Raw genomic sequence first — 56,289 nt, 5'->3', positions numbered from 1 at the left:
GTTCGCGCTGAATGCCGAAATCGGCCTGGTCTGCTACGACCGTGCGCTGGTGCAGCAGCTGTGCGCGATCGAGGATGGCTACCTGCGCGAGTCGCGGCAGCTGGACCTGCAGCAGTGGCGCAGCCGTCCCACGTGGCGGCGCAGCCGCGAAGGCATCGCACGGCTGGCCGATGCGTTGATGTGAAACGGCGGCAACCGCCCGCTTCGGCAATCCGGCCCGTCATCGCCGATGGCCTACAATCGGCGCATGACTGATTCACCGCGTAATGGCGAACTGGACCTGGCAATCATCGGTGGTGGTGCGGCCGGGGTGCTGGTGGCGATCCAGGTGTTGCGCCAGGCCCAGGCGCCGCTGGCGCTGGCCATCTTCGAACCGGCTTCGCAGCTGGCGCAGGGCATCGCCTATGCCACGCCGTGGCCGGAGCACCTGCTGAACGTGCCGGCGGCGAAGATGAGTGCGTTTGCCGACCAGCCCGGCGATTTCCTCGACTACCTGATGGCCGCCAATGCCTACCCGGGCGAGGCGCGCGAGGTGCTGGGCGAGCGCTACGTGTGCCGCCACCACTTTGCGGCCTACCTGCAGCAGCGCCTGCAGGAGGCTGCCGCAGCCAGCCCGGCGCAGCTGCAGGTGATCGCGCAGCCGGTGCTGGGCCTGCAGCCGGATGACCATGGTTACCGGCTGCTGCTGGGCGATGGCCAGACGCTGCACGCCGCACAGGCGGTGCTGGCCACCGGCAACAGCATGCGGCCGCTGCCGGTGGCCGGTGCCGATGCGCTGCCTGCCGATGACGTGATCGAGGCCTGGGACTACGACGGCGTACGCACCCTGGCCGGTGAGCAGGCCGTGGCCATCGTCGGCTCCGGCCTGAGCATGGCCGACACCGTGCTGGCGCTGGTTGCTGCCGGCCACACCGGCCCGCTGCACGTGATCTCGCGCCATGGCCTGCTGCCGCTGCCGCATGCGCATGGCGGCCTGCCCGCGTTCGACCCGGCTGCGCTGCTGCCGATGAGCCTGCGCCAGCGCCTGCGCGCGTTGCGCGGGTTCGCGCGCCAGGCGCAGGCCGACGGCCTGCCGTGGCAGGGCGTGATGGACCGCATCCGTCCGCACGGGCAGGCGCTGTGGTGCAGCCTTGACGCGGCCGACCAGCGCCGCTTCCTGCGCCATGTGGTGCGCTACTGGGACGTGCATCGCCACCGCATCGCCGAAGAGGTCGACGCACAGCTGCAGGCGCTGATCGAAAGCGGCCAACTGCGTATTCACCGGTCCCGCCTGCAACGCGTCGGCCGCGAAGGCGATGCCCTGCGGCTGTCGGGTCGCGACGCCTCCGGCAAGGATCAGCAGTGGACGATCAGCGGGGTGATCAACGCCACCGGTGTGGAAACCCGCGCCAGCGCGCTGCGCAATCCGCTGCTGCAGCAGCTGCAGGCCGATGGCCTAGCCCGCCCCGGCCCGCATGGGCTGGGCCTGGACAGCACGGTGCCGGGCGACCGCCTGCGTGCCGCCGGTGGCCAGCCGCAGGCGCGGCTGGGCGTACTCGGCAGCCTGCGCATCGGCAGCCTGTGGGAAAGCCTGGCGGTGCCTGAACTGCGTCAGCAGGCGCAGGCACTGGCCACCCAGGTGGTCGCAGGAGCCGCGACGGCGATGCCGTAAAATGGGGGCATGGATGTCTCCCACCTGCTTGATGGCCTGAACCCGGCCCAGCGCGAAGCCGTCTCCGCTCCCCCCGGCCACCACCTGGTGCTGGCCGGTGCCGGTTCCGGCAAGACCCGCGTACTCACCCACCGCATCGCCTGGCTGCATGAAGTCGACGGCGTGCCGACCCACGGCATTTTCGCGGTGACCTTCACCAACAAGGCGGCCGGCGAGATGCGCCACCGCATCGACGCACAGCTGCCCCATGGCAGCCGTGGCATGTGGATCGGTACCTTCCACGGCCTGGCCAACCGCCTGCTGCGCCTGCACTGGCAGGACGCGAAGCTGCCCGAAGGCTTCCAGGTGATGGATTCGGACGACCAGCTGCGGCTGGTCAAGCGCGTGGTGCAGGCGCTGGAGCTGGACGACGGCAAGTACCCGCCCAAGCAGATCGCGTGGTGGATCAACGCGCAGAAGGACGAGGGCCGCCGCCCGCAGCACATCCAGCCCGAACCGCACGACGCGTGGCTGGAGACCATGCGCCAGGCCTACATCGAGTACCAGGCGCGCTGCGACCGCGCCGGCCTGGTCGACTTCGCCGAGCTGCTGCTGCGCGCGCACGAACTGCTGCGCGACAACCCGGCGCTGCTGTCGCACTACCGCGCCCGCTTCCGCGAGATCCTGGTGGACGAGTTCCAGGACACCAATGCCATCCAGTACGCCTTCGTGCGCGTGCTGGCCGGCGATTCCGGCCACGTGTTCGTGGTCGGCGACGACGACCAGGCCATCTACGGCTGGCGCGGTGCCAAGGTCGAGAACGTGCAGGGCTTCCTGCGCGATTTCCCGGGCGCGCAGACCATCCGCCTGGAGCAGAACTACCGCTCCACCGCCAACATCCTCGGCGCTGCCAACGCGGTGATCGCGCACAACCCGGATCGCATCGGCAAGCAGCTGTGGACCGACAGCGGTGACGGCGAGCCGATCGACCTGTACGCCGCGTACAACGAGATGGACGAGGCACGCTACATCGTCGAGCGTGCCCGCCAGTGGGTGCGCGACGGTGGCAGCTACACCGAAGTGGCCGTGCTCTACCGCAGCAACGCGCAGTCGCGCGCGCTGGAAGAAGCGCTGCTGAGCGAGCAGGTGCCATACCGCGTGTATGGCGGCATGCGCTTCTTCGAGCGTGCCGAAATCAAGGACGCGCTGGCCTACCTGCGCCTGCTGTCCAACCGCAACGATGACGCCGCGTTCGAGCGCGCGGTCAACACGCCCACCCGGGGCATCGGCGACCGCACGCTGGACGAAGTGCGCCGCGAGGCACGCGCGCAGGGTATCTCGCTGTGGGAAGCAACGATGCTGGTCACCCAGGGCAACGGGCTGGCCGCACGCGCGCGCAATGCGCTGGCCGGCTTCCTGGGGCTGGTCAACGAGCTGCAGGCGCAGACCGTGCACATGACCCTGGCCGAGCGCGTGGACCACGTGCTGGCCCGCTCGCAGCTGCGCGAGCACTGGAGCAAGGAAAGCCGCAATGCGCTGGACTCGGAGTCGCGCACCGACAACCTCGACGAACTGGTCTCGGTGGCCTCGCGCTTCGTGCGCCGGGCCGACGACATCGAGGAAGTGGGCGAGGACATGGACGAGCTGGTCGCGTTCCTGGCCTATGCCGCGCTGGAGGCCGGTGAGGGCCAGGCGCAGGCAGGCGAAGAGGGCGTGCAGCTGATGACCCTGCACTCGGCCAAGGGCCTGGAATTCCCGCTGGTGTTCCTGGCCGGCCTGGAAGAAGGCCTGTTCCCCAGCGCACGCTCGCTGGAGGAAAGCGGGCGGCTGGAAGAAGAGCGCCGCCTGGCCTATGTCGGCATCACCCGCGCGCGCCAGAAGCTGGTGCTGAGCTATGCCGAATCGCGCCGCATCCACGGCCAGGACAACTACAGCCTGCCGTCACGCTTCCTGCGCGAGATTCCGCGCGAACTGCTGCACGAAGTGCGCCCGAAGGTGCAGGTCTCGCGGCCGGCCTCCATGGGCGCCAGCCGGGTGATGGGCCATGCCTCGATCGAGGCGCCGCCGGTCAAGCTCGGCGCGCTGGTTACCCATCCCAAGTTCGGCGAAGGCATGGTGACCGACTACGAAGGCAGCGGCGCGCACGCCCGCGTGCAGGTCGAGTTTGCTGATGCCGGCAGCAAGTGGCTGGTGATGGCCTACGCCAACCTGACGGTGATCTGATCACCGTCAGGGGGCGGGAATTCCTGTAGAGCCGAGCCATGCTCGGCTGCTTCAGGCGGGAAAACCAGCCGAGCATGGCTCGGCTCTACAACAGCGGTCGGCTATCAGCCGATGGTGAACTTCTCCACGGCTGCCACCAACCCGGCGCGGTCCATCGCTTCTTCATCCTGGCGGTTGCGGATCAGCGCGTAGTGGCCTTCCGCCGGCGACAACACCTCGATCACTTCGCCGCGGTAGTTGGTGATCTCGATGAAGCCGTTGCTCACTCCGCTAACGTTGTCGATCTCCGCTATCAATGTCTCCAGGCTCACAATGGCACCGTCCTTGTCCGTGCCGCCACCAGTGCGGGGATTGTCGAAGTACACGCTGATCTTCGGCTGCCTGGTCCTATGCCAGTTGTTGACGTCAACGATGTGATGTGTGGACCACCTGAAATCCTCTGCTGATTCGTTGCCGTTGAACTCACACCGGAAGATCGGCAGGCACAGGAACAGACCCGTGCGCTTCTCGATCCCATTCAGAAGCCCGTGATAAGTGCTGGGAACCACCATCGCATGAGTGAACCCATAGGCGTTGGAAGGAATTTCAAAGATCGTTGGCCCATCATGTGAAAGACGGGGCGGCGCGTTCAGCACAACGCTGGCGGCGAACTCCGGATCATCGACATTTTTGGACGCGATCGCGAGGTCATGTTCCTTGGCATTTCTGATGCAGCAATAGAGCACGTACGTCGCGACTACGTACTTGCTGAAGTAGCAGTCGTGCGCCTCGGCTACCTCTGCGAACGTCGTTAACAGGTCATCCTTGGTGATCATGGGCATCTGGACGGTGGAAAGGCCCATGATGGTCTTTCGAGTGTTTTCCGGCCATGCAACTTGTCCGAATGTACCTGAGTGGGGTCAGAGCCCTTTTCCGTTGGAAAAGGGATCCGACCCCGATTAGGCTGCGCTCATGACCCGCAATGTGCTCTTCCTCTGCAGCCAGAACCGCCTGCGCAGCCCGACGGCCGAGCAGGTATTCGCCGATTGGCCGGGCATCGAGACCGCCTCGGCCGGGCTGCTGGCCGACGCCGAGGAAGTGCTCAGCCCCGAGCTGCTGCAGTGGTCCGATATCGTGTTCGTGATGGAGCGCGCCCACCGCAACCGGCTGTCCAGCCGCTACAAGGCCTGGTTGAACGGCAAGCGGGTGATCTGCCTGGATATTCCGTATGACTACGAGTACATGGACCCGGTGCTGGTGGAACTGCTGAAGCGCAAGGTCACGCCGTTCCTGCGTTGACAGACTGTTGTAGAGCCGAGCCCATGCTCGGCTGCTTTTCCGGCCAGAAGCAGCCGAGCATGGGCTCGGCTCTACAATAGGTGGCACTTCTTCCAGGAACGCCCCCATGACCGAACCCACGCTGCACGTCACCGTGAAGTTGAACGCCCGGCTGCAGCCGGAGCACCGCCACGAACTGTTCGAGGATCCGCTCGACGCGCTGCTGCAGGCGGCCCAGGTGGGCGAGCTGACCGGCGGCGGCACCGCGATGTCCGACCTGGGTGAGGTCGAATACGGCGATATCGAAGTGGCACTGGTCGATGCCGCGGGCGTGCCGAAGCTGATCGACCTGCTGGAGCAGCTGGGTGCACCGAAGGGTTCGCAGATACAGGGCGCAGGCGAGGCCGATCGCAGCTTCGGCGTGACCGAAGGCCTGGGCATCTACCTGGATGGCCTGAACCTGCCGGACGAGGTCTACGAACAGTGCGATTCCAACCACGTGTTCGAGCAGCTGTCCGGGAACATCGACGGCCTGGGCGAGATCTGCAGCTGGTGGCAGGGCCCGACCGAGACCGCGCTGTACATGTACGGCCAATCGTTCGAGGCGATGCGCGATGCGATTGACGAGTTCGTGGCCAGCTACCCGCTGTGCCAGAACGCGCGCGTGGTGCAGATCGCCTGAGCGACGTTGTTGTAGAGCCGAAGGTAGCGGCAGGAGCCGCTGCCAACGTCGCTTGCGACGGCCCGAAGGGTGCCGGTCAGGACGACCGGCATAGCCCATGCTCCGCTGCTTTTCCCGCCAGAAGCAGCCGAGCACGGGCTCGGCTCTACAGAAGAGGGCGGGCCGAGCCTGTCCCCCGGACCACGTGACGGTGCGCACACGCCGCTGCGCGGCGCCGGATTGATCCTGCTCAAGGCGCCGCCTGCACATACGGTGTGCAATGGTGTCGTTCCCATCCGGCAGACCGCCACGGAGCCCCACCATGTACAAGCGCATCCTGATTGCCACTGACGGGTCCGAACTGGCCGACAAGGGCCTGGCCAAGGGCTTGGAGCTGGCCAAGGACCTCAACGCCGAGGTCGATATCGTCACTGTTTCCGAGCCGTGGGCCGTCGGAATGTACGACGCCATGGGCTGGAGCGTGGGCTACATGAACAGCCCCGAATACAAGGCCGACCGCGAGGAAGGCGCGCAGAAGGTGCTGCAGCCGGCGCTGGCCAAGGCCGCCGAGCAGGGCATCACCGCCAACCCGGTGCACGTGCTGGACCGCTATGCGGCCGACGGCATCATCGAGACCGCCGGCGAGCGCAACAGCGACCTGATCGTGATGACCTCGCACGGCCGCCGTGGCGTGACCCGTGTACTGCTGGGCAGCCAGACCGCCGAAGTGCTGGCACGCAGCACGCTGCCGGTGCTGGTCATCCGCTGATCCATACCCGCTGATTCAAGCGTTCCCGGGGAGGGGACCCGACGCCGGCCGCAGGATGCGCGCCGGCGTTGTTTTTTGTGGGGGGATCGGGGCCGTGCCGGTGGCCCTGAGGGGGTCAGAGCCCTTTCCTGTGGAAAGGGATCCGACCCCGGTCACAACCCCGGTCACCTCACCAGCTGTACAGCTTCCAGTAGACCGGCGACACGCCGTCCTTGTCGTTGTCCATGCGGCCGTCGCCGTTCTTGTCGTACATGTAGAACGGGGCACCGCGCGACGGGGTCACCTTGACCATGCGCAGCTGGCCGGACACGCGGTATTCCTCGATGGTGTCACCGTTGTCCATGGTGCGCTTGGATACATCCGCGCCCTTGACGTCCACCGGGGGAGCGCCCGCGCCACCCATGCTGGCGCAGCCAGCGAGCAGGAGCAGGGAAGCCAGCATCAGGGTCTTCATCGGCGGGGCCTTTGCCTGGAAAGAGCCCTGATTATGCCCCATCGCGGTGTACGGGCCGTGTCGCCGCGGTGCAGGCACGGGCGCGTAGAATCGGCACATGAGCAGATTAGTCCTGATCGACGGGTCCAGTTACCTGTACCGCGCGTTCCACGCGCTGCCGCCCCTGTCCAATGCACAGGGTGAACCCACCGGCGCGCTGTTCGGCGTGGTCAACATGCTGCGTTCGACGCTGAAGGAGCGCCCGGCCTACGTCGCGTTCGTGGTCGACGCCCCGGGCAAGACCTTCCGTGACGACCTGTACGACCAGTACAAGGCCAACCGCCCGCCGATGCCCGATGAGCTGCGCAGCCAGGTCGAGCCGATGTGCCGCATCGTCGAAGCGCTGGGCATCAGCATCCTGCGCATCCCCGGCGTGGAGGCCGACGATGTGATCGGCACGCTGGCCCTTCAGGGCCTGGCGCAGGACCTGAAGGTGACCATTTCCACCGGCGACAAGGACTTCGCCCAGCTGGTGCGCCCGGGCATCGAGCTGGTCAACACCATGACCGGCAGCCGCATGGATTCGGATGCGGCGGTGATGGAGAAGTTCGGCGTGCGCGCCGACCAGATCATCGACCTGCTGGCGCTGATGGGCGACGCGGTCGACAACGTGCCGGGCGTGGAGAAGTGCGGGCCGAAGACCGCCGCCAAGTGGCTGGCCGAGTACCAGCACCTGGACGGCGTGATGGCGGCCGCGCCGGCCATGAAGGGCAAGATCGGCGAGAACCTGCGCGCCGCGCTGGAGCGGCTGCCGCTGAACCGCGAGCTGGTGACCATCCGTACCGACGTGCAGCTGGACGCCAGCCCGACCACGCTGGCCCTGCGCGAGCAGGATGTGCCGGAGCTGACCGAGCTGTATACGCGCTATGGCTTCACCCAGGCGCTGAAGGAGCTGGGCGCGCCGGTGCCGGCACCGGTGGCCGCCAGCGAGGCGACCCCGAGCCTGCGCGGCACCGCCGCTGGCTTCGCCCGTGGCAGCGTCGAGGCGCCCGCCGCTGGCACGCTGGATCCGGCACTGTCCGCGCCGGGTGAGTACGAGACCGTGCTGACCGCCGAGCAGCTGCAGGCCTGGGTCGAACGCCTGCAGCAGGCCGACCTGATCAGCTTCGATACCGAGACCGATGCGCTGGACGCGATGCGCGCGCGCCTGGTGGGCATCAGCCTGGCCGTCGAGCCGGGCAGGGCGGCGTACATTCCGGTCGGCCACGATTACCCGGGTGCGCCGGCCCAGCTGCCCATGCAGCAGGTGCTGGACGCACTGCGCCCGGCGCTGCAGGACCCGGCGAAGAAGAAGCTGGGCCAGCATGGCAAGTACGACCTGCATGTGCTGCGCCGCCACGGCGTGGCGGTGCAGGGCTACCACGACGACACCATGCTCGAGAGCTTCGTGCTCAATTCCACCGCCACCCGCCACGACATGGATTCGCTGGCGCTGCGTTACCTGGGCTACAGCACCATCAAGTTCGAGGACGTGGCCGGCAAGGGCGCCAAGCAGATCCCGTTCTCGCAGGTGGGCATCGACGAAGCCAGCCGCTACGCCGCCGAGGACGCCGACATCACCCTGCGCCTGCACCACGCATTGCAGCCGCAGCTGCTGGCCGAGCCGGCGCTGGACAGCGTGTACCGCAACATCGAGATGCCGCTGGTGCCGGTGCTGGCCAGCATTGAAGCCAATGGCGTGCGGATCGACACCGACGAACTCCGCCGGCAGAGCCAGGACCTGTCCTCGCGCATGCTGGCCGCGCAGCAGAAGGCCACCGAGCTGGCCGGGCGCAGCTTCAACCTGGATTCGCCCAAGCAGCTGCAGGCGGTGCTGTTCGACGAGCTGAAGCTGCCGGCGGTGGTGAAGACCCCGAAGGGCCAGCCCAGCACCAATGAAGAGGCGCTGGAGGCGATTGCCGACCAGCATGAGTTGCCGCGGGTGATCCTGGACTACCGCGGGTTGGCCAAGCTGCGCAGCACCTACACCGACAAGCTGCCGGAGATGGTCAACCCGGACACCGGCCGGGTGCATACCAGCTACCACCAGTCCGGTGCCGCCACCGGCCGCCTGTCCTCGTCGGACCCGAACCTGCAGAACATCCCGATCCGCACCGAGGACGGCCGCCGCATCCGCCGCGCGTTCATCGCCCCGGAAGGCTTCCAGCTGCTGGCGGCCGACTATTCGCAGATCGAACTGCGGATCATGGCCCACCTGTCCGAGGACCCGGGCCTGGTGCGTGCCTTCGAGCAGGGCGCCGACGTACACCGTGCCACCGCCGCCGAGGTGTTCGGGCGCACGCTGGAGGAGGTGACCCCGAACGAGCGCCGCGCCGCCAAGGCCATCAACTTCGGCCTGATGTACGGCATGAGCGCCTTCGGCCTGGCCCGCAACCTGGGCATCGACCGTGGCCAGGCGCAGGACTACGTGGCGTTGTACTTCAGCCGCTACCCGGGCGTGCGCGACTTCATGGAGCGGATGCGCCAGCAGGCCCGTGACCAGGGCTACGTGGAAACCCTGTTCGGCCGTCGCCTGTACCTGAACGACATCCACGCCCGCAACCAGGGCCTGCGTGCCGGTGCTGAACGCGCGGCGATCAACGCGCCGATGCAGGGCACTGCCGCCGACATCATCAAGCGCGCGATGGTGGATGTGGACCAGTGGCTGCGTGACAGCGGGGCGCCGGCACGGATGATCCTGCAGGTGCACGATGAACTGGTGTTCGAAACCGAAAGCAGTTTCGTCGAGGACCTGCGTTTGCAGGTGGTGGAGCGCATGTCGCAAGCGGCCAAACTGCGGGTGCCACTGGTGGTCGACACGGGCGTCGGCAACAACTGGGACGAAGCGCACTGACGGTGTTTCAGGCCGAAAACGACGTGAATTTGTTCATGAGTCGGGTGTTTCTGACTCGACCATGAATGTTGCCCCTATTGAAATTCATTAAATGGGGCCCCTTCACGAACCGTTAGTGTTCGAAGTGCTTCTATAACTCCCGACAGGCGCAACGCCTGTTGTGGATCTCTCCCATCCCCTGGAGCAGATCTCGGAACGGGGACTCCTCCCCAAGTGCCCGTTCCCCGGCCCCGTTGACCTCCCCCTGGTCAGCGGGGCTTTTTATTTGCGCCAACGGAACACACACTGGGGGTCAGATCCCTTTGCCCGCCGGGCAAAGGGATCTGACCCCAGATGCTAGGCTGGGCCACCGTTCCGCAGGGGAAGACCATGCCCGACCTGTTCGCCCTGGCCATGCCGTGGTGGGAATTCATCCTGCGCGCGGTGGTGGTCTATGTCGTGGTGCTGGGCATGGTCCGGCTGGGCGGCAAGCGGGCTCTGGGGCAGATCACGCCTTTCGACGTGCTGCTGATCGTGCTGCTGGGCAACGCGGTGCAGAACGCGCTGCTGGGCACCGACACCTCGCTGGGCGGTGGCCTGCTGCTGGCGGCCACCCTGATCGTGCTGAACTACGGGGTGGGCTGGTTGACCACCCGGAATCGGCGCATGGAGCGGATGATCGAAGGAGAGCCCACCGTGATCGCGCGTGATGGCCGGCTGTTGGAGGGCGTTCTCCGCCGCGAACTGATCAGCCGGGCCGATTTCGATGCCGCGCTGCGCCAACAGGGCGGCCTGCAGATCGAGGACGTGCAGATCGCCCTGCTGGAGACGACCGGGCACATCACGATCATCGCGCGGAAGAGCACCTGACCTCGTAGCGCCGGGCCCATGCCCGGCTCAACAGGTGCCTGGCCTCAGGGAGCGGCTTCAGCCTTCAGCGCCGGCCAGTTGCGCGTCGCGTCCACATCGCAGGCGACGTGGGTGCCCTTGCCGTCCTTCGCGCAGATCGCCGCCATGGCCTGCGGAATCTTCGGATCCGCGGTATGCGCATACACCGCGGCCATTGCCAGGCAACCTTCGCGCACACCCGCGCTGCACAGCGTCTGGAAGTAGGACCGCGATGCGGCCCATTGTTCGTTTTTGAACAGTGCCTCGCCGGCAACCTTGCAGCCCAGCAGCTTGCCATCGGTGCAGCAGGCCTTGGCGCCGTCCTTGCGGTCCAGGGTCGGGCAGTCCAGCGGCAGGGGGATCTCCACGAAGGCCACCGGCGGTGCGCAGCTGGCATTGCCTGAGCCCGGCTTGCGCTCGTAGTAGGCGAAGCGGTTGCCGCCGTCGACGCTGGCCAGGTTTCCGTTCTTCAGCGGCTGCAGTACGAAGTCGCTGCCGACGTCGCGATGGATGAGGATGCGCCCGTCCTGGAGGCTCGCGCGCAGGCGCTGGTCGCGGCCCCCGGCTTCCACCAGGCCACCATCGAGGAAGCGCAGCTGCGAGAGCACGCCGTACTCCGCTTCATAGCTCCCACAGGGCAGCGCGGAAGCCGGCACCGGGGCCAGTGCAGCGGCCGGTACCGAGGCCAGTCGGGCAAGCGCCTCGGCGCGGCCGCAGGCCACGCCCTCCGCGCGCTGGGCGCACGACAGCTGCAGCGCCTCATGGGCCTGCAACAGGCGCCCACCACTCCACAGCGCCTCGGCAACGTCGGCGCAGAACGCCTCGCCGTGCTGCTGCCGGCACAGTGCGGCCAGTTCATCGAGCTGTGCGGTCGGCAAGACAGGGTCGTTCGAATGCTGCAGGCCGAGCACGGCCTTGCCCATCATCTCGGCGCCGACCACCTCGGCGATCGCCCTGCAGCCCTCGGCATTGAACGACGCCGAATCCTCCTTGCAGATCTCCGGCATCGGCGGCTCGGAACGTGCAGGCGCCGGCGCTGCGTCCTTGGCCTGCCGCTGGTAGGTCTCCAGCAGCTGCATGCAGGCCGCGCCCACGCCTTCGGCGCACCAGGCATGCAGCTTCAGCGGTTCGGCTTCCGGCAACGCCTCCAGGCACTCGGAGGTGTTCATTACGCAGCCGCCCTCGATGGGCTCCGGCATCGTCTTGCAGACGGCGGTGTGCTCGCGGGTGAATTCGCGATAGGGGGTGCTGATCGTGCGATCGTTGTCCGAGAAGTACCAGTTTTCCAGGCGGCCGGTGGACAGGTTGCCGGTGCCGAGCACGTCCTCCTGGCGGGCGATGCGCAGCTGCTCGGTGGCTTGGTAGGGGCCGGACAGGAAACCATGGCCTTCACTTTCGATGGTCAGCGTGGTGTTGCCGTCGACGTCCTTGTAGGTGCCGCAGGCCATCGATTGCGCGGCGGCCGGCAGGCTGGCCGAGGCCAATGCAAGCAACAGCAGGGAGCGCCAGCCCGCGGCGCGGGGGCGGAAGGGAACAGCAGCAGGCATGGGGTCATCCTTGAAGGAGGCAGTGCAGGGCCTGTCCGGTGCGGGGCGCACCACAGGCGTAAGAAGGCGCCACGGATCAGGCGTGGCGCCGGACGATCAGAGCCAGTCGCGTGGCACCAGGTAGTCGGCCAGGCGCGCCTCGGCGCTGCCCGCTTCCGGGGTGAAGCCGTACTCCCAGCGCACCCGCGGCGGCAGGCTCATCAGGATGCTTTCGCTGCGGCCACCGCTCTGCAGCCCGAACAGGGTGCCGCGGTCGTAGACCAGGTTGAACTCCACGTAGCGGCCGCGGCGGTACAGCTGGAACTCGCGTTCGCGCTCGCCATATGCGGCGTCCTTGCGCTGCTGCACGATCGGCAGGTAGGCGTCGAGGAAGCCATCACCGACCGCACGCAGATAAGCGAAATCGCGCTCGAAATCGCCGTGCAGGTCATCGAAGAACAGGCCGCCGACGCCGCGCGTTTCATTGCGGTGGCGCAGGAAGAAGTATTCATCGCACCAGCGCTTGTGCGCGGCATAGCGCTCGTCGCCGAACGGCGTGCACAGGTTGCGTGCGACCCGGTGCCAATGCTGCACGTCCTCGTCGAACGGGTAGAACGGAGTCAGGTCGAAGCCGCCGCCGAACCAGCTGGCCACCACTTCGCCGTCGCGCTGCGCCTGGAAGAAGCGCACGTTGGCATGGGTGGTCGGCACGTAGGGATTGAGCGGGTGGAACACCAGCGACACGCCGGTGGCGCGCCAGGAGGCGCCGGCCAGTTCCGGGCGGTTGGCCGAGGCCGACGGCGGCAGGCGGCTGCCGGCCACATCGGAGAAGCCGATGCCGGCCTGCTCGAACACCGCGCCGTCGCGCAGCACGCGGGTACGCCCGCCACCGCCCTCGGCCCGCTGCCACAGGTCTTCCTGGAAGCGGGCCTGGCCATCGACGGCCTCGATCGCCGCACAGATGCGGTCCTGCAGGTCGGTGAGGTAGGTGCGCACGCGCTCGAATTCGTTCATGGCGCTACTTTACCGCAGGGCCTGCCCGAAGCTGCGGGCAGGCCTTGGCCGGCTCATCGCTTGCGGTTGGAAGCGCGCGGCGCCGGAGTGTCCTCGGCCGTCGCTTCGTCCACCGCCTCCTGCAGGACACGGCCCAGCTCCAGGGCGCTCCAGTTTCCGGTGTCCAGCACGTCGCAGGCGACGTGGCGCCCGCTGCGGTCGGCGGCACACAGCCGCTCCAGCGTCGCATGGGCGTCGATGTCGCTGCTGCGGCCCTGCGCTGCGACCAGGTTTTCGCAGCCCTCGCGCACGCCGGCACGGCACACGGTGGTGTAGTGCTCTGCCGCCTGCCGCCACTGGCCGGACAGCGCAAGACGGTTGCCAAGAATGTTGCAGCCCTGCAGCTTACCCTGCGCGCAGCAGGCTTCGGCACCGCCGCTGGCCAGCGCCTGCGGGCAGTCCTGAGGCAGCGGCAGCACCGTGTAGTGTTTCGGCGGGCTGCAGGTGCTCGCGCCCTCGCCGGTCGGCACGAACACCTGGAAGCGTGTCCACGTGTCCAGGCCCAGCAGCTGCCCCCCGGGCAACGGCCGCAGCACGAAGTCGCCGCCCTTGTCGTGGCGGATGCGGATGTCGCCGTCTTCGACACGAGCACGCAGTTGGCTGTCCCAGCCGATGCCGACCCGTCCTGCATCGCCGAAGTCCAGCGTATCCATCAGGCCACCTGCGGCGCGGAAGGTGCCGCAGGGCAGCGCCGTAGCCGGCTGCGGCCGCAACGAGGCGCCCAGCGCCTGCAATGCAGGCAGGCGCTCGCAGGCGGCGCTTTCCTTACCGGGCGCGCACGCTGTGGTCAGTGCCTGCACCGCCTGCAAGGGGTCGCCGGATTCCCACGAGAGCTCGGCCACGCGGCTGCAGAAGCCGCCATGGCCGACCTGCTGGCACAACTGCAACAGCTGCTGGCGCTGCGCGGCCGGCACCACCACCGGCGTGGAGGGTGACAGCACGGAGCTCACGGCTTCGACCATCGCCGCACCCATCGCGGCCTTGACGATCTGCTCCTGCATCGCCGGATCCGCTTCCAGAGCCGCTGCACAGGCCGGTGTCTCGTTGCTGAAGCCGCCATTCCGGCACGGCACAGGCAGTTCGATGCCGGCCAGTGCGGTATCGAGGATGGCCTGTTGCTGCGCCTCATCCGGCGTGGCCGGCGCCCTGGCCTCGTCATGCCAGCGATCGGCCAGCTGCAGGCACATGCCGGGCACGCCTTCCCGGCACCCTGCTTCCAGCGCGGCCGGGGGCGCTTCACGGCGGTTGTCCAGGCACGCCGCCGCATCGGCCAGGCAGCTGCCTTCAGCCGGCCTGGCTGCGGCGGCGCACTGTGCGGGGGCCTGCAGGATGTAGACCGTGCCATCCACCTCGACCGTGCGGCCACGATCGCGCACCTGCAACGCGCTGGGCAGGCCGTACTCCAGGTTCACCAGTTGCAGCTTTCCGTCGATCTGCTGGAACGCGACCGGAGACGGCGCACTGCCGAAGTGCTTCTGCTCGCCGCGGTTCGGTGAGCTGATGCGCAGCGTGCCGCTGCCTTCGTCGGCCTTGAACAGGCCGCATTGCGGTGACTGTGCGGCGGCCATCGGCGCGGCCAGCAGCAGCGCCCAGGCCAGCCAGCGGCGGCGCGATGCGGGTGAATGCATGTCGTCTCCTTGACGATCGAACGGGAAACTCCAGGCGCTACGGCGAACCACGGCCCTCGCGCGGGGGCGTGCATTGTGCCGTGCCGGGCACCGGCTGGTAGCGCTGGTAACCGGTCTGCGTATCCATGCCAAGCAGGTCGCCGTTGCCCAGCTGGCGCAGGACAAGGGTTTCGCCGTCCTGCTGAAGGTGGATGGCGCCGTCTTCCAGTCGGCCGCGCGTGCCATCGCCGAAGTCGAGCCTGTCGATCGCGCCGCCATCGGCCTGATAGCGGCCACAGGGCACTTGCTGGAGAGGCACGAGGCGTAGATCGGTGCCGAGTTCACGCAATGGCGCAACACGTTCGCAGGCACTGGCGCGCCCAGCATCGCAGACCACCTGCAGCGCCTGCACGGCCAACGCGGGTTCCAGCGCGATCAACTGCTGCTCGGCAACCTCGGTGCAGAAGCGACCACCGCGCTGGTGCAGGCAGAGCCGCTGCAGCGTGGTGCGCTGCGCGGCAGGCAATGGCGCGTCCTGCTGCCCGGCTGCGGCGGCGGGTGCAGCGAGAAAGTGGCGCAACAGCGCCGAGCACCCGGCGCCGACGCTTTCCTCGCACGCGCGTTGCGCCTGTTCCGGCGGCGCATCCGCGAGCCGCGCAATGCACAGCGCAGGTTGGCCCAGGCAGCCGTCGGTGACGGGCGCAGGGGCGCGCTGGCAGGCCTGGGGTCGATGCAACTCGAAGTCGGTCATGCCGTCGTTGATATGCGCCCCGTCAGCAGCCACGCTGATGGCGGTGGATACACCGTCGTCGAGAAATACCAGGCGCAGATCGCCGCCGCTGCGGTCGATGCGCACAGGCGCGTGTTCCTGGCCTTCCAGAGCGCGATAACCGGCAGTGGATGATTCGAACACCAGCGCCATGGCGCCCTCGGTGCTGCGGTACTCGCCACATCGCAACGCGTCGGCGGACGCAGGTTGCGCGGCGAACAGCAGCAGTGCGGGGAGCAGGGTCAGCACGCGCATGCGACGGTCCTCGTCCAGCGGGAATCGGATGGGGCTCAGCGGAAGCGCGAGCGGATGTCCGGCCTCAACAGGCGCCAGGCCAGCCAGCCCTGCAGGCCGAGGAACAGGATCGAGGTACCGACCACGATGAAGGTGACCATCCAGCGCCGCGGCTGCAGCTCCTGCTGCAGGGCCGGGTCATCGGCCAGCAGTGCGATGAGATCGCGCATGCACGCGTCCAGCCACCAGGCGATCGCGAAGTTGGCCAGTGCGCTCAGCAGCAACAGCGCCACGAAGCCCCACAGGCCCCAGCGGCGTTCGCGCAGCAGGCCCCAGCTGGCTGCGGTCGAGACCAGGCAGGCCAGCGCGATGATCATCGAGGCGCCCACCGGGTGGGCCAGCAGCCAGGTGACGCTGTGCACCCGGTGCGCCTGCGCCATTCCGGCGAGCGACTGCCACAGCGGGGTGCCGTGCAGTGGCCACAACAGCAGCGCCTGCAGCACGAAGTAGAGCGTCAGCAGCAGGCACAGCCAGAACGACGCCTGCGCCATCGGGCGCACCCAGGCGTGAGCGGGTGGCGTGGTGCGGGTGGGAAGCGGCGGGAGCGGCACTGACATCCGATGTCCTTGCAGTCGGCGCCCGCCTGCTCAGCGGGCCGTCACCCGGGTGGCGACCGCCGGCAGGATATGGTGTTCGCTCAAGGGTGCCAAGGGCAGGCCATGCGGTGGTTGCAGCGGCACCCAGGCCAGTTCGGCAATTTCGGCGCACGCCTGTGGCGTACCGTCCACCTGCACCCACCAGGCCTGGGCCTGCACGCGGTGGCCGGGCTCGTTCACTGCCCAGTCCTCGAACGTGCCCAGTGCGATGGCGGCACCGGTGCACAGCTGCACGCCCAGTTCCTCGTGCAGTTCGCGGGCCAGCGCCTGCAGCGGTGCTTCGCCGGGTTCGGGCTTGCCACCGGGCTGGATGAAGCGGCGGGCACCGTGCTTGCGCACCAGCAGCGCCCGGCCGCGGTCATCCAGGATGACCGCGGCCACGATCCGGATCATGGCCGCGGCGTTGCTCACTTCAGGTTCTGCTCGAACAGCTTGAGGATGCGCTTGTACTGGTCCAGCCAGGAATCGGCACGCACGTAGCCGTGGCGTTCCAGCGGGTACGGTGCGATCGACCAGTTGTCCTTGTGCAGTTCGATCAGGCGCTGGGTCAGGTTCACCGAGTCCTGGAAGAACACGTTGTCATCCATCATGCCGTGGGCGATCAGCAGGTTGTCCTGCAGGTTCTGCGCGTACTCGATCGGCGAGGACACGCGGTACGCCTCCGGATCGATGTCCGGGGTGTTGAGGATGTTGCTGGTGTAGCCGTGGTTGTAGTTGTGCCAGTCGACCACCGGGCGCAGCGCGGCGCCGGCCTTGAACGTGCCCGGCGAACGGAACAGCGTCATGAAGGTCATGAAGCCGCCGTAGGAGCCGCCGTAGATGCCGGCGTGGTCACGGTCGCCCTGCTGGGTGTCGACCAGCCAGTCCAGGCCGTCCTTGTAGTCTTCAAGTTCCGGGTGGCCCATGTTGCGGTAGATGGCCGTGCGCCAGTCGCGGCCGTAGCCCTCGCTGCCGCGGTAATCCATGTCCAGCACGATGTAGCCCTTCTGCACCAGCAGGTTGTGGAACATCTGCTCGCGGAAGTAGGCCGGGTAGCGCTGGTGCACGTTCTGCAGGTAGCCGGCGCCGTGCACGAACATCACGATCGGGTACTTCTTCCCCGGTTCCTTGTTTTCCGGCTCGTAGTACTTGGCCCAGACCACGCCCGCACCGTGCCTGGACGGTACCGCGACCAGCTTCGGCTGGATCCACTGGCGTGCCTTGTAGTCGGCGGTGCGGGTGTCGGTCAGCACGCGTGCCTGGCCGCCGGTGCTGGGCAGCACCGCCAGCTGCGGCGGCAGGTAGGCACCGGAGTAGCGCACCAGCAGCTGCTGGCCGTCCGGCGACAGCGAGAAGTCTTCCACGCCGTTGAGGCTGGTCAGCTCGCGTACCTGGCGGTTGCCGGTGTCGACCGCGCAGACTTCGTAGTCATGCGGCGCCTGCTGGTTGCACAGGAAATAGAAGCCCTTGCCATCGGCCGACGGCACCGGCGCCGAGGTTTCCCATTTGCCGCTGGTCAACGCCTGCGGCTTGGCGGTGCCGGCCTGGGTGTACAGGTGCGAGAAGCCCGATTCCTCGGACAGCAGCCACAGCGTGCGGCCATCGGCCATCCAGCCGAAATCGTTGAAGCCCCAGTTGATCCAGGCGTTGTCGGTCAGGCGGTGGCGGTTCTGCACGCGGCCGTCGGCGGCATTGACGCTGATGATCCAGCGGTCCTTGTTGTCGTTGGCACGCAGCATCACCGCGGCCTGCTGGCCGTCGGCGCTCCAGCGGATGCCGCCGCCCATGAAGTCGCTCATCACCTGCACGCTGCGCTCGCCCTTCAGCGCATCCTTGCCGGCCTTGCGGCGCAGCTCGGCCAGCGGGTCGGTGCTGATGCCCGGCAGGCTGGACAGCGAGAGCTTTTCGGCCTTGCCGGTGCGCACGTCCACGTACCACAGGGTGTGTGGCTCGAAGCCGTTGCGGCCGACGCGGGTGCGGGTGTCCTCGGTTTCCTCGTAGCCCGACTCGGTCACGTACAGCGGCATCTTGCTGGTGCGGCCGTCGTCGAAGTCCTTCGGCTTGGTCACCACGATCAGGTGGGTCAGGTCCGGCGACAGCACGCTGTCACCGATCTCGACGTCGGCGCCCAGGTACACCGGGCCCGGTGCGCGGGTCGGGTCGGCCTGGCGCCAGCGCTGGTCCTGGTCCTTCAATGCTTCGCGCTGGTCGCGGTCGCGGCGCAGGGTTTCCAGCGTGCGCAGCTGCTGGTCGCGCAGCACGTCGGCCTTCGGCGGCGTACGCGGGTCCTTCTCGGCCTTCAGGCTGGCCACCTGCTGCACGCCGCTGGCGGCGGTCCAGTGGAACCAGTTCTGGCCGACGCGCCAGATCACGCCGTTGTCGGCAGCGAAGTTCACGTTGCCCGCGCGCTCGTTGCTGCGGGTCAGCTGGGTCAGTGCGCCGCTGCGCAGGTCGCGCACGAACACATCGCCATTGCGGACGAAGGCGCTGCGGCTGCGGCTGCGGTCATAGACCGGCTCGGCCACGTCCAGGGTGCCGCGCTGGTCATCGGCCACCTGCGCGGCCACGCCACCGGCCACCGGCTGGCGGAAGGTATCGCGTACCGGGCTGCCGTTGCGCTTGAGCTGGTACTCCACCTGCTGGCTGTTCCACGACCACCAGGCCTTCTCGACCGGCGGACCGATCCAGTCCGGGTCGGCCATGGCCTGTTCGATGGTGATCGGCGTCGGCGCGGCATGCGCAGCCGGTGCGGCCAGCACGGCCGACAGCAGGAGGGACAGGGGCAGCACTCGGGACATGGGCGGACGGCACCAGTAGAGGAAACCGGGCAAGCGTAGCAGCCGCACGGGCCCGGGGCAGGGGCCACAGGTCATGGCAGCGGAATCGGCAAAATGGCCCCCTCCAGGTCGCTGCGACGGCGTGTGCGGCATGATGGCCATTCCGTTCGGATGGAACCGATATGTACTGCTACGACTACAGGATCTCGCTGCGCGTGCAGCACCCAACAGAGGCCGGCGCCGGGATTGCCGCCCGGCTGGATCTGGAACCGGCGTTTTCCCGAGACGTCGGAACCGGATACCGGGATCGCGACGGCAGCCTGATCAGCGGGCATGCGGAGACCCGCGTGGTGTTCGTACTGGAGAGGGGCAAGGACGGCTGGCTGATGGATGCCTGGCCGGCGTTGGTCGATCTCCTGCGGGCACGCGCCGATGTGATCGGGGAACTGCTGCAGGAGGGGGCTTCGATCGGCGTGCGTGTCGGCATCTTTGGAAAGACCGCATGGGCGGGTTTTGTGCTGGATCAGCAGTTGCTGCGACTGTTGGCGGACCTGCAGCTGGGTTTCCAGGTGGAGACCTATTTCCCGGAGCCGGCGGACACGCCCGGCGCCAGCGACGAGGTGGCAGGCAGCTAGTGCAACCGGTTGCCGTGGTCGCGCATCCATTCTCCTGAACCCGCATCATCCATCGAACAGGAGCCCGACCATGCAGGAACTGATCCCGATCACCCTCTTCATCTGCATCGCCTACGCGATCCATGCCATTGCCGATGCGCGCGCGCGCAGCAAGCTGGTGGCCCCGCACGTGCCGGAGGAAGTGATCCGCTCGCTGGCCGTGCTGGAAGAAGAGCGCCGCCGCCAGGGGGCGTTGCGCTGGGGCATCAGCCTGGTCTGCCTGGCCCTGGCCATGGCCCTGCTGGAGGCCATCGGTGCGCGTGACCTGACCTTCGGTGCCGCTGCCGCGCTGGTCGGCAGTGCCGGCCTGGGCCAGCTGCTGGCCTGGCACTTCACCCGCCCCGCCGCACCCAAGGGCTGAGCCGGCGCATGCCACGGGCACAGGGGGCGCCCCGCGCATGAGCCTGCTCGGCGAAGCGCTGTCGGCACTGCGGGGCCGTCGCCGCGAGGATACGGCGGCGACGGCGGCTCCCGCCAAAGCGCTGGACGCGGACCAGGCCCTGGTGCGGGCCATCATCGATGGCTCGCAGTCGGCCTTCGCGCAACTGGTTGAAGCCCACCAGCGCACCTGCGCGCATGTGATCGGACGCATGGTGGGCGACCGCGACCAGGTGGCTGACCTGCTGCAGGAAACCTTCCTGGCCGTGTTCCGCCAGCTGCACCGGTTTCGCTTTGAATCTTCGTTGCGTACCTGGGTTTCGCGGGTGGCCTACACCACTGCACTACAGCACCTGCGTCGGCGGCGGCTGGAGGCGCAATGGATGGTGGCGGTGGAGGTGCCGGAGGAACTGGGGATCGGCGATGAAGGCCCCGGGCCCGCCGAGTTGAGCGAGGCGCTGCAGGCCGGGCGCCAGCTCGGCGCGGCACTGGAACGGCTGAGCGCGCCGCAGCGCCTGATCGTCGGCCTGCATTACCTGGAGGATTTCGATCTGGCCGAGATCGAGCAGGTGACCGGATTGGCACGCGGTACCATCAAGAGCCACCTGCACCGCGCGCGCCAGGTCCTGAAGCAGGAACTGACGCGGCATGCCACTGCCGGAGAGCTGCTGTGAACCCACCCACCGATCCTCGCGATGCGGAAGCGCGCGTGCTGGCACAGGCGTTGCGCGAGCAGGCGCAGCAGGAAGCAACGCCGGATGTGAGCGAGGCGCTGCAGAAGCGCATTGCCGCTGAGTCGCGCGACGGTGGCGTGGGCTATGTGGTGGTGCAGGTGCTGTTGTTTGGCGCGCTGCTGGCTGCAGCGGCCTGGTATTTCTGGCTCTGAGGCGCCCTCCGGGCGGTGGGCCGTTCCAGTCGCCGTTGGCAGATGCCGACCTGGGTCGGCGTTTGGGCGTGTGTGCCAACCAAGGCTGGCAGCTACCAGAACGGTTGACCCCTGCGACAAAGTGAAGCAGCGCGTCACCCGGTCGCATCCCACCTTAACGAAATCCTCCTAAAGTGGTCCGGTATCCCACCGGTCGCAGGCAGGAGGCGTCCCTTGGACGCGTTGTTGTTGTCCCGGATCCAGTTCGGATTCGTCATCAGTTTCCACGTGCTGTTCCCGGCCTTCACCATCGGCACGGCCAGCTGGCTGGCCTTCATCGAATGGCGCTGGCTGCGCACGAAGTTGCCCGTGTGGCGCGAGCTGTATTTCTTCTGGCAGAAGATCTTCGCGGTGTCGTTCGGCATGGGCGTGGTCAGCGGCATCGTCATGGCCTTCCAGTTCGGCACCAACTGGCCGCGGCTGAGCGAGGTGGCCGGTACGGTCATCGGCCCGCTGCTGACCTACGAGGTGCTGACCGCGTTCTTCCTGGAAGCCAGCTTCCTCGGCGTGATGATGTTCGGCTGGGGCCGGGTCTCGCCGCGCCTGCATTTCCTGTCCACCTGCATGGTGGCGCTGGGCACGTTGTTCTCCACGTTCTGGATCCTGTCGTCCAACAGCTGGCTGCATACGCCTGCCGGCTACGAGATGGTCAACGGCATCGTGCATCCGGTGGACTGGTGGCAGGTGGTGTTCAACCCCTCGTTCCCGTACCGCCTGGCGCACATGGCGCTGGGCTCGTTCATCACCACCTGTTTCGTGATTGGTGGCGTCGGTGCGTGGTACCTGCGCAGGGGCACGCACGTGGAAGCGGGGCGGCGCATGCTGATCGCCGCCGTTGCATTCGCGGCATTGACCGTGCCGGTGCAGATCTTCGTCGGCGACATGCATGGCCTGAACACGCTCAAGCACCAGCCGATGAAGATCGCGGCGATGGAGGCGCACTGGCATGAAACCAAAGAAGGCGAGGGCGTGCCGCTGGTGGTGTTCGCGCTGCCGAACGAGAAGGAAGAGCGGAACGATTTCGAAGTGGCCATTCCGAAGCTGGGCAGCGTGATCCTTACCCACAGCCTGGACGGCACCTTCGATCCGCTCACCTCAGTACCCGCCAGCGAACGGCCGCCGGTGACGCCGGTGTTCTTCGCCTTCCGCATCATGGTCGGGCTGGGCACGCTGATGCTGCTGCTGGCCTGGGTGTCGGCCTTCCAGCTATGGCGGAACAAGCTGCTGGATTCGCCGTGGCTGCTGCGCGGCTGGAACTGGATGCTGCCGAGTGGCTTCATCGCGCTGCTGTCCGGTTGGTTCGTCACCGAGATGGGGCGCCAGCCGTGGGTGGTGTATGGCGTACTGCGCACCGCTGATGCGGTGGGCCCGCAGAGTGCGTGGATGACCGCGCTGTCGCTGGGCGTCTATGTGATTGGCTATGCCTTCGTGTTCGGCTGGGGCATCTGGTACCTGGTGAAGATCCTGCGCCACGGGCCGCAGCCGTATGCCGAGGGGCCGTCGCTGGACCATGGCAGCCATACGCCGGCACGCCCGCTGTCGGCGGCCGACGAACCGCTGGAGGAGCGCTGACATGGACCTGATGACCTGGCTGCCGGTGGCGTGGTTCGCGGTGATCGGCTTCGGCGTGCTGATGTACGTGGTGCTGGACGGCTTCGTGCTCGGCATCGGCATCCTGGCCCCGTTCGCCGAGGACGAGGAGCAGCTGGACCTGATGATGAACACCGCCGCGCCGATCTGGGACGGCAACGAGACCTGGCTGGTACTGGGCGGCGCCGGGCTGCTGGCGGCGTTCCCGAAAGCCTATGCGGTGCTGTTGTCGGCGCTGTACCTGCCGGTGCTGCTGCTGGTGGTGGCGCTGGTGTTCCGCGGCGTGGCGTTCGAGTTCCGCTTCAAGGCACATCGTTCGCGCCGGCTGTGGAGCGTGGGGTTCGGCCTGGGCTCGCTGCTGGCCACCTTTGCCCAGGGCGTGATCCTGGGCACGCTGGTGCAGGGCATCCCGCTGGTGCACGGTGCCTACCAGGGCGGCGCGTTCGCCTGGTTCAGCCCGTTTGCGATGCTGACCGGTGCCGCGCTGGTGGCCGGCTATGCGCTGCTGGGCAGCACCTGGCTGATCCTGAAGACGGAAGGGCGCGTGCAGGCGCTGGCGCGGCAGATGACCCGCCCGCTGGTGGTGGCGGTGATCGCGGCGATGGGCCTGGTGAGCAGCTGGCTGCCGTTCCTCGATTCGCGGTTGATGGACCGCTGGTTCAGCGACGGCAACTTCTGGTGGCTGTCGCCGGTCCCGCTGCTGACCCTGGCGGTGGCGGCCGCGCTGTGGCGCAGCGCGACCCATCCGCGCCGCGACCTGCCGCCGTTCCTGCTCAGCCTGGCCCTGTTCGTGCTCGGCTTCCTTGGCCTGGTGCTGGGCATGTGGCCCTACCTGCTGCCGCCGTCGATGACCCTGTGGCAGGCCGCCGCGCCGGCCTCCTCGCTGGGCTTCACCCTGGTCGGGCTGGTCATTCTGCTGCCGGTCATCCTCGGCTACACGGCGTGGTCGTACCGGGTGTTCCGCGGCAAGGTGCACGCCGACACCGGTTACCACTGATCGTTTGAATGCGGGGCCGGCCGGTGCCGGCCCCCGCGTTGGGGAATGTGAAACCTGCACACCCCGCGCAGGACGTGCTAGCGTGCGCTCCTTTCCGGCGGCCAGGGGGGCAGCCGGCGACGTCCTGGACGGACGCACGGCTGCAGGAATGGGGGGCCGCCGCGCGTCGCCGTAATGGCTCGTGCCTATCGTTCTCCCGTTGAAGCACCATCGCTAAATGATCGAATTCTCCATCGTCGACTGGGCCGCCTGGGCGCCCGGCCTGAGCGAGCGTAGCCAGTGGCTGGGCTGGGCCGATGCGCCGTATCCGCCGCAGGGCGAAGACACGCCGGCGTTGGCCGAGATCCCGGCGATGCAGCGCCGCCGCATCGAGCGGCTGGGCCGGATGGCGATCCAGGCTGCCTGCTGGTGCGAGGACGGGCAGGGCGCTGACAGCCAGGTGCCGCTGGTGTTCGCCAGCCGCCACGGCGACGTGGCCCGTTCGATGGACCTGCTGGGGGCGCTGGCCAGCGATCAGCCCCTGTCCCCCACCGGGTTCGGCCTGTCGGTGCACAACGCGATCGCGGCGCTGTACTCGATCGCCCGCGGCCACCGCGGCAACTACCTGGCGCTGGCCGCCGGCCAGGCCACGGTCGAGACCGCCTGCCTGGAGGCCGCCGGGCTGCTGGCCGATGGTGCCCGCGAAGTGCGGGTGGTGGTCTATGAGTCGCCGCTTCCTGAAATTTACGCGACGTTTGCCGACGAACCCGACCCGTTCTTTGCCTGGTGCTGGCGTTTGACCGCGCCGACAGCGGGCCAGCCGACGCTCTCGCTGCAATGGGAGGCGGCGCCGGAGGCCACCGCCACCGCCCCGGGCACGCTGCCGCACGCGCTGGACCTGCACCGCTTCCTGCTGTCTGGCGCGCCGGCGCTGGAGCACGTGGCCCAGGGCCAGCGCTGGCGCTGGGGACGCCGTGGCTGAGGCGCTGCGCCGCCTCGATCATGCCTGGCGGGTGTTCGGCACCGGCCTGAGCTTCGCCGCATTTGGCGTGGGCGGCCTGCTGCTGGGCGTGCTGGTGATGCCGGTGCTGCTGCTGATGCGCGACCCGGTGGTCCGCCGCCGCCGGGCCCGCCGCGTGGTCCAGGTCGCCTTTGCCAGCCACCTGCGCCTGATGCGTGCGCTGGGGGTGATGACCTACCAGATCGAGGGCGGGGAACGCCTGCAGCGCGACGGTTTGCTGGTTCTGGCCAATCACCCGACCCTGATCGACGTGGTCTGCCTGATCTCGCTGCTGCCCAACGCCGATTGCGTGGTGAAGCGGGCCGTGGCCTGCAACCCGTTCATGCGCGGCCCGGTGCGGGCGGCCGGCTACATCGCCAACGATGACGGGGCCGGCCTGGTCGACGACTGCGTAGCGGCGGTGCATGCCGGCGGTACCCTGGTGATCTTCCCGGAGGGCACCCGCAGCGTGCCGGGCCAACCGCCGCGGCTGCAGCGCGGGGCCGCCAACATCGCCGTCCGCGGCCGGCTGGACATCACCCCGGTACGGATCACCTGCACCCCGCCCACGTTGACCAAGGGACAGAAGTGGTATCGTGTCCCCTCACGTCGCTTTCACGTTCGGCTGCAGATCGGCGAAGATATCCCGATCGCGCCCTTCCTGGCCGATGACGACTCGCCAAGGGGGGATGCCTTGGCAGCACGCCGCGTCACCGAGCACCTTTCTCGTTATTTCGACCTGTCTGGAGATCCGCCCCGTGCAAGCACTTGAGCACGAGATCAAGGAATTGATCATTTCCTCCCTTTCGCTGGAGGACATCACGCCGGAGGACATCGATCCGACCGCGCCGCTGTTCGTCGAGGGCCTCGGCCTGGATTCGATCGACGCGCTGGAACTGGGCCTGGCGCTGCAGAAGAAGTACGGTGTCAGCCTCTCGGCCGATTCAGAAGAAACCCGTCGCCATTTCTCCAGCGTGCGCGCGCTCGGCGAGTTCGTCGCCGCCCGCCAGTCGTAACGGCGCCAGGAATTGCCATGACCAAGAATGAACTGTTCGAACGCATCGTCAGCATCCTGACCGACAGCTTCGAGATCGAAACCGCCCGGATCACCCCCGAGGCCCGCCTGTACGACGACCTGGACATCGACAGCATCGATGCGGTCGACCTGATCGTGCAGCTCAAGCCGCTGCTCGGCCGCAATCTGCAGCCGGAAGCGTTCAAGGCCGTGCGCACCGTGCAGGACATCGTCGATGTCGTGCATGGACTGCTGCCGGACCAGGCAGCCGCCTGACCGCAGCGCCGGCGGCTTCGCCATGGCTCGCGCACGTACCGTCGTGGTGGCAGCGATTTCGCTTGCCTACCCGCTGCTGGTGTACCTGGCGATGGGCCGTTTCGAGCCGCGCTGGCTGTCGCTGCTGCTGTTCACCCTGGCCCTGCTGCGTGCACTGAGCACGCGACAGCCGCTGTGGTGGGCCGCCGCCGCTGGCACCGGCCTGCTGGCGGTGCTGGCCACCGTGCTCAACCAGGCCCTGCCGCTGAAGCTGTACCCGGCGCTGGTCAACGTGGTGATGCTGGCGGTGTTCGGCACCAGCCTGCGCTTCGGGCCACCGCTGGTGGAGCGCCTGGCGCGGCTGCAGGAGCCGGACCTGCCGCCGTTCGCGGTGGCCTATACCCGCCGCGTCACCCAGGTGTGGTGCGGCTTCTTCGTTCTCAACGGCAGCCTGGCCCTGCTGACCGCGCTGTACGCGTCGGACCGGGTCTGGATGCTCTACAACGGATTGTTGGCGTACGTGATGATGGGCGTGTTGTTCGCAGGGGAGTGGCTGGTGCGGCGGCAGGTGAAGGCGGCGCACGCGCATGGCTGAGTGGATTGCCCTGGACCGGCTGCTGCTGGAGGCACGGCCGCAGCGCAGCGTCGGCCTGTGCGACGGCGAGGTGATCGACCATGCCGGCTTCCGCCAGCGCGTACTGGCCTGGCGCGCCGCCTTTGCGGCCGCCGAAGGCCGCGACTGGGCCCTGTACTTCGATGATGCCGTGGCCTTTGCCGCCGCGCTGTTCGGTGCCTGGCATGCCGGCAAGCGGGTGTTCCTGGCCGGCGACAACCTGCCAGCCACGCTGCAGGCGCTGCAGCCGCAGGTGAGCGGCTTCGCAGGCGACGTGTCCGCCGACTACCGCTCGCTGGTGGCGCTGGACGCCGCGCTGGACGATGAGCTGCAGGCGCTGGACGAGCGCGCCTGCGAGCTGTGCGTGTTCACCTCCGGCAGCACCGGCCAGCCCAGTGCGATCGGCAAGCGCCTGGACCAGCTGGCGCGCGAGGTGGAGGCGCTGCAGGCCGCGTTCGGTGCGCAGATGGAGGGTGTGCAGGTCCATGGCACGGTGTCCCACCAGCACATCTACGGGCTGCTGTTCCGCGTGCTGTGGCCGCTGGCCGCCGGCCGCCTGATTCATCCGCGCCGGTTCTTCCACGAAGACCTGGTGGGTGCGCTGGCCGGTACCGATACGGTGCTGGTGGCGACGCCGGCCCACCTCAAGCGCCTGCCCGGGCAGCTCGACTGGGCCAGCCTGCATGGCCGCCTGCGCGCGGTGTTCTCCTCCGGTGGTCCGCTGCCGGAAGACGCAGCGCGGCAGGTGCGGCAGTGGCTGGGCGTGGCCCCGACCGAGGTCTATGGCAGCAGCGAGACCGGCGGCATCGCCTGGCGCCGCTGGGACATCGACCTGCCGCCGTGGCAGCCGCTGCCGGGCGTGCAGTGGCGCATCGACGATGGCTGCCTGGCGGTGGCCTCGGCGCACCTGGACACCCCCGGTTGGTGGCGCACCCAGGACCGTGTCGAAGCCCTGGCCGACGGCCGCTTCCGCCTGCTGGGCCGGGCCGACCGCATCGTCAAGATCGAGGAACGCCGGGTGTCGCTGGATGCGCTGGAACGCGCGCTGCGCGAAGACGCCGAGGTGGATGACGCGCGCGTGCTGGTGCTGCCCGGGCAGCGCGAGCAGCTGGCCGCCGTGGTGGTGCCGGCCGATCCGGCGCTGCTGGAGGGCGGCGACGCTGCGCGGCGGGCGCTGGGCCAGCGCCTTGGCGCCCGCCTGGCGCATGCGCATGACGCAGTGACCCGGCCGCGTCGCTGGCGCCTGGTGCAGGCGCTGCCGATCAATGCGCAGGGCAAGGTGACCCAGGCCGCGCTGGCGGCGCTGTTCCAGCCGTTGATGCCGGTGCCGGCGTGGGATCACCGCGATGCCGCCAGCGCCACCCTGCGCATGACCCTGGACCCGGCGCTGCGGCCGTTCCAAGGCCACTTCCCGCAGGCGGCAATCCTGCCCGGCGTGGCGCAGCTGGACTGGGCGGTGCGCTTCGCCCGCCAGGCGTTTGTGATGCGGGGCGCGTTCGTGCGCATGGATGCGGTGAAATTCCAGCACGTGGCCCGCCCCGGTGACGAGTTGACCCTGCAGCTGGACTGGGATGCCGCACGCAACGTGCTGGCCTTCCGCTACACCTCCAGCCACGGTGTGCATGCCAGCGGCAGGGTGGTTTTCGCTGATGCGGACTGACCCGGCCGTTGCCGGTGCCGCATTCGCGCCACTGGTGGTGATCCCTGTCTACGACCACGAGCACGCCATCGCGGCGGTGGTCGATGGCGTGCAGGCTGCGGGACTGCCCTGCCTGCTGGTCGACGATGGTTCGCACGATGGGTGCGCGGCGGTGCTGCGCGCGCTGGCACAGCGCCAGGGCGTCGACCTGCTGCGCCTGGACGTCAACCAGGGCAAGGGCGGGGCGATGCTGGCCGGCTTTGCCGAGGCCGGCGCGCGTGGCTACAGCCACGTGCTGCAGATCGATGCCGACGGCCAGCACGATACCACTGACCTGCCACGCTTCATCGAAGCCGCGCGCGCCCATCCCGAGGCGGTGATCTGCGGCATTCCGGCTTACGACGCCAGTGTTCCCAAGGCGCGCCTGTATGGCCGCTACGCCACCCACATCTGGGTCTGGATCAACACGCTGTCGCTGCACCTGCGCGACACCATGTGTGGCTTCCGCGTGTATCCGCTGCCGCCGGTACTGCGCCTGATCGGTGAGGAAACCATCGGCCGGCGCATGGATTTCGATACCGAAGTGATGGTGCGGCTGTACTGGCGGCAACTGCCGGTCGAGCACCTGGCCACGCGCGTGACCTATCCGTCCGATGGCGTGTCGCACTTCGATGTGTGGCGCGACAACGTGCGCATCAGCCGCATGCATACCCGCCTGTTCTTCGGCATGCTCTGGCGTGCGCCGCGGCTGCTGTGGCGCCGCCTGCAGGGGCAGCGCTGAGATGGCGGCCGCGCAGGGTGCCCCGCACTGGGCCGACATCGGCGAATCGACGTCGGTGGCCGGCGTGCTGTTCCTGTGCTGGGTGCACCGCTGGTTCGGGCGCTGGCCGTTCCGCCTGTGCGTGTGGCCGGTGGTGGCCTGCCATTGGCTGGGCAACCGTATAGGGCGCCAGGCTTCGATGCAGTACCTGCAGCGGCTGCAGGCGCACAGCGGCGTGCTCGGCCGCGCGCCGACACGGCGTGACAGCCTGCGCCACTTCTTCGCCTTCGCCGATACGATGCTGGACAAGATCCTCGGCCTGGGCGGGCGCTACCCGGCCGAACGCATCCACCTGCATCGTGACCTGGTGCTGCAGAAGATCGCGCGCCGCGAGGGCGGGCTGATCCTCACCGCGCACATCGGCTGCCTGGAGCTGTGCCAGGTGCTGGCCGAACAGGTGCCGGGGTTCCGCATCACCGTGCTGGTGCACACCGCGCATGCGCAGCGCTTCAACCGCCTGCTGCAGCGGCTGGACCCGCTGGCGGCGGTGGAACTGGTGCAGGTGACCGAAATGGGGCCGGCCACCGCGGTGATGCTGGCCGAGCGCGTGGCGGCGGGGGGCTTCGTTGCCATCGTCGGCGACCGCACGCCGGTACAGGGTGGCCGCAGCGTCACTGCCGATTTCCTGGGCCACCGCGCGCCGTTCCCGATCGGCGCCTATGTGCTCGCCGCGGCGCTGGGCTGCCCGGTCTACACCATGGCCTGCCTGCACGAGGGCGACGGCTATCGGGTGGCATTCGAACAGTTCGCCGAACGCATCGTGCTGCCGCGTGGCTCGCGCGACGCCGCGCTGGCCGAACAGGCACAGCGCTTCGCGCGCTGGCTGGAACTCCAGGTCATCCAGTCCCCGTTGGACTGGTTCAATTTCTTCCCCTTCTGGGATCAGGCTCCGCATGACGACTGACGCCGTACCCGTGTGCCGCTTTGGCGACGCACCGTTGACCATCGAAGACGTGGTTGCCCTGGCCCAGCGCCAGTGCGAGGCCGCACTGAGCGACGCGCCGGCGTTCCGCGCGCACATCCAGCGCGGTGCCGACTTCCTCGACCGCCTGCTGCGCGAGGACGGCGTGATCTACGGCGTGACCACCGGCTACGGCGACTCGTGCACGGTGAACATCCCGCCGGCGCTGGTGGCGGAACTGCCGCACCACCTGTACACCTACCACGGCTGCGGCCTGGGCCGTTACCTGGACCCGGTCGAGACCCGCGCGGTGCTGGCCGCGCGCCTGGCGTCGCTGGTGCGCGGCATGTCCGGCGTCAGTGTGCCGCTGCTGGAAGGCCTGGCCACGCTGCTGCAGCACGACGTGCTGCCGATGATCCCGGCCGAAGGCTCGGTCGGTGCCAGCGGCGACCTGACTCCGCTGTCGTACGTGGCGGCGGTGCTGTGCGGCGAGCGCGAGGTGCTGCATGACGGCCGCGTGCAGCCGGCGGCCGAAGTGCTGGCGAAGATCGGCATGACCCCGCTGAAGCTGCGGCCGAAGGAAGGCCTGGCGATCATGAACGGCACCGCGGTGATGACCGGCCTGGCCTGCCTGGCCTGGCAGCGCGCCGATTACCTGGCGCGCATGGCCACGCGCCTGACCGCGTTCAACGTGCTGGCCAGCGACGGCAACGCGCACCACTTCGACGAAACCCTGTTCGCCGCCAAGCCGCACCCGGGCCAGGGCCGCATCGCTGCGCGCCTGCGCAGCGACCTGCACAGCGAACGCCCGCCGCGCAACGAACAGCGCCTGCAGGACCGCTATTCGCTGCGCTGCGCGCCGCACGTCATCGGCGTGCTGGAAGACAGCCTGCCGTTCCTGCGCCAGCTGATCGAAACCGAACTGAACAGTGCCAACGACAACCCGCTGATCGACGCCGACGGCGAGCGCATCCTGCATGGCGGCCACTTCTACGGCGGCCACATCGCACTGGCGATGGACACCCTGAAAAACACCGTGGCCAACGTTGCCGACCTGCTCGACCGGCAGCTGGCGCTGGTGGTGGATGCCCGCTACAACCATGGCCTGCCGGCCAACCTGTCGGCGGCCACCGGCCCGCGCGCGGCCATCAACCATGGCCTGAAGGCGCTGCAGATCAGCGTGTCGGCCTGGACTGCCGAAGCGCTGAAGCAGACCATGCCGGCCAGCGTGTTCTCGCGTTCCACCGAGTGCCACAACCAGGACAAGGTCAGCATGGGCACCATCGCCGCGCGCGACTGCCTGCGCGTGATCGAGCTGACTGAACAGGTGGTGGCCGCGATGCTGATCGCCGCCCGCCAGGGCCTGGCGCTGCGCGAACGGGTTGGCCTGAACGCGCAGCTGCATGGCAGTCTGGCCGACATGTACGCCGACCTGGGGCAGCGCATCGCCCTGGTTGAAGAAGACCGCGCGCTGGATCGCGAACTGCGGGAACTGCTGGTGGAGATCCGCGCGCAACGTTGGGAGCTGTATGCCGGTGAATGAGGCCATCGAACGGGTTGGCGAAATTGCGTTGACCCCTGCCTTCCATGACTGCGATCCGATGAACGTGGTCTGGCATGGCAACTATTTCAAGTACTTCGAGATCGCGCGCTGCGCGCTGCTCGGGCGCTACGACTACGACTACCCGCAGATGCTCGAATCGGGCTACCTGTGGCCGGTGGTCGATGCGCGGGTGAAGTACGTGCGGCCGCTGCTGTTCAACCAGGCGCTGCGCGTGGTCGCGCGCATCGTGGAATGGGAGAACCGGCTGAAGATCGAGTATGAAATCCTCGATGCGCAGAGCGGCCAGGTGCTGACCCGCGCGATGACCATCCAGGTCGCGGTGGACGCGGCCAGCAAGGAAATGCTGTACCAGTGCCCGCCGGTACTGTGGGAGCGCCTGGGAGTGCCTGCGCCGTGAACCCCCTTGTCCGTCTTTCGAGCGTGCTGCTGTGCGCGCTGATCTTCGTTGCCGCACCGCAGGTGCAGGCGGCCGACCCCGCCATCGATGCGATCACCCAGGCGGTGGCGCGGCCGGACGTGCTGCGTGGCCAGTTCAGCCAGGAAAAGCAGGTCAGCGGCTTCAGGAACCCGCTGCGCTCGCAGGGCCAGTTCGTGGTCGCGCGCCGGCACGGCGTGATCTGGGCCACGCTCAAGCCGTTCCCTTCCGAAGTGGTGGTCACCGCCGACCGCATCCTGAGCCGCCAGCGCGATGGCAGCACCCGTGTCGAGCTCGATGCACGGCAGCAGCCGGCGATGCGTTCGGTGAACGCGATCATGTTCGCGCTGATGAGTGGCGACGTGCAGGCGCTGTCCAGCCAGTTCAACGTGGCGGCCAGCCGTGAAGGGCAGGGCTGGCGGCTGCGGCTGACGCCGAAGTCGGCGATGCTGGCCAAGGCGTTCCAGTCGCTGACCCTGCAGGGTGACCGCTACGTGCGCCAGGTCGAGATCGTCGAGGCCAACAAGGACCGCACGCAGATCCAGTTCAGTGCATTGAGCGAGGCGCCGGCCACGCTCACCGCCGACGAGGCACGCCGCTTTGAGTGAGGCCGTCGCATCGAACGCACCGGAGCGGCTGCGGCGCTGGTGGCACTGGCTGGGCATCGCCTGGCTGTTGCTGCTGCTGGTACTGGGCGCGCAGCAGTGGCACCTGTGGAGCCAGCAATCGCGGATCGACACCGACATCCTCGCGCTGCTGCCGCAGGATGCGCATGACCGCCTGTTGAGCGACGTCACCCGGCGCATCGCCGACGGCAGCTCGCGGCAGGTGGTGGTGCTGCTGGGCAGCAGGGACGGCGCCGCCGCCAAGCGTGCGCAGGCGGCCTTTGCCGCGGCCATGGCCAAGGACACTGACCGAGCCCTGCTGGTGCCCAGTGGTTCGATCGAAGGCTGGTTCGACGAGGCGCGCGCGTTCTACGCGCCGTACCGCGACCGCCTGCTGACGCCGGCCCAGCGCGAGCAGCTGCAGGGCAGCGAACCGGGCGCGTTGGCCGAGCAGGCGTTGGCCGCGCTGTACGGCCCGATGGGCGCTCCGCGCCTGACCGACTGGCGGCAAGACCCGTTGTCGTTGTGGCCGCAATGGTGGCAGCAGCAGGCGCAGGGTTCGGGGTTGCGGCTGGGCGATGACGGCCTGCTCGAAGCCGAGGGCAGGCACTGGGCCGTGCTGCAGTTCGATACACCGGGTTCGGCGTTCCAGCTCGACGGTGAGCGTCATCTCGACGGCCTGCTGGAACGTGCCGGGCGGGCTGCCAGGGCGGCAGCGCCGGAGCTGGAAATCCTGCATGCCGGCGTGCCGCTGCACGCCGAGGCGGCCGCGGTGCAGGCCAACCAGGAGATCAACACGATCGGCTGGGGCTCGCTGGCCGCGGTGCTGCTGCTGGTGTGGCTGGCGTTCCGTTCGCTGCGGCCGATCCTGCTGGTCGCCGCGTCGTTGCTGATCGGTTGTGGCGTGGCGCTGGCGGTGACCGTGCTGGTGTTCGGCAAGGTGCACGTGCTCACCCTGGTGTTCGGTGCGTCGCTGGTGGGCGTGGCCGAGGATTACGGCATCCACTGGTTTGCCTCGCGCCAGGCCGAGCCGGCCGATCGCCGCTGGAAGCTGCTGCGGCACCTGTTGCCGGGCCTGTGGCTGGCCTTGCTGACCAGCGCGCTGGCCTACCTGGCCCTGGGCCTGGCCCCGTTCCCGGGCCTGCGCCAGATGGCGCTGTTCTCGGTGGTCGGCCTGGCCGCCGCGTTCCTCACGGTGATCTTCTGGTTCCCGTGGCTGGATGGCGGCGAGATCCGCCAGACCCGTTTCTCGCAGTGGCTGGGCAACACGCTGGAGCGCTTCCCGCGGTTGCATGGCCGCCGGCCGGTGACGGTGTTCGTGGTGATCACGCTGGCGCTGTCTGCCATCGGCATCGCCCGCCTGCACAGCAATGACGACCTGCGCAGCCTGCAGTCCTCACCGCCGGCACTGATGGCCCAGCAGATCCGCCTGAGCCAGCTGCTGGGCATGCCCAGCCCGGCGCAGTTCTATCTGGTGCAGGGCAGTGACGCTGCACAGCTGCTGCAGCGCGAAGAAGCACTGACCGAACGCCTGCGTGTACTGGCCAACGGCAAGCGCATCGGCGGTTACCGCGCGATCAGTGACTGGCTGCCGTCGCCGGCACGCCAGCAGGCCGATGCGGCGCTGACCGCCAAGGTGGAACCGGGCGTGCTGCAGGCCGTGTCCGATGCGGTCGGAGAACCCTTGCCGCGCCCCGACTTCGCCACCACGCCGCTGACCGCGGAGGCGTTCCTGGCCTCGCCGGCCTCGCAGCCGTTCCGCCACCTGTGGGTGGGTGAGGTCGGGGGGCAGATGATCAGCGTGGTGATGGTCGATGACCTGTCGCGCGCCGATGCGCTGGCGACCCTGCGCGGGGCGGCCGAAGGCCTGCCGGGCGTGCGCTGGGTGGACCGCACCGCCGACTTCTCGCAGCTGCTGGGCCACTACCGCAAACTGATGGGGGGGCTGCTGCTGGTCGGCATCGTGCTGGTGTTCGGCGCGCTGTGGCTGCGCTACCGCCGCCAGGCCTGGCGCGTGTTCGCGCCGACCCTGATTGCCGGTGCGTTGACCCTGGGCCTGCTGGGCCTGTTCGGCCAGCCACTGCAGCTGTTCAACGTGCTGGCACTGATGCTGCTGCTGGGCATGGGCATCGACTACGGCATCTTCCTGATCGAGCACCGCGGCGATGCCAGTGCCTGGCTGGCGGTGTGCGTGGGCGCGGCCAGCACCTGGCTGTCGTTCGGCCTGCTGGGACTGTCGCAGACCCCGGCGCTGCGCGCGTTCGGCCTGACCCTGCTGTTCGGCATCGGCCTGGTCTGGCTGATCTCGCCGCTGTTCCGGCCGCCGCCGCATGATCTGCCGCGGGCCTGAGCCTGCTTCCGACTTCCTTCTTTCCACTTGATCGAGCAACAAGGACGCACCGATGAATACTGCTGTGGATGCTGTCGAACGTACTGAAATCCTGATCATCGGTGCCGGCCCGGCCGGCTCCGTGGCTGCGGCGATGCTGCGCCAGCAGGGCCGCCAGGTGCTGATGCTGGAGCGCCAGCAGTTCCCGCGCTTCTCCATCGGCGAAAGCCTGCTGCCGCAGAGCATGGAGTACATCGAGGCCGCCGGCCTGCTGCAGGACGTGGTCGAAGCCGGCTTCCAGCACAAGAACGGCGCGGCCTTCGTGCACGGCGAAGCGCGTACCGCATTCGACTTCAGGAAGAAGTTCTCGCCGGGCTGGGGCACCACCTACCAGGTGCAGCGCGCCGACTTCGACAACGTGCTGGCGCGCGGTGCCGAGCGCATGGGGGCCACGCTGCGTTTCGGTGATGAAGTGCTGTCGGTCGAAGCCGGCGAGCAGCCGGCGGTGACGGTGCGCCGCCCGGACGGCAGCGAGTACCGCATCGAGGCCGATTTCATCCTCGACGCCTCGGGCTTCGCACGCCTGCTGCCGCGCCTGCTGCAGCTGGAATCCCCGTCCAACTTCCCGGTGCGCGGGGCGATCTTCTGCCACGTGCGCGACAACATTCCGGCCGAAGCGGACTTCGACCGCAACAAGATCCTGATCACCACCCATCCCGAGCACGTCGACGTCTGGTACTGGACAATCCCGTTCTCCAACGGCTGCTGCTCGCTGGGCGTGGTCGCCGAACCGTCGTTCTTCGAGCGCTACGAGGGCGACGACCTGCAGAAACTGCAGGCCATCGTCGGCGAGGACCCGAACCTGACCCGGCTGCTGGCCAATGCCGAATGGGCGGTGCTGCCGGTGCGCCGCATCACCGGCTACTCGGCCAATGTCAGTTCGTTGTGGGGGCCGGGCTATGCCCTGCTGGGCAATGCCGGCGAGTTCCTCGACCCGGTGTTCTCGTCCGGCGTGACCATCGCCTTCAAGTCCGCGCAGCTGGCCAGTGCATGCCTGGCGCGCCGCTATGCCGGCGAAGCCGTGGACTGGGAAGCGGAATTCTCGGTCCCGCTGCGGGCGGGCGTGAAGACCTTCCGCCGCTTTGTCGAAAGCTGGTACGAAGGCGGTTTCCAGAAGATCATCTACCACCCGCAGCAGCAGCCCGAAGTGCGCGACATGATCAGCTCCATCCTGGCCGGTTACGCCTGGGACACCAACAACCCGTACGTGGCCGATGACAGTGGCCGCCGCATGCGCGTGCTGGAGCAGCTGTGCGGCGCCTGATCGCCCCTGCGACAGCACTGCTGCTGAGCCTGCTGCTGGTGGCCTGCGCCGGCCGCATGCCGAAGCCGTTGGTGGAACTGCCGCCGCTGCGCCTGTCGCCGGCCAGCCTGCCGGCGCCGCTGGCGTTGCAGCAGCAGTTGCATTTCCGGTTCGGCACGCATGAGCGCGACCTGGATGCACTGCTGGAAGCCGATGCGCAGCAGGTGCAGCTGGCGGTGCAGGCGATGGGCCAGACCGGCGTGCGCCTGCAGTGGGACGGCCGGCAGCTGACCCAGCAGCGCGCGCCGTGGCTGCCGCCGCAGGTGCGCGCCGAGCGCGTGCTGGATGACCTGCAGTTCGCGCTGTGGCCGACCGCAGCCATCGCGGCCGCGCTGCCAGCCGGCTGGCAGGTCCGTGACGATGGCCATCAGCGCAGCCTGTCGCGCGACGGCACGGTGTGGCTGCAGCTGCAGCGCCTGGACGATGGCAGCGTGCAGCTGGACAACCGCGCCGAAGGCTATGCGCTGCGCATCGAATCGATCGACATGGCCGGGCCGGATCGATGAGTGCACCGATCTATCTGAACGATCTGGGCGTGGTCTGCGCGCTCGGCGATGGCCGCGACGCGGTGGCTTCGGCGATGTTCGCCGGCGTGCCGGGCGGGCTCAGCGACAACGATACCCTGCTGCCGGGGCACACCCTGGCGCTGGGGCAGGTGCGTACACCGCTGCCGACGCTGGAAGAACTGCCGGCCGCCCTGCGCGGGCGCAACAACGCCCTGCTGGACGTGGCACTGGCGCAGATCGCACCGGCGGTGGCCGCCGCGATCGCCCGCCACGGCGCCGAACGCGTGGCGGTCGTGCTGGGCACCAGTACCTCGGGCATCGGTGAATCCGAGCAGGCCCTGCGCACCCATGCCGAACAGGGCCAATGGCCGCCCGGGTTCGATTACGCCCAGCAGGAAATGGGTACTGCCGCGCAGTTCGTGCGCCAGCGCAGCGGCGCTCAGGGGCCGGCGTGGACCCTGTCCACCGCCTGCTCGTCCAGTGCCAAGGCACTGATGTCGGCGGCACGCATGCTGCGGGCCGGTATCGTCGACGCCGTGATCGCAGGTGGCGCGGACTCGCTGTGCCGCTTCACCGTGGCCGGCTTCAGCGCGCTGGAATCGGTGTCGGCCCTGCGCTGCAATCCATTCTCGCAGCACCGTGCCGGCATCAACATCGGCGAGGGTGCCGCGCTGTTCCTGCTCACCCGCGAACCCGGCCCGGTATGCCTGGCCGGCTGGGGCGAATCGGCCGACGCGCACCATATGTCCGCCCCCGATCCGCAGGGCCTGGGTGCCATCGATGCCCTGCAGCAGGCGCTGCAGCGCGCCGGCTGGGCGGCCGATGAAGTGGACTACGTGAACCTGCATGGCACCGCCACCGGCCACAACGATGCGATGGAAAGCCTGGCGGTGTCGCAGGTGCTGGGCAACCAGGTGCCGGCCAGTTCGACCAAGCCGCTGACCGGCCATACGCTGGGTGCTTCAGGCGCGATCGAAGCTGCACTGTGCTGGATCGTGCTGGCCGGGAACCCGCAGCAGCAGCTGCCACCGCACTGGTGGGACGGCGTGGCAGACCCCGCGCTGCCGGCACTGCCGCTGGTCGCACCGGCCACCCGCCTGGCACAGGCACCGCGGCGGGTGCTGAGCAATTCGTTCGCCTTCGGCGGCAGCAATGCCGTGCTGGCGCTGGAGCGTCGATGAACACGCTGTACGCGATCGAAGAGGTGGTGCCGCACCGCCAGGACATGTGCCTGCTGGAGCGCATCACGCACTGGGACCAGGACACCATCGAGGCCGAACTGGTGGTGCCCGACGCGGGCCTGTTCGTCGAGGAGGGCCAGGTGCCGGCGTGGGTCGGCATCGAATACATGGCGCAGGCCATCGCGGCCTGGGCCGGTTGCCGTGCGCGTGCGGCGGGCAAGCCGCCGCAGTTGGGCTTCCTGCTTGGCAGCCGCCGCTACAGCAGCCCGCGCAGCAGCTTTCCCAGCGGATCGCGGCTGCGCGTACAGGCGCGCTGCGAGCTGTTGGGTGACAATGGATTGGGGATGTTCGCCTGCCGCATCCTGGCAGGCGAGGACGAATGGGCGACAGCCAACGTGTCGGTGTTCGAACCGGCCGATGCGATGGCCTATCTGGAGAGTGGACAGGCATGACAGGGAATCGAAGCGTGCTGGTGACCGGCGCCAGCCGGGGCATCGGCCGGGCCATCGCGCTGCGCATCGCGCGTGACGGCTTCGACGTGGTGGTGCATTGCCGCAGCCGCCTGGATGAGGCACAGGCCGTGATGGCCGAGATCCACGCGTTGGGCCAGCAGGCCCGCGTACTGATGTTCGACGTGGCTGATCGCGAGGCCGCACGCGCTGTGCTGGAGGCCGATGTCGAAGCGCACGGCGCGTACTACGGCGTGGTCTGCAACGCCGGCATCGCCCGTGACGGTGCCTTCCCGGCACTGTCAGCGGAGGATTGGGACCAGGTCATCCACACCAACCTGGACGGTTTCTACAACGTACTGCATCCGCTGATCATGCCGATGGTGCGCCGGCGCAAGCCTGGCCGCATCATCACCCTGTCGTCGGTGTCCGGACTGGCCGGCAACCGCGGGCAGGTCAATTACAGCGCCGCCAAGGCCGGCATCATCGGTGCCACCAAGGCCCTGGCGCTGGAACTGGCCAGCCGCCAGATCACCGTCAACTGCGTGGCCCCGGGCCTGATCGAGACCGAAATGCTCAACGATGAAGTGGTTGAACACGCGCTCAAGCTGATTCCCGCCGGCCGCGTCGGTCGTCCCGACGAAGTGGCGGCCACGGTGGCGTTCCTGCTGTCCGAGCCGGCCGGCTACATCACCCGCCAGGTGATCTCGGTGAACGGAGGCATGATCTGATGGCCGCCGATCGTCGCGTGGTGGTCACCGGTGCCGCCGCCATCAGTCCGCTCGGCCACGACTGGCCGACCATCGAGGCACACCTGCGCAGCTGCCGCAATGCGGTGCGTGCGATGCCCGAGTGGGATGTCTATGCCGGGCTGAACACCAAGCTGGCCGCGCCGGCGCAGGATTTCGAGCTGCCGCCGAACTACAACCGCAAGACCACCCGCTCGATGGGCAAGGTCGCGATCATGTCGGTGCGCGCCACTGAGGTGGCACTGCGTGAAGCCGGCCTGCACGAGCATCCGGTGCTGCGCAGCGGCCGTACCGGCGTGGCTTACGGCTCGTCCTCGGGCAGCCACGAGGCCACCGGTGAATTCGGGCGCATGCTCAACGAGTTCACCACCGATGGCATCAGTGCCACCACCTACCTGAAGATGATGAGCCACACCGCGCCGGTCAACATCGGCGTGTTCTTCGGCCTGTCCGGGCGCGTGTACACCACCTCCAGTGCCTGCACCTCCGGCAGCCAGGGCGTGGGTGCGGCCTATGAAGCGATCCGCAGTGGCAAGCAGACGGTGATGGTGGCCGGCGGTGCCGAGCAGCTCGATGCCACCGCAGCGGCGGTGTTCGACACCCTGTTCGCCACCAGCGTGCGCAACGATGCGCCGCAGACCACCCCGCGCCCGTTCGATGCCGGCCGTGATGGCCTGGTGTTGGGCGAGGGCGCCTGCACGCTGATCCTGGAAGACCTGGAGCACGCGCAGGCGCGCGGCGCCACCATCCTTGCCGAGGTGGTCGGCTACGGCACCAACAGCGATGGCCAGCACGTCACCCAGCCCAGCGCCGACACCATGGCCCAGGCCATGCGCCTGGCGCTGGAGGATGCCGGCCTGGACGCGGCGCAGATCGACTACGTCAACGCCCACGGCACCGCCACCGACCATGGTGACATCGCCGAAACCCAGGCGACCGCGCAGGTGTTCGGCAACCGCGTGCCGATCAGCTCGCTGAAGAGCTATGTCGGCCACATGCTGGGTGCCTGTGGCGCGTTCGAGGCCTGGCTGAGCATCCAGATGATGCGCGCCGGCTGGTTCGCGCCGACCCTGAACCTGGCCGAGGTCGACCCGCGCTGTGGCCAGCTCGACTTCATCACCGGGCAGGGCCGCGAACTGCAGGCCGAGTACGTGATGAGCAACAACTTCGCCTTCGGCGGCATCAACACCTCACTGGTGTTCCGCCGCTGGAGCGAGTGATCCACCGCCCCACCGCACTGTTTCCGCCATCCACCCGCACCCCTGACAAGGAGAAGTTTCGATGCGCCGCACTCTCATGATCGCCACTGCCACCGCGCTGCTGGCCCTGACCTCCACCGCCTCTGCCCGCGATACCCGCGTCGAGCAGTCCCTGCAGGAGCTGGTCAGCTCGCAGGCTGCCAAGGACGCCGGCATCGACGGCAGCGTGCGCTTCTACCTGGCCGGCCAGCCGGTCAGCGTGCAGCAGCGCCTGGGTGAAGACGTGACCAACAAGAAGACCAACGCCGCCAACAAGAGCGATGCCGAGGCCTGCCGCTGGGTCGCGCTGTCGGCGCTGCGCGCGCTGCAGGACGGCGCCAGGTCGCGCGGCGCCAACGCCGTGGTCGACATCGTCAGCTACTACAAGAAGAACGAGTTCAAGAGCAGCACCAATTACGAGTGCTACGCCGGCACCATCCTCGCCGGTGTCGCGCTGAAGGGCACCTACGCCAAGGTCAAGTAAGCGCCCGCGTGGCGGCGGCGTTGGCTGAACGTCGCCGCCACATTGCTGAACCTCGCAAGGGAAACGCCGCCGATCGCGCCGCCATCGTCGGCTGACGGCTTTCCCCGGTGTCGGCTTTCCGACACAATCATGGCTCTTCCCGGGTTATCGTCCCGCGGACATGCACGCCTACGTCTATAAAAGCCAACTCAAGCCGGACACCTACGTCTACGTTCCCCGACGCGATGATTTCAGCGCGCTGCCCGCGCCGCTGCTCACCTCGCTGGGGACGCTCACCTTCGTCCTGGAGGTGGCCCTGGATGTCCAGCGCCGCCTGGCCCAGGCCGATCCTGAAAAGGTCCGCAGCGAAATGAGCGAACGCGGGTTCTACCTGCAGGTACCGCCGTCGGTGGCCAGCCTGATGCCGCGACACTATGACTGACACCTCCCGTCCGCGTGCCCTGTCGATCGCCTTCGCCGTGGGTGCCATGCTGGCGTTGGGCGCCGCGGTGGGCGGTGTGCCGGGTGCCATCCTTGCCGCACTGGCGCAGCCGGCGTTCGCGCTGGGCGTGTCGTGGTGGCGTCGCAGCCGTGCGCTGCTGCCGCTGAAGGTGGTCGCACGCCAGGACCTGCCCGCACTGCTGGCGCTGTGGGCTGCCGCGCCATTGCTGCTGGCGCTGCTGCTGGCCTGGCCGCTGGCGGCCCTGCGTGACAGCGGCAGCCTGGCGGCGGTGCTGGGCCTGAGCGTGCTGGTCAGTGCCGGCCTGCTGGCGGCCTGGCGCACCTGGCCGCTATGGAACGATGTCGAACGCCTGGATGGCAGCCTGGCCCAGCACTGGCAGGCGCTGGCCGGCCGCGACCTGACCGCCTGGCGTGGTCTTGGCGTGGCCGCGCTGGTGATCGCCTTGGCCGCACTGGTGGTGCTGCCGGCCTGGCCGGGCCTGTTGCCGGACGGCGCACGCTGGCCCGCCGCACTGGCGGTCGTGCTGCTGTCGCCGGCGCTGCACCTGCTGCTGCAGCGGGTCGCGCCCGCGCCGCTGGTGTCGCTGCGCCCCAGCCCGTTCGCCGCTGCCAGCAGCGAACAGGAACCGATGTTCCCCGCTGCGGCCGAAACCGCGCCGCTGGAGGCGATGGCGCCGCAGGAACTGACACCGGCCCTGTATGAGGCCGCGCGCCAGGGCCGCGTCGACCGCGGCCTGCAGCTGCTGCAGGCCGGTGCTGATCCGTATGCGCTGCCGGACCCGAACTGGCGTGACCAGCGCAGCCTGGCGGTGCTGGCGGCGGTGCTGCCGGACCTGCGCCTGCTGCGCGAGCTGATTGCCCGCGGCGTAGATGTGAACGCGCCGCACCGGGGCATGACCCCGCTGCTGGCCGCCACCCGTGACAGCTGGCATGGCCGCCCCGAAGCGGTGATGACCCTGCTCGCCAACGGCGCCGATTCACGTGCCACCGACAGCGATGGCAACACCCCGCTGCACCATGCCGCACGCAGTTCCGACCCGGGCGTTGCCGCGCTGCTGCGCGATGCCGCTGCCGAAGTCGATGCGCTGAACCGCGAGGGCTGGTCGCCGCTGGCGGTGGCCTGCCAGGTCGGCAACTGGCGCCTGGCCCGCTTCCTGCTCGAGCGCGGTGCACGCAGCGAACCGGCCGACGGCACCCCGGTGCTGCTGGCCGCCGCCGCCACCGAGGACGACGATCCGGCCGGCGTGCAGCTGCTGCTCAAGCACAAGGCACGCGCCGACGCGCGTGATCGCCAGCGCCGCAGCGCGCTGCACGAGGCAGCGCTGGCCGGCCACGTGGAGATCATCGGCGTGCTGCTGGGCGCCGGCGCCAACCTGGAAGCGCGCGATGCACTGGGCCGCACGCCGTGGCTGGAAGCCGCCCGTGCCGGCCGTGCCGCCGTGGTCGAGCACCTGCTGCCGCACAAGCCGGACCTGGTCGCGGTGGACGGCGAAGGCCGCAATGCGGTGCAGCTGGCAGTGATGGCCGAGGATGTCTCGCCGCTGCTGATCAAGCGCCTGGTGGAACTGGGCATCGCCGCCGACGCCACCGACCCGGTTGGCCGCCGCGCGGTGGACTATGCGGCCGAAGCGGGCCGCTGGGCGATCGTGGCCCTGCTGGACCCGTCTTATCCGCTGCCGGCAGCCGTCAGTGATGGCCTGGCCGAGCGCGGTGAAGCGGCCAGCGCCAGCGGCCTGTTGCCGGACCGTCCGCCGCTGACCCTGCTGCGCGAAGCGCTGGGCTTCGGCAACACCGATGGCATGGCCGCGCTGGCCAGGCTGTGCCAGCCGGAAGAACTGGGCGGCCTGCTGCTCGATCCGGAGTTGGCCCTGGAGCCGCGCGCGGTCGATTGGCTGCTGGCCCACGGTGCCGATCCCTATGTGCGCGACGCCTGCGCCGATACGCCGATGTTCGCGCTGCTGTCGCGCGGCATCGACGCGGTGCCGGCGCTGCAGGTCATGCTGCAGCGCGGCCTGTCGCCGGCCGGGCGCGGTGGGCTGGCACGCTTCCTGGCCGCCTGCGCACAGCACGACCAGGCCGCCCGCGGCCTGGAACAACTGGCGCTGGAACTGCTGGAGCGTGGCGCCGATCCGTTCGCCGCTTCGCCGGCCGGTGACCCACCGCTGTCGCTGGCGGTACGCCTGGGCTGGCTGCGCCTGCAGCAGGCCCTGCTCAAGGCCGGTGTCGATCGCGAGGCGCGCGACAGCCATGGCATGACCGCACTGCATCTGGCCACCGCCCTGGCCCGCGAAGGCGCGCTGAAGCTGCTGGTGCAGCACGGTGCCTCGCCGGAAGCACGTGCCGCCGACGGTCAGACGCCACTGGGCGTGGCGCTGTCGATCGGTCGCCGTGACCTGGCCGACTGGCTGGACTGGCGGGTGTGGCCGCTGCCGCGCCGTACCCTGCGCGAGGCCGATCTGCCGGCCGCTGCGATGGCCGGTGATGTGGACGCCGTGCGCCGCCTGATCGATCTGGGATTTGCCGTCGACGCGGTCGACGCACAGGGCTGCACCGCGCTGCTGCGTGCGGCCGGTGGTGGCCACCTGGCCGTGACCGACCTGCTGCTGGCGCGCGGTGCCGATCCGCAGCACGCCGCTGCAAGCGGTGCGACGCCGCTGTCGGCGGCGGTCAGCATGCGCCAGGTCGACATCGTTTCGGCCCTGCTCGATGCCGGCGCCAAGCTGGAACACCGCCTGCCGGGCGGGGTGACCGTGCTGATGCTGGCCTCGGCGCTGGGCCTGCCGGACATCGTCGCGCGCCTGCTCACTGCCGGTGCCGACGTGCATGCCGGTGACGCGCAGCAGCTGGGCCCGCTGCACTGTGCCGCGCTGTACGGTTTCAGTGCCCGCGACCGCTCGCGCCTGCTGGCCCTGCTCGACACCCTGCTGTTGGCGGGCGCCGAGCCGGACCAGGCCGCCGCCGGTTCGGTCACGCCGCTGCTGCTGCTGCTGGGCGCACGCGCCGAGCCGGGAACCGCCTGCGACGAGCAGGTGGTGATGGCGGCGGTGGAGCGCCTGCTGGATGAGGACGTCAGCCTGGACGTGCGCGATCCGCGCGGCTTCGGCCCGCTGCATCTGGCCGCCCTGCATGGACTGCCGCTGCTGGTGCAGCGCCTGTTGCGCGCCGGTGCCGATCCGGAAGTGCGCGACAGCCTCAACCGCAGCCCGCGCGAGATCGCGGTGATGCGCGGCTTCATCGACGTCGCTGGAGAGTTCGAACCGCGCGTGCCGGGCGTTTCGTCGATGGCGCGGTTCCTGCGCGACAACGGTTGAGCACCGGGATCGGAATCTGCAGTGGGTAGTGCCGGCCGCTGGCCGGCAACCTGCTGAGACCTCCGGGATACCGAGGCTGCCGGCCAGCGGCCGGCACTACCGGGTCCGCCATCGATCGGGTCGGTGCCAATCCTGCCCCCCGGTGGATGCCGACCGTTGGTCGGCACGCCTACTTGCCGTCGCTTTCCGCGTCGGCCTCGAACAGATGCATCAGGTCGTTGCGTGCGTCGCGCGAGGTCTGGATCACCGCTGCCTCGTCGTCGTACACCAGATACTGGTCGCGCAGCAGCTGCTCATCGTGCTCGCGGAAGCGCTGCACATGGCGTTCGGCCACGTCCGGTGTCACGCCCAGCGCGGTCAGCACGCGTCCGCTCATCTCAAGGCTGGTGCCGAACACTTCGCGGAACGGCTCGGCCGACATGTCCATCAGGCGCCACGCATGCTGGCGGTTGCGTGCACGCGCCAGCACCGTCGCGTCCGGGTACAGCCGGCGCACCATGCGTACCGCGCGCAGGTTGGTCTCCGGGTCATCCACGGTGATCACGAACACATCGATGTGCTCGCCCCCCGCCGCACGCAGCATCTCCGGCCGGGTCGGATCGCCGTAGTACAGCTGGTTGCCGAAGCGGCGCAGGTCGGCAACGGTGTCCGGGTTCGCCTCCAGCGCCACGAACGGCACCTTCTGCGCGGTCAGCAGGCGCGCGATCACCTGGCCGAAGCGCCCCATGCCGGCGATCAGCACCTTGGGCCGGTTGTCCGGCGCCACCTTGTCGGCCTCGGCCGCCGCGCGTGGTGCGGCTTTTTCCTGGCCGAGCAGCTTGAGCAGCGCGATCATCAGCAGCGGCGTGATCGCCATCGACAGGCCGACGATCGCCACCAGCCGGTCGTGGTTGGCGTTGCCCAGCAGGTGCGCGCGCTGTGCCTCGTTGAATACCACGAAGGCAAACTCGCCGCCCAGCCACAGCACGCTGCCCAGCAGCAGCGATTGCCGCGAGCTGAGCCGGGCGACACGTCCAACCGCGTAGAGCAGGCTGAACTTGACCACCAGCAGGATGCCGACACCCGCGGCGATCAGCCACGGCTCGGCGGCGATGCGGTCCAGGTCGATGCCCATGCCCACTGCGATGAAGAACAGGCCCAGCAGCAGCCCCTTGAACGGTTCGATCTGCGCTTCCAGCTCATGCCGGAACTCCGAATCGGACAGCAGCACGCCGGCCAGGAACGCGCCGAGGCTGGGGCTGAGGCCGGCTTCCTGCATGAACCAGGCGGTGCCCAGCACCACCAGCAGGGCGGTGGCAGTGAATACTTCCGGGCTGCGGGTCCGCGCAATGATGCTGAACACCTTGCGCAGCACCGGTCGTCCGCACAGGATCACCACCGCCAGCGCACCCAGCGCCACGGCCGCATCTTCCCAGCGCAGGGTCTCGTTCTTCACTCCGCCCAGCAGCGGGATGGCCGCCAGCAGCGGGATCGCGATCAGGTCCTGGAACAGCAGGATCGCGAACCCGAGCCGGCCATGGTCGCTGTTGATCGCCTTGTGCTCGGACAGCAGCTGCAGGCCGACCGCGGTGGATGACAGCGCCAGCGCCACGCCGACCACCAGCGCGCTCTTCCACTGGAAGTGATCGAGCAGCAGCAGGCCGCCCAGCACCAGCCCGGACAACGCCACCTGCGCCGCGCCGGCGCCGAACACCGAGCGCCGCATCACCTTCAGGCGTGCCGGTGACAGCTCCAAGCCGATCACGAACAGCAGCATCACCACACCGATCTCGGCGGCACCGAGGATGCGGTCGGCGTCCTGCACGAAGCCCAGCCCGTCCGGGCCCAGCACCACGCCGGCCGCCAGGTAGCCCAGTACCGCGCCGAAGCCGAACTTCTTGAACACCGGCACGGCGATGACCGCCGCCAGCAGCAGTACCAGGGCCAGTTCCAGACCACCGCTATGCATGGGAATACCTGGTCATCGGGGGAGCCCGCTGTGCGTCCGTTCGGATGGGGGAGGGCGTGGCGAGCGCCACCACGACATTATGCGCGCCGGCCTGTGTATGCACGAGAACAACCGGCCGGGCGGCCACCCAGCGCGGGGCGCCCAGGTTGACCTGCATGGCCCACGGGTCCAGACTGCCCGCCGCTGGCGGCGCGTCCGTTGGCATACGCATCCCGGAGTCCCCAACCCATGTCCAGCGACAGTAGAAGTCGACCTCGTTCGACGCCAGCGATGGCCACCGCCTGACACCGGGACGGTTTGCCTGCGTTGGCGTTGCGCGAGGTCGCATCCCCACAAGGCAAAACCGATGAACCAGAAGCAATTGCTGCGCCCGGTGGCCGATGCCGCCGCACTGGCCGCACCGCTGGCGAACTACAACACCGCCGACGCGGTGGAATTCCTCAACACGCTGGACCTGACCCGCGCCGCGGAAACGCTGGCTGCGCTGCCGTTGCCGCGTGCAGTGAAGATGCTCGAAGCGCCGGAGCTGCACCGCAGCGGTGAGCTGGTGGCCGCACTGCCACCCGCGCGGGCTGCGGCGCTGCTGGGCCTGATGGCCGACGACCGCGCCACCGACATCGTCCACGAGCTGGATGAGGAAGAGCGCGCGCGGTTGATCCCGCTGCTGGGCACCGACGCCCGCCAGGTCATCCAGAAGCTGCTCAGCTACCCGCCGAACACCGCCGGCGCACTGATGACCACCGAGTACGTGGCGGTGCCCGCCAGCTGGACCGTGGCGCAGACCCTGCAGCACATCCGCCAGGTCGAGCGCACCCGCGAGACGGTGTACGCGATCTACGTGCTGGAGCCGGCCAGCCAGCAGCTGCAGCAGGTGGTGACCATGCGCCGGCTGATCACCGGCCTGCCCGAGGAATCGATCCTGGACGTGGCCCAGGTCAATCCGCCGGTAACAGTGGATGCGCTGATGGACCAGGAAGAGGTGGCACGGCTGATCCGCCGCCACGACCTGCTGGCGATTCCGGTGGTCGACGCGCAGCAGCAGATGCTCGGCATCGTCACCGTGGACGACGTGCTCGATGCGCTGATCGAGGAATCCACCGAGGACGCGCACAAGTTCGGCGGCATGGAAGCGCTGGACAAGCCGTACATGCAGATCGGCTTCTTCGAGATGCTGCGCAAGCGCGCCGGCTGGCTGAGCGTGCTGTTCCTGGGCGAGATGCTGACGGCCAGCGCGATGCAGCACTACGAGGACGAACTGGCGCGCGCGGTGGTGCTGACCCTGTTCATCCCATTGATCATGAGTTCGGGTGGCAATTCCGGCTCGCAGGCCACCTCGCTGCTGATCCGCAGCCTGGCACTGCGCGAACTGCGCCTGCGCGACTGGTGGAAGGTGGCCCTGCGCGAAGTGCCGACCGGCATGGTGCTGGGCGCCATCCTCGGCTGCCTGGCCATCGTGCGCATCGTGATCTGGCAGCTGGGCGGCCTGCACGACTACGGCGAGCACTGGATCCTGCTGGCGATCACCATCGGCGCCGCGCTGGTGGGCATCGTCACCTTCGGTTCGCTGTCCGGCTCGATGCTGCCCTTCATCCTGAAGCGGCTCGGCTTCGACCCGGCCAGCGCCTCGGCCCCGTTCGTGGCCACCCTGGTGGATGTGACCGGCCTGGTGATCTACTTCAGCATCGCCGCGATGATCCTGCACGGCACGCTGCTGTAACAAAACATGCACGCCGGGGTCGGATCCCTTCGCGCAGCGAAGGGCTCTGACCCCGGATATCCGCAGCAGGGGTCGGAGCCCTTTCCTGCGAAAAGGGGTCCGACCCCGCCTCCGACCCCATCGCCACGGAATTTGGGTACCGTAGGCGCATGAGTACCTACCACCTGCAGTCCGTGTTCCGTCCGCAGTCGGTCGCGGTGATCGGCGGCAGCCCGCGCGAGCGTTCGGCCGGGCGCGCGGTGATGCGCAACCTGCGTGGCACCGGCTTCCCCGGCAAGGTGGCGTGGATCAATCCGCGGCATGCCGAGATCGATGGCATCCGCACGGTCAAGCGGCTGAAGGACCTGGACTGGGTGCCCGACCTGGTGGTGATCACCGCACCAGCGGCGATCGTGCCGCAGGTGGTGCGCACTGCCGCCGAACGTGGCGTGCAGGCGGCGATCATCCTCACCGCGCACCTGGGCGAAGGCCCCGGTTCGTTGTCTGCACAGGTAGAGGCGGTGGCGCGCAAGCATGGCCTGCGCATCCTCGGGCCGCATTGTCTGGGCGTGATCGCGCCGCACGCGCGGCTCAATGCCAGCATCGCCGCACATTTTCCGCAGGCCGGCGACCTCGCGCTGATCTCCGAATCCTCGGCCATTGCCGCCGCGCTGGTGGAATGGGGCGTGGCGCGCTCGGTCGGGTTCTCCGCCGTGGTCTCGCTGGGCGATACGATGGACGTCGACTTCGGCGACCTGCTCGACTACTTCGCCACCGACTACCGTACCCGCGCCATCCTGCTCTACGTCGAGCAGATCAAGGACGCGCGCAAGTTCATGTCGGCCGCGCGCGCCGCCGCCCGCGCCAAGCCGGTGGTGGTGGTGAAGTCCGGCCGCGCCGAGCGCGTGCAGCCGGGCAGCCGCGATACCCATGTGCAGGCCCTGGCCTGCGCCGATGATGTGTACGGTGCGGCCTTCAACCGCGCCGGCCTGCTGCGCGTCGGTGCGCTGGACGAGCTGTTCACCGCCGCCGAATCACTGGGGCGGCTGGGCACCTTCCCTGGCCGCCGCCTGGCCATTCTCAGCAATGGTGGCGGCGTCGGCCGCCTTGCCGTGGACCAGCTGATCGCGCTGCGTGGCACGCTGGCCACCCTGTCCGACAGCACGGTGCAGAAGCTCGATGCGGTATTGCCACAGGGCTGGTCGCGCAGCAATCCGGTCGACATCGTGGTCGACGCCGATGGTGACCGCTATGCCGCGGCCATCGAAGCGCTGCTGGCCGACAACGAGAATGACGCGGTGATGGTGGTCAACGTGCCGACCGCATTCACCTCATCGGCGGACGCCGCGCAGGCACTCACCCGCACGCTCGGCCTGCGCCCGCGCCACCACCGCGACAAGCCGGTGTTCGCGGTGTGGCTGGGCAACGACGACCAGGCCACCGCCACGCTCAACGCGGCGCGGGTGCCGACCTATCCGACCGAGGCCGAAGCCGTACGTGGCTTCCAGCATCTGGTGCGCTACCGCGAAGCGCAGAACGCGTTGATGGAAACGCCGCCCAGCCTGCCGCAGGACTTCAGCGTCGACACGGCCGCCGCGCGCGCACTGGTCGATGCCGCGCTGGCCAACGGCCAGCAGTGGCTGGACCCGCTGGCTACGCATGAACTGCTCAAGGCCTACGGCATTCCCTCCGCGCCGGTGATGCATGCGCGTGATGCGCACGAGGCGATGGACCTGGCGCAGCCGCTGCTGGAACGCGGTGCCACGGTCGCGCTGAAGATTCTCTCGCCGGATATTCCGCACAAGTCGGAAGTGGATGGTGTGCGCCTGAACCTGTCCACGCTGCCGGCGGTGCAGAGCGCGGCCAACGCGATCCTGTCGCGCGCACGCCAGCTGCGGCCGGATGCGCGTGTCGATGGCCTGCTGGTGCAGCCGACCATCGTGCGTCCGAAGGCGCGCGAGTTGATTGTCGGCATCGCCGATGACGCGACGTTCGGCCCGGTGATCGTGGTCGGTCGCGGCGGCACTGCCGTCGAAGTGATCAACGACAAGGCACTGGCGCTGCCGCCGCTGGACCTGCGCCTGGCCCACGAGCTGATTGGCCAGACCCGCGCCTCGCGCATCCTCAAGGCCTACGGTGACGTGCCGGCGGCTGACGAGCGCGCACTGGCGCTGGCGCTGGTGAAGCTTGCACAACTGGCCGCCGACATTCCCGAAGTGCGTACGCTGGACATCAACCCGTTGCTGGTCGACGGCAAGGGCATCCTCGCCCTCGACGCCCGCGTGGCGGTGGCGCCGTCGCGCATCCTGCACAAGGGCCGCGGCCATCCACGTTTCTCGGTGTTCCCGTACCCGAAGGAGTGGGAGCGCACCATCGAACTGTCCGATGGCGGCCGCGCCTTCGTGCGCCCGGTGCGGCCGGAGGACGACGCGCTGTTCCGTGCGTTCTTCGCCCGCGTCAGCGACGAGGACCTGCGCCTGCGCTTCTTCCAGTCGGTGAAGCACTTCAGCCACGAGTTCATCGCGCGCCTGACCCAGCTCGACTACGCGCGCTCGATTGCGCTGGTGGCGATCGAACCGCGCAGCGGCGAGATGCTGGGCGCGGTGCGCCTGCATGCCGATGCGGATTACCACCGTGGCGAGTACGGCATCCTGATCCGCTCGGACCTGAAGGGCCACGGCATCGGCTGGCGGCTGATGGCGATCATGATCGAGTACGCCAAGTGGCTGGGCCTGGACGTGGTCGAAGGCCAGGTGCTGCGCGAGAACAGCACCATGCTGGCGATGTGCCAGAGCCTGGGCTTCAAGACGAAGCTGGACCCGGACGACCCGACGGTGATGATGGTGACCCTGCCGGTGCAGCAGGTCGAGGTGCCCGACGTCCCGCCGGTGGCCTGATTCCTGTAGAGCCGAGCCTACGCTCGGCTGCCTTGCATCACACGGGCACGCCTGAGCCGGGCATGGGCTCGGCTCTACAGCTTCAACGCATCGGCTCCACCACCACCGCCGTGCCATAGCACAGCACTTCGGTCAGCCCGGTCATCACATCGGTGGCGTCGTAGCGCATGCCGATGATCGCGTTGGCACCCAGCTGCCGTGCATGCTTGACCATGTCGCGGTAGGTTTCCTCGCGGGCCTGTTCGCACAGTTCGGTATAGATGGTGATGTTGCCACCGAAGATCGTCTGGATACCGCCGAGGAAGTTGCCGACGATCGAGCGCGAGCGCACGGTGATGCCGCGCACCACACCGAGGTTGCGCACGACGCGGTGCCCAGGCAGCTCGAAGGCGGTGGTGACCAGCGCATCATCGAAGCGGAGCGCGGGTGGGGTGGGGGTGCCGCTGTTGTAGGGGTCTGCCATGGTCGCGTCCGTATCGCTGCCTTCTGAGAGTCGAGCCATGCTCGACGGGCCGTGCAGCAGTCGAGCATGGCGCGACCCTACAACGCAACCGCCTGTTGCGGCATGGTTCCGTCACCGTGCTGGCGCGACAATACCCCCATGACCGACCGTATTCCCCTGCTGCTGCTGCCCGGCCTGCTCAACGATGCCGAGCTGTGGCGCGCGCAGCTGGCCGACCTGGCCGACATCGCCGACTGCACAGTAGGCGACCAGACCCGTGGCGAGACCCTGCAGGCGGTGGCCGAGGACGTGCTCGCACAGGCACCGGAGCGCTTTGCGCTGGCCGGTTTCTCATTGGGCGGCTTCGTCGCCCAGCAGATCCTGCGCATTGCGCCGGAGCGCGTGCTGCAGCTGGCGCTGATCGATACCTCGATCCACGCCGATTCACCGGAACGTGCCGAGCAGCGCCGCAGCCAACGTGCCAGCGTGCGCCTGCCGGGGAAGTTCCACGGCTTCGGCGATGTGCTGATGCGCAGCTACATCGATGCGTCGCGGCTGGATGACTACGTGCTGGTGCAGCGCGTGCGCGACATGACCGCCCGCCTGGGCGCGGACGTGTTCCTGCGCCAGAGCGCGCTGGAACGCCGCGATGGCCATGATGTGCTGGCCGGCTACCGCGATCCGCTGCTGATCGTGTGCGGCGCGAACGATCGCATCACGCCGCTGGCGGTGAGCGAGGAAATGCACGCGATGGTGCCGCACTCGCAGCTGGTGGTGGTGCCTGACTGCGGGCACCTGGCACCGATGGAGAAGCCGGACGAGGTCAGTGCGGCGATGCGTGGGTGGTTGCTGCAGGGCAGGGGATGATCCCCGCCCTCTCGTAGGTGCCGACCTTGGTCGGCACGGTGTTCCAACGATCGATCAGGGCTCAGTGCCGACCAAGGTCGGCACCTACCTGTAGAGCCGAGCCATGCTCGGTTCCGGGGAGGCAGCAGCCGAGCGTGCGCTCGGCTCTACAGCACCACTGCCTCAATCCCAGGCCGGGGCGATGCCTTCCGGGTTGGCCAGGCGATGGCCGCGGTCGAGCTTGGCGATCTGTGCCATGTCTTCGTCGGTCAGGCGGATCGCTGCCGCTTCCAGGTTGCTCGCCAGGTTCTCGCGCTTGGTCGAGGACGGAATGACCGAGAAACCCTGCTGCAGCGCCCAGGCCAGCGCGACCTGCGCCGGCGTGGCCTGGTGGCGTCCGGCAATGGCCTGGATCACCGGGTCCTTGATCACCTCGCCGTAGGCCAGGCTCATGTAGGCGGTGATGTGGATGCCGTTGTCCTGCAGGAACTTCACCAGCAGGCGATTCTGCAGGTAGGGGTGGATTTCGATCTGGTTGGTGGCAATGGCACCGGCGCCGAGGATGCCGATCGCCTTGCGGGTCTGCGCGATGGTGAAGTTGGAGATGCCGATCTCGCGGGCCAGGCCCTGCGCCTTGGCTTCAGCCAGTGCGGCCAGGTACTCCTCCATCGGCACGTCGACCTTGTCGTTCGGCGATGGCCAGTGGATCAGCGCCAGGTCGACGTACTCGGTTCGCAGCTTTTCCAGGCTGGTGCGCAGGCTGGCCAGCAGCGCATCGCGCTTGAACGCGGTGATCCAGACCTTGGTGGTCAGGTAGATGTCGTCGCGCGGCACGCCGGAATCGGCGATGGCCTGGCCGACCTCGGCTTCGTTGCCGTAGATCTGCGCGGTATCGATGGCGCGGTAGCCGACCGCCAGCGCGTTGCGCACGGAGTCGATCACGGTCTGGTCTTTCAGGCGGAAGGTACCGAGACCGAAGGCGGGGACAGTCATGGGGGCTCCAGCAGAGGGGGAGGGAGGCGGGAATGTCCACGAAAGGGTAGGCCAGCGGCCGTGTGCATGCCGGCAACGGTGCATTGCATCGACGTGTACGACGGCAGGTGGTGGTGGGTGCGGACCGTTGGTCCGCACTGTTCATGCCGCCACCCATGCAGCGTTGGACGCTGCCGGCCAGCGGCCGGCACTCCCCCTGTCAGCGCTCCACGGTAGTGCCGGCCGCTGGCCGGCAACCGGATCAATCAAGCCGCGCGTGCCAGCCCGCCCTTCGCCGCCGCCGTGGTTGACAGGTCGAACACATCCACCGCATCGATCAGGCGGTTGGCCTGCTGCTCCAGGCTGCGCGCGGCGGCGCTGGCTTCTTCCACCAGCGCGGCGTTCTGCTGGGTCGTGCCGTCCATCTGGATCACGGTCTGGCTGACCTGTTCGATGCCCGCGCTCTGCTCCTGCGAGGCCGCGGAGATCTCGGCCATGATGTCGGTCACGCGCTGCACCGATGCAACGATCTCGGCCATGGTGTCGCCTGCCTCGCGCACGCGCTGTGCGCCATGGCCAACCTGTTCCACCGAGGCTTCGATCAGTGACTTGATCTCCTTCGCGGCTGCCGCCGAGCGCTGCGCCAGCGTACGCACTTCGCTGGCGACCACCGCGAAGCCGCGGCCCTGTTCTCCGGCGCGTGCCGCTTCCACCGCGGCATTCAGCGCCAGGATGTTGGTCTGGAAGGCGATGCCATCGATGACGCTGATGATCTCGGCGATCTGCCGCGACGAGGTCTCGATCGCGCCCATCGTCGCCACCACCTGGCCGACCACGCTGCCACCGTGCGAGGCGACCGTATGGGCGCCGATCGCCAGCTGGTTGGCCTGGCGCGCATGTTCGGCGTTCTGGCGCACGGTGGAGGTCAGCTCCTCCATCGATGCCGCGGTCTCCTCCAGGTTGGCCGCCTGCTGCTCGGTGCGGCGCGACAGGTCATTGTTGCCGGCGGCGATCTCCGCGGCGGCGGTGTGGATGTTGCCGGAGGTGTGCTTGATGTCGGTGACGATGGTCGCCAGCTGCGTGGCGGTGGTGTTGGCATCGCCGGCGATACGGGCGAACACCCCCTGGAAATCACCGTGCATGCGCGCGCCGAGACGGCCATCGGCGATGGCGCGCAGCATCGTCGAGACTTCGCCGAGGTTCAGTTCGGTAGTCTGCATCAGGCGGTTCAGGCCTTCGACCATTGCACGGAAATCATGCTCGAAGCGGGCAGTGTCGCCGCGCTGGCTGAAGTCTCCCGCGCCGGCAGCTTCGGCCAGGCGGCGGATCTCGCCATTGATCAGGCCGAGGTTGTGCTTGGCCATGTCCAGCGCTTCGGTGATCACCGCCTTCTCGCCGGGCAGGCGTTCCATGTCCTGGCTGAGGTCGCCGACCGCGTAGCGGCCCATGATCGAGATCGCGCGCATCTTCACCCGGATGTGCGCATCGACCAGTGCGTTGCAGTCGGCCACCATGGTGCCGAACGCGCCGGGGAAGGCAGCGGCGTCCATGCGATGGCTGATGGTGCCGGCTTCGTGCGCCTGCGCCATCGCGGCCTGTGCATCCAGCACGCTGCGCAGCGTGGATTGCACCGCCTGCATGGCCTGCGCGAGGCGACCGATCTCGTCGCGGCTGCGCACCTGTACTGCGTGCTGCAGGTCACCGGCGGCCACCGCGCGCGCCGCTGCTTCCACTGCCAGCACCGGCTGCACCACCGCACGCCGCAGCCACCAGGCCAGACCGATCAGCAGCAGCACGGCGGCCAGCACGGTCAGCGCCGCGCACAGCAGCAGGGTCTGCCGGGCCTGCTGCGAACGGGACGCCACCGCCGCTTCAGCCACCTGCGTGGCGTGCGTGCTCAGCGCATCCAGAGCCATCGCCACCGGGCGATCCTTGCCGCGCACCAGGTTGTCGCCGGCCGCGGGATCGTAGCCGGCCGCGGCAAATGCCTGCAGCGCCGCGTGATAGTCCTGCTGCAGCTGCGCGTGCAGGCCAACGAACGCCTGCGCCAGCTCACGCGTGCGCGGGTCCGGGCTGGTGGCCAGACCCTTGGCCAGTTGCCCGACCAGGCGGCCTTCGCTGTCGAAGCCATCCAGGTGGCGTTGGCGCAGCGCATCGTCGTGCCCGCGCAGCAGCACGTTCTTCCATTCCTGCACCTGGCCACGGAACTCACGCTGCAGGCGTTCGGCATCGCGGCTGTGCGCGACTTCGGGCGGGACCTCGGTGGACAACTTCAACCAGGCGGAGGCCAGGCCTGCCAGCGCGCACAGCAGGACCACGGCCAAGCCAACAGAAACCGCGCCGAGCAGCTTGGACTGCAGGCGCGGAGCACGGACAGACGCATTCATCGGGAAGCACTCTCGGGAAGGGGCAATGCGGTATCGACCCGCTACGCTTCCGCTGAAGTGCGACGAACATCACATTAGCGTTTCGTTTAGTGATGTGAAGGAAGTGTTTCATAGGACAAATGTGTCCATATGGAACAAATGCGGACCCTGGACAGGGGATATAAATGTAACTAATGTAGTTACATGAAATCCGCGAACCCGCTCTCTGACGCCCTGCACGTGATGGCGCATCTGGTCGGCCAGGATGGCCCGCGCACCTCCGGGCAGCTGGCGTCCTGCCTGCCGACCCATCCGGTGGTGATCCGCCGTCTGCTGGCGCAGCTGCACAAGGCCAGCCTGGTACGCA

Annotated in this window: 52 protein-coding genes (2 of these 52 running past the window's edge); 39 read left to right on the top strand and 13 right to left on the bottom strand. The window is 68.6% G+C overall.

The window, feature by feature from the left end; translation table 11 throughout:
• The 3 genes in view from cls to uvrD are tightly spaced (at most 45 nt apart) and all read left to right on the top strand, a layout consistent with a single transcriptional unit that may run on beyond the window.
• Window positions 1-184, top strand: partial view of a cardiolipin synthase gene (gene cls, locus QP609_RS20335; protein WP_014648869.1) — the 3' end only. The gene continues 1,235 nt to the left of window position 1, outside the view; 184 of the gene's 1,419 nt are visible here — the last part of the coding sequence; the start codon falls outside the window, past its left edge; the stop codon is at window positions 182-184.
• A 45-nt stretch (window positions 185-229) separates the two neighbouring features.
• The gene (locus QP609_RS20330; RefSeq protein ID WP_049442084.1) at window positions 230-1,651 is read left to right on the top strand and encodes an FAD/NAD(P)-binding protein; all 1,422 of its coding nucleotides are present in this window, start codon (window positions 230-232) and stop codon (window positions 1,649-1,651) included.
• Between the two features lie 9 nt (window positions 1,652-1,660).
• Window positions 1,661-3,853 (top strand): DNA helicase II, encoded by a 2,193-nt coding sequence (gene uvrD / locus QP609_RS20325; protein WP_126411522.1) that lies wholly within the window; start codon window positions 1,661-1,663, stop codon window positions 3,851-3,853.
• A 104-nt stretch (window positions 3,854-3,957) separates the two neighbouring features.
• Here the strand turns inward: uvrD and QP609_RS20320 are convergent, their stop codons facing one another.
• Complete coding sequence (locus QP609_RS20320; RefSeq protein WP_249327265.1) at window positions 3,958-4,695, bottom strand: hypothetical protein; 738 nt, start codon at window positions 4,693-4,695, stop codon at window positions 3,958-3,960.
• A gap of 109 nt (window positions 4,696-4,804) precedes the next feature.
• On the opposite strand from QP609_RS20320, the gene QP609_RS20315 reads away from it, so the two are divergent.
• The 3 genes from QP609_RS20315 to QP609_RS20305 all read left to right on the top strand — a co-directional run bounded on the left by QP609_RS20315 (window position 4,805) and on the right by QP609_RS20305 (window position 6,540).
• Window positions 4,805-5,131 (top strand): low molecular weight protein tyrosine phosphatase family protein, encoded by a 327-nt coding sequence (locus QP609_RS20315; RefSeq protein WP_014648866.1) that lies wholly within the window; start codon window positions 4,805-4,807, stop codon window positions 5,129-5,131.
• Window positions 5,132-5,237: 106 nt separating this feature from the next.
• Window positions 5,238-5,792 carry a hypothetical protein gene (locus tag QP609_RS20310; protein ID WP_014648865.1) on the top strand — a complete coding sequence of 185 codons (555 nt, stop codon included), beginning with the start codon at window positions 5,238-5,240 and terminating at the stop codon, window positions 5,790-5,792.
• 301 nt (window positions 5,793-6,093) lie between these two features.
• Window positions 6,094-6,540: a universal stress protein gene (locus tag QP609_RS20305; protein ID WP_005411629.1), complete on the top strand. Its 447-nt coding sequence runs from the start codon at window positions 6,094-6,096 to the stop codon at window positions 6,538-6,540.
• A gap of 169 nt (window positions 6,541-6,709) precedes the next feature.
• On the opposite strand, the gene QP609_RS20300 is transcribed toward QP609_RS20305, so the two are convergent.
• Window positions 6,710-6,994 carry a DUF2782 domain-containing protein gene (locus QP609_RS20300; RefSeq protein ID WP_014038952.1) on the bottom strand — a complete coding sequence of 95 codons (285 nt, stop codon included), beginning with the start codon at window positions 6,992-6,994 and terminating at the stop codon, window positions 6,710-6,712.
• 97 nt (window positions 6,995-7,091) lie between these two features.
• Here QP609_RS20300 and polA point away from each other — a divergent pair, with 97 nt between their 5' ends.
• Both polA and QP609_RS20290 read left to right on the top strand, forming a co-directional pair.
• Window positions 7,092-9,866, top strand: a complete 2,775-nt coding sequence (gene polA, locus QP609_RS20295; protein WP_164232650.1) for a DNA polymerase I — start codon at window positions 7,092-7,094, stop codon at window positions 9,864-9,866.
• A 369-nt stretch (window positions 9,867-10,235) separates the two neighbouring features.
• Complete coding sequence (locus tag QP609_RS20290; RefSeq protein WP_046433229.1) at window positions 10,236-10,715, top strand: YetF domain-containing protein; 480 nt, start codon at window positions 10,236-10,238, stop codon at window positions 10,713-10,715.
• A gap of 44 nt (window positions 10,716-10,759) precedes the next feature.
• On the opposite strand, the gene QP609_RS20285 is transcribed toward QP609_RS20290, so the two are convergent.
• From QP609_RS20285 to QP609_RS20255, 7 genes are all read right to left on the bottom strand, one after another.
• Window positions 10,760-12,280 (bottom strand): hypothetical protein, encoded by a 1,521-nt coding sequence (locus tag QP609_RS20285; RefSeq protein WP_197621029.1) that lies wholly within the window; start codon window positions 12,278-12,280, stop codon window positions 10,760-10,762.
• A gap of 96 nt (window positions 12,281-12,376) precedes the next feature.
• On the bottom strand, window positions 12,377-13,273 hold the full coding sequence (gene hemF / locus QP609_RS20280; RefSeq protein WP_032960638.1) for an oxygen-dependent coproporphyrinogen oxidase: 897 nt from the start codon (window positions 13,271-13,273) through the stop codon (window positions 12,377-12,379).
• 53 nt (window positions 13,274-13,326) lie between these two features.
• The gene (locus tag QP609_RS20275; RefSeq protein WP_197621030.1) at window positions 13,327-14,940 is read right to left on the bottom strand and encodes a hypothetical protein; all 1,614 of its coding nucleotides are present in this window, start codon (window positions 14,938-14,940) and stop codon (window positions 13,327-13,329) included.
• Window positions 14,941-14,977: 37 nt separating this feature from the next.
• Window positions 14,978-15,943, bottom strand: a complete 966-nt coding sequence (locus QP609_RS20270; protein ID WP_197621031.1) for a hypothetical protein — start codon at window positions 15,941-15,943, stop codon at window positions 14,978-14,980.
• A gap of 35 nt (window positions 15,944-15,978) precedes the next feature.
• Entirely contained in the window at window positions 15,979-16,539 is a 561-nt protein-coding gene (locus QP609_RS20265; RefSeq protein WP_014648857.1) for a hypothetical protein, read from the bottom strand.
• Between the two features lie 30 nt (window positions 16,540-16,569).
• Complete coding sequence (locus QP609_RS20260) at window positions 16,570-16,989, bottom strand: NUDIX domain-containing protein (protein ID WP_032960632.1); 420 nt, start codon at window positions 16,987-16,989, stop codon at window positions 16,570-16,572.
• On the bottom strand, window positions 16,986-19,355 hold the full coding sequence (locus QP609_RS20255) for a S9 family peptidase (RefSeq protein WP_197621032.1): 2,370 nt from the start codon (window positions 19,353-19,355) through the stop codon (window positions 16,986-16,988). Before QP609_RS20255 ends, QP609_RS20260 begins: the two co-directional genes overlap by 4 nt.
• A gap of 161 nt (window positions 19,356-19,516) precedes the next feature.
• Between QP609_RS20255 and QP609_RS20250 the strand changes: the two genes are divergently transcribed.
• From QP609_RS20250 to QP609_RS20120, 27 genes are all read left to right on the top strand, one after another.
• Window positions 19,517-19,969: a hypothetical protein gene (locus tag QP609_RS20250; protein WP_046433210.1), complete on the top strand. Its 453-nt coding sequence runs from the start codon at window positions 19,517-19,519 to the stop codon at window positions 19,967-19,969.
• A gap of 70 nt (window positions 19,970-20,039) precedes the next feature.
• The gene (locus tag QP609_RS20245; RefSeq protein WP_197621033.1) at window positions 20,040-20,369 is read left to right on the top strand and encodes a hypothetical protein; all 330 of its coding nucleotides are present in this window, start codon (window positions 20,040-20,042) and stop codon (window positions 20,367-20,369) included.
• 37 nt (window positions 20,370-20,406) lie between these two features.
• Window positions 20,407-21,060: a sigma-70 family RNA polymerase sigma factor gene (locus QP609_RS20240; RefSeq protein WP_014648853.1), complete on the top strand. Its 654-nt coding sequence runs from the start codon at window positions 20,407-20,409 to the stop codon at window positions 21,058-21,060.
• On the top strand, window positions 21,057-21,272 hold the full coding sequence (locus tag QP609_RS20235) for a hypothetical protein (protein WP_014648852.1): 216 nt from the start codon (window positions 21,057-21,059) through the stop codon (window positions 21,270-21,272). Before QP609_RS20240 ends, QP609_RS20235 begins: the two co-directional genes overlap by 4 nt.
• Before the next feature lie 213 nt (window positions 21,273-21,485).
• Entirely contained in the window at window positions 21,486-22,883 is a 1,398-nt protein-coding gene (locus QP609_RS20230) for a cytochrome ubiquinol oxidase subunit I (protein WP_197621035.1), read from the top strand.
• 1 nt (window position 22,884) lies between these two features.
• Window positions 22,885-23,898, top strand: coding sequence for a cytochrome d ubiquinol oxidase subunit II (gene cydB, locus QP609_RS20225; RefSeq protein ID WP_164167068.1), 1,014 nt, complete (start codon window positions 22,885-22,887; stop codon window positions 23,896-23,898).
• Between the two features lie 217 nt (window positions 23,899-24,115).
• On the top strand, window positions 24,116-24,859 hold the full coding sequence (locus QP609_RS20220) for a beta-ketoacyl synthase chain length factor (RefSeq protein ID WP_014648849.1): 744 nt from the start codon (window positions 24,116-24,118) through the stop codon (window positions 24,857-24,859).
• Window positions 24,852-25,649, top strand: coding sequence for a lysophospholipid acyltransferase family protein (locus QP609_RS20215; protein ID WP_014038937.1), 798 nt, complete (start codon window positions 24,852-24,854; stop codon window positions 25,647-25,649). The genes QP609_RS20220 and QP609_RS20215 overlap by 8 nt, the downstream gene beginning before the upstream one ends.
• Window positions 25,636-25,893, top strand: a complete 258-nt coding sequence (locus QP609_RS20210; protein WP_005411610.1) for a phosphopantetheine-binding protein — start codon at window positions 25,636-25,638, stop codon at window positions 25,891-25,893. Before QP609_RS20215 ends, QP609_RS20210 begins: the two co-directional genes overlap by 14 nt.
• Window positions 25,894-25,910: 17 nt before the next feature.
• On the top strand, window positions 25,911-26,168 hold the full coding sequence (locus QP609_RS20205; protein WP_005411609.1) for an acyl carrier protein: 258 nt from the start codon (window positions 25,911-25,913) through the stop codon (window positions 26,166-26,168).
• 22 nt (window positions 26,169-26,190) lie between these two features.
• Complete coding sequence (locus tag QP609_RS20200) at window positions 26,191-26,742, top strand: membrane protein (protein WP_046433259.1); 552 nt, start codon at window positions 26,191-26,193, stop codon at window positions 26,740-26,742.
• Entirely contained in the window at window positions 26,735-28,420 is a 1,686-nt protein-coding gene (locus tag QP609_RS20195; protein WP_197621036.1) for an AMP-binding protein, read from the top strand. The genes QP609_RS20200 and QP609_RS20195 overlap by 8 nt, the downstream gene beginning before the upstream one ends.
• On the top strand, window positions 28,410-29,180 hold the full coding sequence (locus QP609_RS20190; protein ID WP_197605252.1) for a glycosyltransferase family 2 protein: 771 nt from the start codon (window positions 28,410-28,412) through the stop codon (window positions 29,178-29,180). The genes QP609_RS20195 and QP609_RS20190 overlap by 11 nt, the downstream gene beginning before the upstream one ends.
• Before the next feature lies 1 nt (window position 29,181).
• Entirely contained in the window at window positions 29,182-30,123 is a 942-nt protein-coding gene (locus tag QP609_RS20185) for an acyltransferase (protein ID WP_014648845.1), read from the top strand.
• Window positions 30,113-31,663 carry an aromatic amino acid ammonia-lyase gene (locus tag QP609_RS20180; protein WP_032960620.1) on the top strand — a complete coding sequence of 517 codons (1,551 nt, stop codon included), beginning with the start codon at window positions 30,113-30,115 and terminating at the stop codon, window positions 31,661-31,663. The genes QP609_RS20185 and QP609_RS20180 overlap by 11 nt, the downstream gene beginning before the upstream one ends.
• Window positions 31,650-32,081 (top strand): acyl-CoA thioesterase, encoded by a 432-nt coding sequence (locus QP609_RS20175; protein WP_032960618.1) that lies wholly within the window; start codon window positions 31,650-31,652, stop codon window positions 32,079-32,081. The genes QP609_RS20180 and QP609_RS20175 overlap by 14 nt, the downstream gene beginning before the upstream one ends.
• The gene (locus tag QP609_RS20170; protein ID WP_053494559.1) at window positions 32,078-32,707 is read left to right on the top strand and encodes an outer membrane lipoprotein carrier protein LolA; all 630 of its coding nucleotides are present in this window, start codon (window positions 32,078-32,080) and stop codon (window positions 32,705-32,707) included. Before QP609_RS20175 ends, QP609_RS20170 begins: the two co-directional genes overlap by 4 nt.
• A complete protein-coding gene (locus tag QP609_RS20165; protein ID WP_197621037.1) occupies window positions 32,700-35,054 on the top strand; it encodes an MMPL family transporter in 2,355 nt (784 codons plus the stop codon). Before QP609_RS20170 ends, QP609_RS20165 begins: the two co-directional genes overlap by 8 nt.
• Window positions 35,055-35,106: 52 nt before the next feature.
• Window positions 35,107-36,357: an NAD(P)/FAD-dependent oxidoreductase gene (locus QP609_RS20160; RefSeq protein ID WP_014648840.1), complete on the top strand. Its 1,251-nt coding sequence runs from the start codon at window positions 35,107-35,109 to the stop codon at window positions 36,355-36,357.
• Entirely contained in the window at window positions 36,345-36,902 is a 558-nt protein-coding gene (locus QP609_RS20155) for a DUF3261 domain-containing protein (protein WP_014648839.1), read from the top strand. The genes QP609_RS20160 and QP609_RS20155 overlap by 13 nt, the downstream gene beginning before the upstream one ends.
• On the top strand, window positions 36,899-38,083 hold the full coding sequence (locus tag QP609_RS20150; protein ID WP_014648838.1) for a beta-ketoacyl-[acyl-carrier-protein] synthase family protein: 1,185 nt from the start codon (window positions 36,899-36,901) through the stop codon (window positions 38,081-38,083). The genes QP609_RS20155 and QP609_RS20150 overlap by 4 nt, the downstream gene beginning before the upstream one ends.
• A complete protein-coding gene (locus QP609_RS20145; protein WP_032960608.1) occupies window positions 38,080-38,535 on the top strand; it encodes a dehydratase in 456 nt (151 codons plus the stop codon). Before QP609_RS20150 ends, QP609_RS20145 begins: the two co-directional genes overlap by 4 nt.
• Window positions 38,532-39,263, top strand: a complete 732-nt coding sequence (locus QP609_RS20140; RefSeq protein ID WP_032960607.1) for a 3-ketoacyl-ACP reductase FabG2 — start codon at window positions 38,532-38,534, stop codon at window positions 39,261-39,263. Before QP609_RS20145 ends, QP609_RS20140 begins: the two co-directional genes overlap by 4 nt.
• A complete protein-coding gene (locus tag QP609_RS20135) occupies window positions 39,263-40,501 on the top strand; it encodes a beta-ketoacyl-ACP synthase (RefSeq protein WP_014648835.1) in 1,239 nt (412 codons plus the stop codon). The genes QP609_RS20140 and QP609_RS20135 overlap by 1 nt, the downstream gene beginning before the upstream one ends.
• 61 nt (window positions 40,502-40,562) lie before the next feature.
• A complete protein-coding gene (locus tag QP609_RS20130) occupies window positions 40,563-41,003 on the top strand; it encodes a hypothetical protein (protein ID WP_032960605.1) in 441 nt (146 codons plus the stop codon).
• A 160-nt stretch (window positions 41,004-41,163) separates the two neighbouring features.
• Entirely contained in the window at window positions 41,164-41,424 is a 261-nt protein-coding gene (locus QP609_RS20125) for a YcgL domain-containing protein (protein WP_049404015.1), read from the top strand.
• Window positions 41,417-44,755: an ankyrin repeat domain-containing protein gene (locus QP609_RS20120; RefSeq protein WP_032960601.1), complete on the top strand. Its 3,339-nt coding sequence runs from the start codon at window positions 41,417-41,419 to the stop codon at window positions 44,753-44,755. The genes QP609_RS20125 and QP609_RS20120 overlap by 8 nt, the downstream gene beginning before the upstream one ends.
• Window positions 44,756-44,924: 169 nt before the next feature.
• Here the strand turns inward: QP609_RS20120 and QP609_RS20115 are convergent, their stop codons facing one another.
• The gene (locus tag QP609_RS20115; protein WP_049406813.1) at window positions 44,925-46,703 is read right to left on the bottom strand and encodes a monovalent cation:proton antiporter-2 (CPA2) family protein; all 1,779 of its coding nucleotides are present in this window, start codon (window positions 46,701-46,703) and stop codon (window positions 44,925-44,927) included.
• Between the two features lie 346 nt (window positions 46,704-47,049).
• Between QP609_RS20115 and mgtE the strand changes: the two genes are divergently transcribed.
• Window positions 47,050-48,420: a magnesium transporter gene (mgtE, locus tag QP609_RS20110; protein ID WP_014648829.1), complete on the top strand. Its 1,371-nt coding sequence runs from the start codon at window positions 47,050-47,052 to the stop codon at window positions 48,418-48,420.
• Window positions 48,421-48,569: 149 nt separating this feature from the next.
• Window positions 48,570-51,296 carry a bifunctional acetate--CoA ligase family protein/GNAT family N-acetyltransferase gene (locus QP609_RS20105; RefSeq protein WP_197621038.1) on the top strand — a complete coding sequence of 909 codons (2,727 nt, stop codon included), beginning with the start codon at window positions 48,570-48,572 and terminating at the stop codon, window positions 51,294-51,296.
• Window positions 51,297-51,378: 82 nt separating this feature from the next.
• On the opposite strand, the gene QP609_RS20100 is transcribed toward QP609_RS20105, so the two are convergent.
• Window positions 51,379-51,759 (bottom strand): YbjQ family protein, encoded by a 381-nt coding sequence (locus QP609_RS20100; RefSeq protein WP_049442059.1) that lies wholly within the window; start codon window positions 51,757-51,759, stop codon window positions 51,379-51,381.
• Between the two features lie 138 nt (window positions 51,760-51,897).
• Between QP609_RS20100 and QP609_RS20095 the strand changes: the two genes are divergently transcribed.
• Window positions 51,898-52,605 carry an alpha/beta hydrolase gene (locus QP609_RS20095; RefSeq protein ID WP_032960593.1) on the top strand — a complete coding sequence of 236 codons (708 nt, stop codon included), beginning with the start codon at window positions 51,898-51,900 and terminating at the stop codon, window positions 52,603-52,605.
• Between the two features lie 162 nt (window positions 52,606-52,767).
• Here the strand turns inward: QP609_RS20095 and dkgB are convergent, their stop codons facing one another.
• Complete coding sequence (dkgB, locus tag QP609_RS20090) at window positions 52,768-53,577, bottom strand: 2,5-didehydrogluconate reductase DkgB (protein WP_046433168.1); 810 nt, start codon at window positions 53,575-53,577, stop codon at window positions 52,768-52,770.
• A gap of 245 nt (window positions 53,578-53,822) precedes the next feature.
• Window positions 53,823-55,943 (bottom strand): methyl-accepting chemotaxis protein, encoded by a 2,121-nt coding sequence (locus QP609_RS20085; RefSeq protein ID WP_197621796.1) that lies wholly within the window; start codon window positions 55,941-55,943, stop codon window positions 53,823-53,825.
• A gap of 183 nt (window positions 55,944-56,126) precedes the next feature.
• Here QP609_RS20085 and QP609_RS20080 point away from each other — a divergent pair, with 183 nt between their 5' ends.
• Window positions 56,127-56,289: the beginning of an Rrf2 family transcriptional regulator gene (locus QP609_RS20080; RefSeq protein ID WP_014648823.1), read on the top strand. It continues 293 nt past the right edge of the window; 163 of the gene's 456 nt are visible here — the first part of the coding sequence; the start codon lies at window positions 56,127-56,129; its stop codon lies off the right edge, out of view.

The organism is Stenotrophomonas sp. 8(2023) (assembly GCF_030345295.1).
Classification (GTDB): Bacteria; Pseudomonadota; Gammaproteobacteria; order Xanthomonadales; family Xanthomonadaceae; genus Stenotrophomonas; species Stenotrophomonas muris.
This window is presented reverse-complemented; position numbering and strand designations above follow the sequence as displayed.

What these genes read in the sequence shown, in the direction of transcription:
- QP609_RS20085 (WP_197621796.1), bottom strand. Translation starts at nt 55,943, where the DNA reads ATGAATGCGTCTGTCCGTGCTCCGCGCCTGCAGTCCAAGCTGCTCGGC.
- QP609_RS20220 (WP_014648849.1), top strand. Translation starts at nt 24,116, where the DNA reads ATGATCGAATTCTCCATCGTCGACTGGGCCGCCTGGGCGCCCGGCCTG.
- dkgB (WP_046433168.1), bottom strand. Translation starts at nt 53,577, where the DNA reads ATGACTGTCCCCGCCTTCGGTCTCGGTACCTTCCGCCTGAAAGACCAG.
- QP609_RS20290 (WP_046433229.1), top strand. Translation starts at nt 10,236, where the DNA reads ATGCCCGACCTGTTCGCCCTGGCCATGCCGTGGTGGGAATTCATCCTG.
- QP609_RS20195 (WP_197621036.1), top strand. Translation starts at nt 26,735, where the DNA reads ATGGCTGAGTGGATTGCCCTGGACCGGCTGCTGCTGGAGGCACGGCCG.
- QP609_RS20250 (WP_046433210.1), top strand. Translation starts at nt 19,517, where the DNA reads ATGTACTGCTACGACTACAGGATCTCGCTGCGCGTGCAGCACCCAACA.
- QP609_RS20160 (WP_014648840.1), top strand. Translation starts at nt 35,107, where the DNA reads ATGAATACTGCTGTGGATGCTGTCGAACGTACTGAAATCCTGATCATC.
- QP609_RS20330 (WP_049442084.1), top strand. Translation starts at nt 230, where the DNA reads ATGGCCTACAATCGGCGCATGACTGATTCACCGCGTAATGGCGAACTG.
- uvrD (WP_126411522.1), top strand. Translation starts at nt 1,661, where the DNA reads ATGGATGTCTCCCACCTGCTTGATGGCCTGAACCCGGCCCAGCGCGAA.
- QP609_RS20100 (WP_049442059.1), bottom strand. Translation starts at nt 51,759, where the DNA reads ATGGCAGACCCCTACAACAGCGGCACCCCCACCCCACCCGCGCTCCGC.
- QP609_RS20270 (WP_197621031.1), bottom strand. Translation starts at nt 15,943, where the DNA reads ATGCGCGTGCTGACCCTGCTCCCCGCACTGCTGCTGTTCGCCGCGCAA.
- mgtE (WP_014648829.1), top strand. Translation starts at nt 47,050, where the DNA reads ATGAACCAGAAGCAATTGCTGCGCCCGGTGGCCGATGCCGCCGCACTG.
- QP609_RS20275 (WP_197621030.1), bottom strand. Translation starts at nt 14,940, where the DNA reads ATGCATTCACCCGCATCGCGCCGCCGCTGGCTGGCCTGGGCGCTGCTG.
- QP609_RS20150 (WP_014648838.1), top strand. Translation starts at nt 36,899, where the DNA reads ATGAGTGCACCGATCTATCTGAACGATCTGGGCGTGGTCTGCGCGCTC.
- cydB (WP_164167068.1), top strand. Translation starts at nt 22,885, where the DNA reads ATGGACCTGATGACCTGGCTGCCGGTGGCGTGGTTCGCGGTGATCGGC.
- QP609_RS20320 (WP_249327265.1), bottom strand. Translation starts at nt 4,695, where the DNA reads ATGGGCCTTTCCACCGTCCAGATGCCCATGATCACCAAGGATGACCTG.
- QP609_RS20315 (WP_014648866.1), top strand. Translation starts at nt 4,805, where the DNA reads ATGACCCGCAATGTGCTCTTCCTCTGCAGCCAGAACCGCCTGCGCAGC.
- QP609_RS20095 (WP_032960593.1), top strand. Translation starts at nt 51,898, where the DNA reads ATGACCGACCGTATTCCCCTGCTGCTGCTGCCCGGCCTGCTCAACGAT.
- QP609_RS20305 (WP_005411629.1), top strand. Translation starts at nt 6,094, where the DNA reads ATGTACAAGCGCATCCTGATTGCCACTGACGGGTCCGAACTGGCCGAC.
- QP609_RS20135 (WP_014648835.1), top strand. Translation starts at nt 39,263, where the DNA reads ATGGCCGCCGATCGTCGCGTGGTGGTCACCGGTGCCGCCGCCATCAGT.
- QP609_RS20120 (WP_032960601.1), top strand. Translation starts at nt 41,417, where the DNA reads ATGACTGACACCTCCCGTCCGCGTGCCCTGTCGATCGCCTTCGCCGTG.
- QP609_RS20255 (WP_197621032.1), bottom strand. Translation starts at nt 19,355, where the DNA reads ATGTCCCGAGTGCTGCCCCTGTCCCTCCTGCTGTCGGCCGTGCTGGCC.
- QP609_RS20175 (WP_032960618.1), top strand. Translation starts at nt 31,650, where the DNA reads ATGCCGGTGAATGAGGCCATCGAACGGGTTGGCGAAATTGCGTTGACC.
- QP609_RS20240 (WP_014648853.1), top strand. Translation starts at nt 20,407, where the DNA reads ATGAGCCTGCTCGGCGAAGCGCTGTCGGCACTGCGGGGCCGTCGCCGC.
- QP609_RS20130 (WP_032960605.1), top strand. Translation starts at nt 40,563, where the DNA reads ATGCGCCGCACTCTCATGATCGCCACTGCCACCGCGCTGCTGGCCCTG.
- QP609_RS20310 (WP_014648865.1), top strand. Translation starts at nt 5,238, where the DNA reads ATGACCGAACCCACGCTGCACGTCACCGTGAAGTTGAACGCCCGGCTG.
- QP609_RS20245 (WP_197621033.1), top strand. Translation starts at nt 20,040, where the DNA reads ATGCAGGAACTGATCCCGATCACCCTCTTCATCTGCATCGCCTACGCG.
- QP609_RS20300 (WP_014038952.1), bottom strand. Translation starts at nt 6,994, where the DNA reads ATGAAGACCCTGATGCTGGCTTCCCTGCTCCTGCTCGCTGGCTGCGCC.
- QP609_RS20205 (WP_005411609.1), top strand. Translation starts at nt 25,911, where the DNA reads ATGACCAAGAATGAACTGTTCGAACGCATCGTCAGCATCCTGACCGAC.
- QP609_RS20105 (WP_197621038.1), top strand. Translation starts at nt 48,570, where the DNA reads ATGAGTACCTACCACCTGCAGTCCGTGTTCCGTCCGCAGTCGGTCGCG.
- polA (WP_164232650.1), top strand. Translation starts at nt 7,092, where the DNA reads ATGAGCAGATTAGTCCTGATCGACGGGTCCAGTTACCTGTACCGCGCG.
- QP609_RS20140 (WP_032960607.1), top strand. Translation starts at nt 38,532, where the DNA reads ATGACAGGGAATCGAAGCGTGCTGGTGACCGGCGCCAGCCGGGGCATC.
- QP609_RS20145 (WP_032960608.1), top strand. Translation starts at nt 38,080, where the DNA reads ATGAACACGCTGTACGCGATCGAAGAGGTGGTGCCGCACCGCCAGGAC.
- QP609_RS20265 (WP_014648857.1), bottom strand. Translation starts at nt 16,539, where the DNA reads ATGTCAGTGCCGCTCCCGCCGCTTCCCACCCGCACCACGCCACCCGCT.
- hemF (WP_032960638.1), bottom strand. Translation starts at nt 13,273, where the DNA reads ATGAACGAATTCGAGCGCGTGCGCACCTACCTCACCGACCTGCAGGAC.
- QP609_RS20180 (WP_032960620.1), top strand. Translation starts at nt 30,113, where the DNA reads ATGACGACTGACGCCGTACCCGTGTGCCGCTTTGGCGACGCACCGTTG.
- QP609_RS20200 (WP_046433259.1), top strand. Translation starts at nt 26,191, where the DNA reads ATGGCTCGCGCACGTACCGTCGTGGTGGCAGCGATTTCGCTTGCCTAC.
- QP609_RS20125 (WP_049404015.1), top strand. Translation starts at nt 41,164, where the DNA reads ATGCACGCCTACGTCTATAAAAGCCAACTCAAGCCGGACACCTACGTC.
- QP609_RS20190 (WP_197605252.1), top strand. Translation starts at nt 28,410, where the DNA reads ATGCGGACTGACCCGGCCGTTGCCGGTGCCGCATTCGCGCCACTGGTG.
- QP609_RS20285 (WP_197621029.1), bottom strand. Translation starts at nt 12,280, where the DNA reads ATGCCTGCTGCTGTTCCCTTCCGCCCCCGCGCCGCGGGCTGGCGCTCC.
- QP609_RS20185 (WP_014648845.1), top strand. Translation starts at nt 29,182, where the DNA reads ATGGCGGCCGCGCAGGGTGCCCCGCACTGGGCCGACATCGGCGAATCG.
- QP609_RS20115 (WP_049406813.1), bottom strand. Translation starts at nt 46,703, where the DNA reads ATGCATAGCGGTGGTCTGGAACTGGCCCTGGTACTGCTGCTGGCGGCG.